At 36.2% G+C, this 54,994-nt stretch carries 67 protein-coding genes and 3 pseudogenes (1 of these 70 running past the window's edge); 39 read left to right on the top strand and 31 right to left on the bottom strand.

Features of this window, described 5'->3' with window-relative positions:
• Positions 1 to 243 carry the start of a site-specific integrase gene (locus tag AA650_RS18485; protein WP_053540132.1) on the bottom strand. The gene continues 1,185 nt to the left of window position 1, outside the view, so 243 of the gene's 1,428 nt are visible here — the first part of the coding sequence; it begins with the start codon at positions 241 to 243; the stop codon falls past the left edge of the window.
• Between the two features lie 110 nt (positions 244 to 353).
• Between AA650_RS18485 and nifH the strand changes: the two are divergent.
• Positions 354 to 797: pseudogene (nifH, locus tag AA650_RS18480) on the top strand (nitrogenase reductase); the annotation flags it as partial.
• Between the two features lie 168 nt (positions 798 to 965).
• Positions 966 to 2,360: a nitrogenase molybdenum-iron protein alpha chain gene (gene nifD / locus AA650_RS18475; RefSeq protein WP_053540131.1), complete on the top strand. Its 1,395-nt coding sequence runs from the start codon at positions 966 to 968 to the stop codon at positions 2,358 to 2,360.
• A gap of 216 nt (positions 2,361 to 2,576) precedes the next feature.
• Here the strand turns inward: nifD and AA650_RS18470 are convergent, their stop codons facing one another.
• Together AA650_RS18470 and AA650_RS18465 are read right to left on the bottom strand one after the other, a co-directional pair.
• Positions 2,577 to 2,813, bottom strand: a complete 237-nt coding sequence (locus tag AA650_RS18470; RefSeq protein WP_053541339.1) for a hypothetical protein — start codon at positions 2,811 to 2,813, stop codon at positions 2,577 to 2,579.
• A 76-nt stretch (positions 2,814 to 2,889) separates the two neighbouring features.
• Positions 2,890 to 3,777 carry a hypothetical protein gene (locus AA650_RS18465; RefSeq protein WP_053540130.1) on the bottom strand — a complete coding sequence of 296 codons (888 nt, stop codon included), beginning with the start codon at positions 3,775 to 3,777 and terminating at the stop codon, positions 2,890 to 2,892.
• A gap of 203 nt (positions 3,778 to 3,980) precedes the next feature.
• Here AA650_RS18465 and AA650_RS18460 point away from each other — a divergent pair, with 203 nt between their 5' ends.
• From AA650_RS18460 to AA650_RS18445, 5 genes are all read left to right on the top strand, one after another.
• Complete coding sequence (locus AA650_RS18460; RefSeq protein WP_053540129.1) at positions 3,981 to 4,652, top strand: vWA domain-containing protein; 672 nt, start codon at positions 3,981 to 3,983, stop codon at positions 4,650 to 4,652.
• Positions 4,653 to 4,745: 93 nt separating this feature from the next.
• On the top strand, positions 4,746 to 6,008 hold the full coding sequence (locus tag AA650_RS18455) for a protein phosphatase 2C domain-containing protein (RefSeq protein ID WP_199924293.1): 1,263 nt from the start codon (positions 4,746 to 4,748) through the stop codon (positions 6,006 to 6,008).
• Positions 6,009 to 6,092: 84 nt separating this feature from the next.
• Complete coding sequence (locus tag AA650_RS28150; RefSeq protein WP_199924292.1) at positions 6,093 to 6,536, top strand: hypothetical protein; 444 nt, start codon at positions 6,093 to 6,095, stop codon at positions 6,534 to 6,536.
• A 6-nt stretch (positions 6,537 to 6,542) separates the two neighbouring features.
• Complete coding sequence (locus AA650_RS18450) at positions 6,543 to 6,758, top strand: hypothetical protein (protein ID WP_053540128.1); 216 nt, start codon at positions 6,543 to 6,545, stop codon at positions 6,756 to 6,758.
• A 120-nt stretch (positions 6,759 to 6,878) separates the two neighbouring features.
• A complete protein-coding gene (locus AA650_RS18445; protein WP_199924291.1) occupies positions 6,879 to 7,457 on the top strand; it encodes a hypothetical protein in 579 nt (192 codons plus the stop codon).
• A 27-nt stretch (positions 7,458 to 7,484) separates the two neighbouring features.
• On the opposite strand, the gene AA650_RS18440 is transcribed toward AA650_RS18445, so the two are convergent.
• Both AA650_RS18440 and AA650_RS18435 read right to left on the bottom strand, forming a co-directional pair.
• Entirely contained in the window at positions 7,485 to 7,862 is a 378-nt protein-coding gene (locus AA650_RS18440; RefSeq protein WP_053540127.1) for a type II toxin-antitoxin system VapC family toxin, read from the bottom strand.
• Positions 7,852 to 8,076 (bottom strand): hypothetical protein, encoded by a 225-nt coding sequence (locus AA650_RS18435; protein WP_015081312.1) that lies wholly within the window; start codon positions 8,074 to 8,076, stop codon positions 7,852 to 7,854. Before AA650_RS18435 ends, AA650_RS18440 begins: the two co-directional genes overlap by 11 nt.
• A 180-nt stretch (positions 8,077 to 8,256) precedes the next feature.
• Between AA650_RS18435 and AA650_RS18430 the strand changes: the two genes are divergently transcribed.
• A complete protein-coding gene (locus tag AA650_RS18430; RefSeq protein WP_053540126.1) occupies positions 8,257 to 9,012 on the top strand; it encodes a Uma2 family endonuclease in 756 nt (251 codons plus the stop codon).
• Here the strand turns inward: AA650_RS18430 and AA650_RS18425 are convergent.
• The gene (locus AA650_RS18425) at positions 9,009 to 9,932 is read right to left on the bottom strand and encodes an ATP-binding protein (RefSeq protein WP_234413223.1); all 924 of its coding nucleotides are present in this window, start codon (positions 9,930 to 9,932) and stop codon (positions 9,009 to 9,011) included. The two genes, AA650_RS18430 and AA650_RS18425, sit on opposite strands and share 4 nt — an antisense overlap.
• 760 nt (positions 9,933 to 10,692) lie before the next feature.
• Between AA650_RS18425 and AA650_RS18420 the strand changes: the two genes are divergently transcribed.
• Positions 10,693 to 11,214 carry a hypothetical protein gene (locus AA650_RS18420; RefSeq protein WP_053540125.1) on the top strand — a complete coding sequence of 174 codons (522 nt, stop codon included), beginning with the start codon at positions 10,693 to 10,695 and terminating at the stop codon, positions 11,212 to 11,214.
• A 167-nt stretch (positions 11,215 to 11,381) separates the two neighbouring features.
• Positions 11,382 to 12,110: a hypothetical protein gene (locus AA650_RS18415; RefSeq protein WP_199924290.1), complete on the top strand. Its 729-nt coding sequence runs from the start codon at positions 11,382 to 11,384 to the stop codon at positions 12,108 to 12,110.
• A 2-nt stretch (positions 12,111 to 12,112) separates the two neighbouring features.
• Here the strand turns inward: AA650_RS18415 and AA650_RS18410 are convergent.
• Positions 12,113 to 13,220, bottom strand: a pseudogene (locus AA650_RS18410) (IS630 family transposase).
• A 194-nt stretch (positions 13,221 to 13,414) separates the two neighbouring features.
• Here AA650_RS18410 and AA650_RS18405 point away from each other — a divergent pair.
• Positions 13,415 to 14,914, top strand: coding sequence for a putative Ig domain-containing protein (locus AA650_RS18405; protein ID WP_053540123.1), 1,500 nt, complete (start codon positions 13,415 to 13,417; stop codon positions 14,912 to 14,914).
• A 296-nt stretch (positions 14,915 to 15,210) separates the two neighbouring features.
• Here AA650_RS18405 and AA650_RS18400 read toward each other — a convergent pair whose 3' ends face one another.
• A complete protein-coding gene (locus AA650_RS18400) occupies positions 15,211 to 15,843 on the bottom strand; it encodes a hypothetical protein (RefSeq protein ID WP_053541337.1) in 633 nt (210 codons plus the stop codon).
• 376 nt (positions 15,844 to 16,219) lie between these two features.
• Between AA650_RS18400 and AA650_RS18395 the strand changes: the two genes are divergently transcribed.
• Both AA650_RS18395 and AA650_RS18390 read left to right on the top strand, forming a co-directional pair.
• The gene (locus AA650_RS18395) at positions 16,220 to 16,942 is read left to right on the top strand and encodes a Uma2 family endonuclease (RefSeq protein ID WP_053540122.1); all 723 of its coding nucleotides are present in this window, start codon (positions 16,220 to 16,222) and stop codon (positions 16,940 to 16,942) included.
• A 66-nt stretch (positions 16,943 to 17,008) separates the two neighbouring features.
• Positions 17,009 to 17,584: a Uma2 family endonuclease gene (locus AA650_RS18390; protein WP_053540121.1), complete on the top strand. Its 576-nt coding sequence runs from the start codon at positions 17,009 to 17,011 to the stop codon at positions 17,582 to 17,584.
• Positions 17,585 to 17,681: 97 nt separating this feature from the next.
• On the opposite strand, the gene AA650_RS18385 is transcribed toward AA650_RS18390, so the two are convergent.
• The 3 genes from AA650_RS18385 to AA650_RS18375 all read right to left on the bottom strand — a co-directional run bounded on the left by AA650_RS18385 (position 17,682) and on the right by AA650_RS18375 (position 19,811).
• Positions 17,682 to 18,275: a peptidylprolyl isomerase gene (locus AA650_RS18385; RefSeq protein WP_234413222.1), complete on the bottom strand. Its 594-nt coding sequence runs from the start codon at positions 18,273 to 18,275 to the stop codon at positions 17,682 to 17,684.
• 317 nt (positions 18,276 to 18,592) lie between these two features.
• Positions 18,593 to 19,171, bottom strand: coding sequence for a hypothetical protein (locus tag AA650_RS18380; protein WP_053540120.1), 579 nt, complete (start codon positions 19,169 to 19,171; stop codon positions 18,593 to 18,595).
• Positions 19,172 to 19,232: 61 nt separating this feature from the next.
• The gene (locus AA650_RS18375; RefSeq protein WP_053540119.1) at positions 19,233 to 19,811 is read right to left on the bottom strand and encodes a Uma2 family endonuclease; all 579 of its coding nucleotides are present in this window, start codon (positions 19,809 to 19,811) and stop codon (positions 19,233 to 19,235) included.
• 236 nt (positions 19,812 to 20,047) lie between these two features.
• On the opposite strand from AA650_RS18375, the gene AA650_RS18370 reads away from it, so the two are divergent.
• Positions 20,048 to 20,974 (top strand): SDR family NAD(P)-dependent oxidoreductase, encoded by a 927-nt coding sequence (locus AA650_RS18370; protein ID WP_233455565.1) that lies wholly within the window; start codon positions 20,048 to 20,050, stop codon positions 20,972 to 20,974.
• A 59-nt stretch (positions 20,975 to 21,033) separates the two neighbouring features.
• On the opposite strand, the gene AA650_RS18365 is transcribed toward AA650_RS18370, so the two are convergent.
• The 8 genes from AA650_RS18365 to AA650_RS18330 form a co-directional block, all read right to left on the bottom strand.
• Positions 21,034 to 21,258 carry a hypothetical protein gene (locus AA650_RS18365; RefSeq protein ID WP_053540117.1) on the bottom strand — a complete coding sequence of 75 codons (225 nt, stop codon included), beginning with the start codon at positions 21,256 to 21,258 and terminating at the stop codon, positions 21,034 to 21,036.
• Positions 21,251 to 22,381: an AAA family ATPase gene (locus tag AA650_RS18360; RefSeq protein WP_053540116.1), complete on the bottom strand. Its 1,131-nt coding sequence runs from the start codon at positions 22,379 to 22,381 to the stop codon at positions 21,251 to 21,253. Before AA650_RS18360 ends, AA650_RS18365 begins: the two co-directional genes overlap by 8 nt.
• Positions 22,382 to 22,392: 11 nt before the next feature.
• The gene (locus AA650_RS18355; RefSeq protein WP_053540115.1) at positions 22,393 to 22,617 is read right to left on the bottom strand and encodes a hypothetical protein; all 225 of its coding nucleotides are present in this window, start codon (positions 22,615 to 22,617) and stop codon (positions 22,393 to 22,395) included.
• 117 nt (positions 22,618 to 22,734) lie between these two features.
• Complete coding sequence (locus AA650_RS18350; protein ID WP_053540114.1) at positions 22,735 to 23,160, bottom strand: hypothetical protein; 426 nt, start codon at positions 23,158 to 23,160, stop codon at positions 22,735 to 22,737.
• A gap of 1 nt (position 23,161) precedes the next feature.
• The gene (locus tag AA650_RS18345; RefSeq protein WP_053540113.1) at positions 23,162 to 23,368 is read right to left on the bottom strand and encodes a hypothetical protein; all 207 of its coding nucleotides are present in this window, start codon (positions 23,366 to 23,368) and stop codon (positions 23,162 to 23,164) included.
• A gap of 88 nt (positions 23,369 to 23,456) precedes the next feature.
• Positions 23,457 to 24,545, bottom strand: a complete 1,089-nt coding sequence (locus AA650_RS18340; RefSeq protein ID WP_199924289.1) for a TerB family tellurite resistance protein — start codon at positions 24,543 to 24,545, stop codon at positions 23,457 to 23,459.
• An 84-nt stretch (positions 24,546 to 24,629) separates the two neighbouring features.
• A complete protein-coding gene (locus AA650_RS18335) occupies positions 24,630 to 24,899 on the bottom strand; it encodes a hypothetical protein (RefSeq protein ID WP_053540111.1) in 270 nt (89 codons plus the stop codon).
• A 59-nt stretch (positions 24,900 to 24,958) separates the two neighbouring features.
• A complete protein-coding gene (locus AA650_RS18330; RefSeq protein WP_233455564.1) occupies positions 24,959 to 25,279 on the bottom strand; it encodes a type II toxin-antitoxin system HicB family antitoxin in 321 nt (106 codons plus the stop codon).
• Positions 25,280 to 25,659: 380 nt separating this feature from the next.
• Here AA650_RS18330 and AA650_RS18325 point away from each other — a divergent pair, with 380 nt between their 5' ends.
• Positions 25,660 to 26,715, top strand: coding sequence for a metallophosphoesterase (locus AA650_RS18325; protein WP_053540110.1), 1,056 nt, complete (start codon positions 25,660 to 25,662; stop codon positions 26,713 to 26,715).
• Between the two features lie 145 nt (positions 26,716 to 26,860).
• On the opposite strand, the gene AA650_RS18320 is transcribed toward AA650_RS18325, so the two are convergent.
• Positions 26,861 to 28,162, bottom strand: a complete 1,302-nt coding sequence (locus AA650_RS18320; protein WP_053540109.1) for a site-specific integrase — start codon at positions 28,160 to 28,162, stop codon at positions 26,861 to 26,863.
• A 594-nt stretch (positions 28,163 to 28,756) separates the two neighbouring features.
• Between AA650_RS18320 and AA650_RS18315 the strand changes: the two genes are divergently transcribed.
• Genes AA650_RS18315 through AA650_RS18305 form a run of 3 tightly spaced genes read left to right on the top strand, consistent with a single transcriptional unit; the run spans position 28,757 to position 31,865 of the window.
• Positions 28,757 to 29,797 (top strand): effector-associated domain EAD1-containing protein, encoded by a 1,041-nt coding sequence (locus AA650_RS18315; protein ID WP_053540108.1) that lies wholly within the window; start codon positions 28,757 to 28,759, stop codon positions 29,795 to 29,797.
• Positions 29,798 to 29,811: 14 nt separating this feature from the next.
• Positions 29,812 to 30,234 carry a hypothetical protein gene (locus AA650_RS18310; protein WP_053540107.1) on the top strand — a complete coding sequence of 141 codons (423 nt, stop codon included), beginning with the start codon at positions 29,812 to 29,814 and terminating at the stop codon, positions 30,232 to 30,234.
• A 20-nt stretch (positions 30,235 to 30,254) separates the two neighbouring features.
• Positions 30,255 to 31,865 carry a DUF2225 domain-containing protein gene (locus tag AA650_RS18305; protein WP_053540106.1) on the top strand — a complete coding sequence of 537 codons (1,611 nt, stop codon included), beginning with the start codon at positions 30,255 to 30,257 and terminating at the stop codon, positions 31,863 to 31,865.
• A 1-nt stretch (position 31,866) separates the two neighbouring features.
• Here AA650_RS18305 and AA650_RS18300 read toward each other — a convergent pair whose 3' ends face one another.
• Positions 31,867 to 32,454, bottom strand: coding sequence for a hypothetical protein (locus tag AA650_RS18300; RefSeq protein WP_053540105.1), 588 nt, complete (start codon positions 32,452 to 32,454; stop codon positions 31,867 to 31,869).
• A 236-nt stretch (positions 32,455 to 32,690) separates the two neighbouring features.
• Between AA650_RS18300 and AA650_RS29360 the strand changes: the two are divergent.
• From AA650_RS29360 to AA650_RS18225, 16 genes and pseudogenes are all read left to right on the top strand, one after another.
• Positions 32,691 to 32,849: pseudogene (locus AA650_RS29360) on the top strand (nitrogenase molybdenum-iron protein alpha chain); the annotation flags it as partial.
• Positions 32,850 to 33,033: 184 nt separating this feature from the next.
• A complete protein-coding gene (nifK, locus tag AA650_RS18295) occupies positions 33,034 to 34,569 on the top strand; it encodes a nitrogenase molybdenum-iron protein subunit beta (RefSeq protein WP_053540104.1) in 1,536 nt (511 codons plus the stop codon).
• Between the two features lie 1,000 nt (positions 34,570 to 35,569).
• Positions 35,570 to 36,937, top strand: a complete 1,368-nt coding sequence (nifE, locus tag AA650_RS18290; protein WP_053540103.1) for a nitrogenase iron-molybdenum cofactor biosynthesis protein NifE — start codon at positions 35,570 to 35,572, stop codon at positions 36,935 to 36,937.
• A gap of 103 nt (positions 36,938 to 37,040) precedes the next feature.
• Entirely contained in the window at positions 37,041 to 38,369 is a 1,329-nt protein-coding gene (gene nifN / locus AA650_RS18285) for a nitrogenase iron-molybdenum cofactor biosynthesis protein NifN (RefSeq protein WP_053540102.1), read from the top strand.
• Between the two features lie 125 nt (positions 38,370 to 38,494).
• On the top strand, positions 38,495 to 38,914 hold the full coding sequence (gene nifX / locus AA650_RS18280; protein ID WP_027404272.1) for a nitrogen fixation protein NifX: 420 nt from the start codon (positions 38,495 to 38,497) through the stop codon (positions 38,912 to 38,914).
• Positions 38,911 to 39,387, top strand: coding sequence for a NifX-associated nitrogen fixation protein (locus AA650_RS18275; RefSeq protein WP_442853946.1), 477 nt, complete (start codon positions 38,911 to 38,913; stop codon positions 39,385 to 39,387). The genes nifX and AA650_RS18275 overlap by 4 nt, the downstream gene beginning before the upstream one ends.
• A gap of 83 nt (positions 39,388 to 39,470) precedes the next feature.
• Positions 39,471 to 39,671, top strand: coding sequence for a CCE_0567 family metalloprotein (locus AA650_RS18270; protein WP_053540100.1), 201 nt, complete (start codon positions 39,471 to 39,473; stop codon positions 39,669 to 39,671).
• Positions 39,668 to 39,985: a nitrogenase-stabilizing/protective protein NifW gene (nifW, locus tag AA650_RS18265; RefSeq protein ID WP_053540099.1), complete on the top strand. Its 318-nt coding sequence runs from the start codon at positions 39,668 to 39,670 to the stop codon at positions 39,983 to 39,985. The genes AA650_RS18270 and nifW overlap by 4 nt, the downstream gene beginning before the upstream one ends.
• 10 nt (positions 39,986 to 39,995) lie before the next feature.
• A complete protein-coding gene (locus AA650_RS18260; protein ID WP_039200998.1) occupies positions 39,996 to 40,778 on the top strand; it encodes a HesA/MoeB/ThiF family protein in 783 nt (260 codons plus the stop codon).
• Positions 40,779 to 40,840: 62 nt separating this feature from the next.
• On the top strand, positions 40,841 to 41,209 hold the full coding sequence (locus AA650_RS18255; RefSeq protein WP_039200997.1) for a HesB/IscA family protein: 369 nt from the start codon (positions 40,841 to 40,843) through the stop codon (positions 41,207 to 41,209).
• 140 nt (positions 41,210 to 41,349) lie between these two features.
• Positions 41,350 to 41,649, top strand: a complete 300-nt coding sequence (locus AA650_RS18250; protein ID WP_039201032.1) for a 2Fe-2S iron-sulfur cluster-binding protein — start codon at positions 41,350 to 41,352, stop codon at positions 41,647 to 41,649.
• Positions 41,650 to 41,969: 320 nt separating this feature from the next.
• Complete coding sequence (locus AA650_RS18245; RefSeq protein WP_039200995.1) at positions 41,970 to 42,221, top strand: FeoA family protein; 252 nt, start codon at positions 41,970 to 41,972, stop codon at positions 42,219 to 42,221.
• Between the two features lie 104 nt (positions 42,222 to 42,325).
• Positions 42,326 to 43,360 carry a DNA-methyltransferase gene (locus AA650_RS18240; RefSeq protein WP_039200993.1) on the top strand — a complete coding sequence of 345 codons (1,035 nt, stop codon included), beginning with the start codon at positions 42,326 to 42,328 and terminating at the stop codon, positions 43,358 to 43,360.
• Entirely contained in the window at positions 43,357 to 43,767 is a 411-nt protein-coding gene (locus AA650_RS18235) for a hypothetical protein (RefSeq protein WP_053540098.1), read from the top strand. The genes AA650_RS18240 and AA650_RS18235 overlap by 4 nt, the downstream gene beginning before the upstream one ends.
• A 97-nt stretch (positions 43,768 to 43,864) precedes the next feature.
• Positions 43,865 to 44,113 (top strand): DUF433 domain-containing protein, encoded by a 249-nt coding sequence (locus AA650_RS18230; RefSeq protein WP_053540097.1) that lies wholly within the window; start codon positions 43,865 to 43,867, stop codon positions 44,111 to 44,113.
• The gene (locus AA650_RS18225; RefSeq protein ID WP_053540096.1) at positions 44,114 to 44,467 is read left to right on the top strand and encodes a DUF5615 family PIN-like protein; all 354 of its coding nucleotides are present in this window, start codon (positions 44,114 to 44,116) and stop codon (positions 44,465 to 44,467) included.
• Between the two features lie 83 nt (positions 44,468 to 44,550).
• Here AA650_RS18225 and AA650_RS18220 read toward each other — a convergent pair whose 3' ends face one another.
• Genes AA650_RS18220 through AA650_RS18205 form a run of 4 tightly spaced genes read right to left on the bottom strand, consistent with a single transcriptional unit; the run spans position 44,551 to position 47,030 of the window.
• Complete coding sequence (locus tag AA650_RS18220; RefSeq protein ID WP_081424267.1) at positions 44,551 to 45,558, bottom strand: ATP-binding protein; 1,008 nt, start codon at positions 45,556 to 45,558, stop codon at positions 44,551 to 44,553.
• Positions 45,559 to 45,612: 54 nt separating this feature from the next.
• Positions 45,613 to 46,185: a hypothetical protein gene (locus AA650_RS18215; RefSeq protein WP_053540095.1), complete on the bottom strand. Its 573-nt coding sequence runs from the start codon at positions 46,183 to 46,185 to the stop codon at positions 45,613 to 45,615.
• 43 nt (positions 46,186 to 46,228) lie between these two features.
• Positions 46,229 to 46,570, bottom strand: coding sequence for a hypothetical protein (locus tag AA650_RS18210; protein ID WP_053540094.1), 342 nt, complete (start codon positions 46,568 to 46,570; stop codon positions 46,229 to 46,231).
• 28 nt (positions 46,571 to 46,598) lie between these two features.
• Complete coding sequence (locus AA650_RS18205) at positions 46,599 to 47,030, bottom strand: hypothetical protein (protein ID WP_053540093.1); 432 nt, start codon at positions 47,028 to 47,030, stop codon at positions 46,599 to 46,601.
• 193 nt (positions 47,031 to 47,223) lie between these two features.
• Between AA650_RS18205 and AA650_RS18200 the strand changes: the two genes are divergently transcribed.
• From AA650_RS18200 to AA650_RS18185, 4 genes are all read left to right on the top strand, one after another.
• Complete coding sequence (locus AA650_RS18200; RefSeq protein WP_053540092.1) at positions 47,224 to 47,733, top strand: hypothetical protein; 510 nt, start codon at positions 47,224 to 47,226, stop codon at positions 47,731 to 47,733.
• Between the two features lie 77 nt (positions 47,734 to 47,810).
• Complete coding sequence (locus tag AA650_RS18195; protein ID WP_053541334.1) at positions 47,811 to 48,038, top strand: UPF0175 family protein; 228 nt, start codon at positions 47,811 to 47,813, stop codon at positions 48,036 to 48,038.
• A gap of 68 nt (positions 48,039 to 48,106) precedes the next feature.
• Positions 48,107 to 48,310, top strand: a complete 204-nt coding sequence (locus AA650_RS18190) for a type II toxin-antitoxin system HicB family antitoxin (RefSeq protein WP_053540091.1) — start codon at positions 48,107 to 48,109, stop codon at positions 48,308 to 48,310.
• Between the two features lie 281 nt (positions 48,311 to 48,591).
• A complete protein-coding gene (locus AA650_RS18185; RefSeq protein WP_053540090.1) occupies positions 48,592 to 48,912 on the top strand; it encodes a hypothetical protein in 321 nt (106 codons plus the stop codon).
• A gap of 580 nt (positions 48,913 to 49,492) precedes the next feature.
• Here AA650_RS18185 and AA650_RS18180 read toward each other — a convergent pair.
• The 5 genes from AA650_RS18180 to psbP form a co-directional block, all read right to left on the bottom strand.
• Positions 49,493 to 50,233 carry a phycocyanobilin:ferredoxin oxidoreductase gene (locus AA650_RS18180; RefSeq protein WP_053540089.1) on the bottom strand — a complete coding sequence of 247 codons (741 nt, stop codon included), beginning with the start codon at positions 50,231 to 50,233 and terminating at the stop codon, positions 49,493 to 49,495.
• Positions 50,234 to 50,288: 55 nt separating this feature from the next.
• Complete coding sequence (locus AA650_RS18175) at positions 50,289 to 50,642, bottom strand: HepT-like ribonuclease domain-containing protein (RefSeq protein WP_053540088.1); 354 nt, start codon at positions 50,640 to 50,642, stop codon at positions 50,289 to 50,291.
• Positions 50,632 to 50,922, bottom strand: coding sequence for a nucleotidyltransferase family protein (locus AA650_RS18170; protein WP_027404262.1), 291 nt, complete (start codon positions 50,920 to 50,922; stop codon positions 50,632 to 50,634). Before AA650_RS18170 ends, AA650_RS18175 begins: the two co-directional genes overlap by 11 nt.
• A 181-nt stretch (positions 50,923 to 51,103) precedes the next feature.
• The gene (locus AA650_RS18165) at positions 51,104 to 51,697 is read right to left on the bottom strand and encodes a Maf family protein (protein ID WP_053540087.1); all 594 of its coding nucleotides are present in this window, start codon (positions 51,695 to 51,697) and stop codon (positions 51,104 to 51,106) included.
• Positions 51,698 to 51,785: 88 nt separating this feature from the next.
• Positions 51,786 to 52,331 carry a photosystem II reaction center PsbP gene (gene psbP / locus AA650_RS18160; protein ID WP_053541333.1) on the bottom strand — a complete coding sequence of 182 codons (546 nt, stop codon included), beginning with the start codon at positions 52,329 to 52,331 and terminating at the stop codon, positions 51,786 to 51,788.
• A gap of 211 nt (positions 52,332 to 52,542) precedes the next feature.
• Here psbP and mnmA point away from each other — a divergent pair, with 211 nt between their 5' ends.
• Positions 52,543 to 53,595: a tRNA 2-thiouridine(34) synthase MnmA gene (gene mnmA / locus AA650_RS18155; protein WP_053540086.1), complete on the top strand. Its 1,053-nt coding sequence runs from the start codon at positions 52,543 to 52,545 to the stop codon at positions 53,593 to 53,595.
• Positions 53,596 to 53,894: 299 nt separating this feature from the next.
• Here the strand turns inward: mnmA and AA650_RS18150 are convergent, their stop codons facing one another.
• Positions 53,895 to 54,614 (bottom strand): class I SAM-dependent methyltransferase, encoded by a 720-nt coding sequence (locus AA650_RS18150; protein ID WP_053540085.1) that lies wholly within the window; start codon positions 54,612 to 54,614, stop codon positions 53,895 to 53,897.
• Positions 54,615 to 54,994 lie beyond the last annotated feature (380 nt).

Here is a 54,994-nt window from a genome sequence, read left to right as displayed (position 1 = left end):
TTTATCAATATCACCTGGTTTAATAGGTAAAGTAGTTCTCAACTGTAATGAATTGCCGGATTTTCTGACAGAAACACTCACCCTAGCGGCTCTTAGTCTAGCATTAATTGCCTTTAATTCTGTGGTCAGTTTTGCCGTTAAGTGATTTTCTTGGTTTTCTACTGCTTGCATTCTGCCTAAATATCCCCCGTCGGTAATAGCTGTTTGGTGAAAATCGGCAAATGCTTCCTGTGTTCTGTCCATACCCTAGATTTACCCTAATAAAAAAACTGTTCACTCCAGACAATGATTGCGGCAAACATAGTTGAAAATGAACATTTTCCGGCTTTTCAAATTATCTTATTACTCTTTACCGTGAAGGTAAAGCACAAGAAATCTACATCGTTACATCAGGTGAAATGATGGCGATGTATGCTGCAAACAACATCGCTCGTGGTGTACTTAAATATGCTCACTCCGGTGGAGTTCGTTTAGGTGGTTTGATCTGTAACAGCCGTAACACAGACCGAGAAATCGAATTAATCGAAACCTTGGCAAAACGGTTGAACACCCAAATGATTCACTACGTTCCCCGCGACAATATAGTTCAACACGCTGAATTACGTCGGATGACAGTGAACGAGTATGCACCTGATAGCAAACAAGCTAACGAATACCGCGCACTAGCTAAGAAGATCATCAACAACAAAAACCTCACCATTCCTACACCTATTGAAATGGAAGAGTTGGAAGAATTGTTGATTGAGTTCGGTATTCTCGAAAGCGAAGAAAACGCTGCAAAAATGCTGGCTAAATAGGCATAATTCGCTACGAAGAAAGAATTTTCTAGTACCAGGAAAAAGGCAGAGAGCAGCACATCAAAAGCTCTCACCTTTGACCAACATTTCCCTATCGCTACAGGGGACTTCATGTCCCCAAACACCTCATCCCTATTTCCGTTCCTTTAGGAGCAAGAGAGATTAACAATGACTTCGACCGACGACAAGAAGATTGTTGAACAAAGAAAAGAACTAGTTAAAGAAGTTCTCAAAGCTTACCCCGAAAAAGCTGCTAAGAAGCGTGAAAAGCATTTAAACGTATTTGAAGAAGGTAAGGCTGATTGTGGTGTTAAATCTAACATCAAATCCTTACCTGGTGTAATGACCGCTCGTGGTTGTGCTTACGCAGGTTCTAAAGGTGTGGTTTGGGGTCCTATCAAGGACATGATCCACATCAGTCACGGTCCCGTTGGTTGCGGTTACTGGTCTTGGTCTGGTCGTCGTAACTACTACTTAGGTACAACAGGTGTTGATACCTTTGGTACTATGCACTTCACCTCCGACTTCCAAGAACGCGACATCGTGTTTGGTGGTGACAAGAAACTGACTAAATTAATTGAAGAATTAGATGTATTATTCCCCCTAAACCGTGGGGTTTCTATTCAATCTGAATGTCCTATCGGTCTCATCGGGGATGACATCGAAGCAGTAGCTAGAAACACATCCAAAACCATCGGTAAGCCAGTTATTCCTGTTCGTTGCGAAGGTTTCCGTGGTGTGTCTCAGTCTTTAGGACACCACATCGCTAACGACATGATTCGTGACTGGGTATTCCCCAGAGCAGACAAGGCTAAGAAAGACGGTACATTGAAGTTTGAAGGCACTCCTTATGACGTAGCCATCATTGGTGACTACAACATCGGTGGTGACGCTTGGGCCAGCCGGATTTTATTAGAAGAAATGGGTTTGCGCGTTGTTGCTCAATGGTCTGGTGACGGTACAATCAACGAAATGTTGATGACACCAAATGTGAAGATGAACCTCATCCACTGTTACCGCTCGATGAACTACATCAGCCGTCACATGGAAGAAGCTTATGGTATACCCTGGTTAGAATATAATTTCTTTGGTCCTACCAAGATTGCTGCATCTTTACGTGAAATTGCTTCTAAGTTTGATGCAAAAATCCAAGCAAATGCTGAAAAAGTAATTGCTAAGTACCAACCTACCATGGATGCGATCGTTAGTCAATATCGCCCCCGTTTGGAAGGTAAGACAGTTGCAATGATGGTTGGTGGTTTACGTCCCCGTCACGTTGTTCCCGCTTTCCAAGATTTGGGAATGAAGATGATTGGTACTGGTTATGAGTTCGCTCACAGTGACGACTATAAACGTACTACTCACTACATCGAAAACGGAACTATCGTTTATGACGACGTTACCGCTTACGAATTTGAAGAATTCATCAAAGCATTGAAGCCAGACTTAGTTGCTTCCGGTGTGAAAGAGAAGTATGTCTTCCAAAAGATGGGTCTTCCTTTCCGTCAAATGCACTCTTGGGATTACTCCGAACTTAGTAATGTTGGTAGAAAGGTGCGTTAATTTGAGGTTTTTTGGTTGGGGAATTAAGAGAGTTTAATTTTTAGACTAAATGGATTTTATTATGTTCTATAATAACATTGTTTGTGGATAACTGCAAGTAATAAAGGTCTGATTTTGTCTGGGTTTGAGATGGTTGTTAATTTGTGATGTTTGGTGATTTAGTTAAATAGGATAACTTTTTGTGGGTTGGTTTTATAGACTAAATAGTATGGTGTGTTAGTCTTGAGCAGCAACAGCAGCGTTAATATAACTGAAGATATCGTCAAGTTCCCCTATTGCCTCTAGTTCTATTGCTTCCTCTGGGGTGAGGGTATCTAATTTGTTTTTATCAAGCAGTTCTTGCATCCGTTCACCTAGCTTATCGGTAAATTTGAATAGCATGAGGTTGTTGATATGCTTGATGCAAATTCCTTCAGGTAGTAATTGGGACGGTTTAACTAGTGTAGTTGTCATTGGTAAATTATCTTTAATTTTCTTGATTTTATCATTGAATATTTGGGATGTGATATCTACACAGAATATCACTAACTCAAGGAGTTATTATAACATATTCTCTAAAAACAGGAGATAAAATAAACAATGTTTTATCACTTTCTATAGTTGTAACTAAATAGCGCCTCTTTAAAGACTGTAAACCATTAATTAATTCCATAGAAGATAAAGATAAACTTTCTCTTAATTGTTCTCTATTCACAGGTTGATTAGATTTACTCATTTCTAAAACTATCTGTTGTTCTACTGTTGATAGTCTATTAAATAGTTCACTTAATTGATATTTCATATTCTCTGTCAACAGCAACCCTTCACTTAAAAAATCTGATATCTTACCTTGGAAAATATTTCTAATTAAACTAGAAATATCTTGTAAATAAGCTGGATTACCTTCATATAAATTAATCAGGGTTGACCAGCTTTTTTCAATTCCAGGTAATCCTAAAATGGAAATGAGGCGGGTATTTTGATTAATTAACCAATGAGATAGGGTTTGTAGTTCTGTTTCGCGTCCGTAAAAGTGGGTAATTTTTGGTGCAATTGTTAAATCATGGTAGAATAATTGGCTGGTTGATTTTTCTTCATGAGATTGATTTTTATCAGGTTTAGGATAATTAGGACACCAGTTAATTTTAGTATTTATTAAACCAACAAATTGGGGAGAATTTATAACTCTTTCTAACGTCCAACAAAAATTATATTTATTAATATCTTCACCTAACTGTTCTGATAAAGTTTTAAATAACTTACGACTAACATCTCCAATATAGTTTTGACTATTGTATCCCGATTCGTCTGCTATTTGATTGTAAGTTTGACCTTGCCAAAGTCCTTTGAGAATAGCTTTTTCTAAATCGTCTAGATGTTCTCCCGTTTGTTTCTGGACTACTTGATCCACAAATTGTAATAACTCTGTAACATTCATATATTCTAGGCTGGGTAAGTATTACAGCAACAATTATAACTTAATTTCAACCATGAGAATCATACTTTTTCAGTGTTTTTTGGGTTACTGAGTTTATATTTCGTTATATAAATGCGAGAAAAACAGGTTTTTTTGGTGTAGAAAGTTCAAAAGAGAACATTTAGTATAAGAACTAGCTAAAACATAAGTACGGATATAAATTTATGGCTGACAATCAGGGTGTAACCTATGCAGTGGACTTAGTAATGTGTATTGATGGCACAGGTTCAATGGGTCATTTGATTGAAGAGGTGAAATCAACCGCTCTGAAGTTTTATGAGAAGCTAGAAGCCAAAATGAAGGAAAAAACTAAGAAAATTGACCAACTTAGAGCTAAGGTAATTGTATTTCGGGATTATTGGGCAGATTCACCAGAAATTGCGATGCAATGTTCAGAATTTTTCGATTTGCGATCGCAGTCCCCAGATTTTGCTAATTTTATCTCTCGAATTGAAGCTGAAGGTGGTGGGGATGAACCCGAAAACGGCTTAGAAGGATTGGGGTTAGCACTTAAATCCGACTGGCAAAAAGGGAATTTTAGCAAGCAAAGATATGTGGTAGTTGTTTACACAGATGCCAGCGCTCATAGTTTAGAAAAAGGTGGAAAACCTAGCAACTACCCTAATAATATCCCAAAAACCTTTGATGAATTGACAGATTATTGGCACGAAATTCCAGTATCAGCCAAACGATTGCTTTTATTTGCTCCTGATGCTTCACCTTGGACGGTTATGAGTAGCTGGGAAAATACAATTCATTATGTTTCCGCAGCGGGTAATGGATTAGAAGAATTAGAAAAAGATCAGATTTTAGATGCGATCGCTAACAGTATATAAGCAATGACAGTTAACTTAATCATGAAAATATGAGTGGTTAAGTTAAGTTTCTTAATTAAAATAAAAACTTCAACAAGGACTTTAGTAATGGTTATGACAAAATTTCAGTTCGTAGTAAATTTAGAAGTAGCTGAAAATAAAGGTGAAGATGATAACCTAATCGAATATTTTGAACGAACACAAATTTATTTGATGGGAGTATTTGATGGTTTAGGAGGTCGTTCTGCTGGTTATGGTGGTCAAACTGGAGGACGGATTGCTTCAGAAATAGCATCGAAAATTAGTAAAGAATTTTTCAAACAATGGAATGGTAAGATAACTTCAGAAAATGCTATAGAATTACAAAAAAAAATTTGTCAAGCACTAAAAAAAGCCGCAGATGATAATAATATGCGAACCACTTCATCTCGGCTTAAAGGTTCTTTAGTAGAGCATAAACTTTGCACAACAATTGCCTTAGCTAGTATTCCTAAACAACAAACTCAGGATAAAATTTTTGAAGTTAATTTAGCTTGGATGGGAGATTCACGAATTTATTTTCTTAGTCCCACTAAAGGATTACAGCAATTAACTAAGGATGATTTAGTAACTTCCAAAGATGCCTTTGAGATGCTCAGACAAGATCCACCAATGTCTCAATATTTAACTGCTGATATCAATCCCAAATGGCAAATCCATTTTCAGAATTATAGATTTGAAGAAGCTGGCTGTTTTCTAGCTTGTACTGATGGTTGTTTTCAGTATTTTTCTGCTCCTTGGGAGTTTGAAAAATTGTTACTAGAAACACTTTTAAATTCAGAAGGTGATAAAATAGAAGATACTAATTGGAGAGAATTAATTGATCAAAAATATACCGAAATTAAACAAGATGATGTTTCTTTAATTATTTATGCGGCTGGTTTTAATGTAATAAAACATCTTAAAAAATCTTATCAAGAGCGATTAAAATATCTCCAAAGTAACTTTATTGCTGATACAAATAACTATGATAGCTTAAAAAAGCTATGGGAAAATTATAGAATTGATTATGAATATTATCTACAATTTATTCAAGATATTCCACCTATTTCTCATGTAACTGGTATAGAAGATAAATCTTATATACCAGTTACACCAGTTACTATAGCTATTGCAAATCCAAGTACAAATAACCTGTTTGAACAATTTAACGAATTGTCTAAACAAAAAGCAGATGAAGAAGTTAAAAAGCTTTATGATCGTGCTAACTATTGTTATGAACATTCTCAGTTTCAAGAAGCGCGAAAATTATGTAACCAGGCTTTACAAATAAGACCAGACGAAATTAATCCTAAATATCTATTAGGATTAATTTACTATGAATTAGCAGAAAAATAGTATAATTATCAAAAGAAAAATCAATTTTTAACTGATGCTGCCTTTCATATTAAAGAAGTTATTAACCGTCCACCAGAAAAGTCAATGGAAATATTTGTAGAAGCATATCAAATTTTAGGTGGAATTTACTATAAATTAAAAGATTGGAGAAAATCGGTTGAATTTTATGAGGACTTTTTTAAATGTGAAGGTTCGGAAAAATATGTAAATTCTACGGATTTTGATCAGCACTTAGAGTTTTTTGTTGCTTCTCTTATTCAATCAAGGGTTGAGCAATGTCAGCCAGCCAATACAGCAATTCAGTTCTGTCTACGTATAATTAATAGTAGTTCAATTTTACCTTATGGCAAAAAACCTTCGATTTACTATTTTATGGCAAGTTTACAAGAAATAAAAGGAGAGTTTAACGCCGCATTAAATAGTCTAGAAATACTCTTGGAATTAGATTTGTATTCAGAGTATCGAATGGAACGAAAAGCAAAGGAAAAACATCAAAATATTTTGAATAGATTAAATAATAGGAGATAGTAATCAATGTCTTATAAAACAGGTGATCTAATTGCTGATAAATATTTAGTAACCCGTGAATTTGACAGCGCTAATGGTGGGCAATGTCAATGGGGTTTTGCTGTAAATATCAATGATGGTAATGAGTATTTTGTGAAAAAATTTCTGAGTCCCGTATATCCAGGAGAAAAAGCACCAGGAGGCGAAAAAAGTAAACAAAAAAAAAAGACCTCAAATAACTGAAGTACAGCAACAGATTAAATATCTTTATAATAATGGTACTTTACCTAAAAACGATAAAAATAAAGACGTTAAGAATCAGTTAATTATGAATTTTACACGGAAATTATAAATTTTTAACTCATGAAAAAAACATACAAATGTAAAAGTTGTGGCTGTGAAGTTGTATCTCTGATGAAACCTTCTGAATGTCAAGTTTGTGGAGGACGAGAATGGACGATACTAACTACTACTAAAACCGTTAATTTAGGAGATGAACCAATGGCTATTGATAAAGACTTATTATCTTCATTCAAATTTCGATCAACAATAGAGAATTTCTGCCAAACTGTTGGCTGGGATCTTTATAGTATTAATGATACAAGAGCTATCATGAGATTTAGTATGGATTCTGGTACTACACAAACTGTATTTATTCTCAAATATGATTCGACTCTAGAATTTTCTTGTCCAAGTAGTTTAAAATTTGATGATACAGATGATATACCGCATAGTTTATCTACTTGGCTATTGATAAGTAATGCACGATATAAATTCGGTTTTTGGTGTATAGAAAAGATAGAAGATAAGCAGGTTTTTTCAATTATTCATAATGCAGAAATGAGTTTAATTGATATTAATTATTTCTGCAAAATAGTTGATAGACTAGTACAAGAATGTGATAAATTTGAACAAACAATAGCAAACATAATGAATAGTTAATGGTAATTATAGCAGGCGAGGCGATCGCTACCAATTAATGACCTTCAAACGGTTGATCTTTGCAAATTCTTGATCAGCAGTCACTAAGCTTGCTGAATTTTGGATTGTTATTGCAGCAATTACTGCATCAGGTAATTTTAACCGATATTGCTGACGAATTTCGATAATCTTGTCAACTAATACCGGATCACCTGCTGCCAAACCAACAATTTCCACTCGCTGAATAAATTGTTGAAAAAGTTGGAGATCGCTTTGAGTTAGCCCAGAAAAAACCAAAAATTCAATCTGGCTAATAATCGAAATCCCAATCCAATTAGCATTTTGAAGTAATTGAATAAGTTGGGTATTACCTTGTAACAGGGCAATGATCGCATTCGTATCTAGCACATAGCGATTACCATTCATCTCTTAATGTCCTTTGCATCACTACTGCATCTCCTTGCCAATTTAACCGTCCTACCAAATCAGAAAAATCATACTTGAGATTTTGATCTTTAGATGGGACAACTGGATTAATTACCAGCACAATACTTACTTCTCCCGGATCAAGTTGTGTGGGAATGTCAAGATGCAAATGACCTGATGAATCCACTATCGTTGTAAGTTGAAGAACTTCCATTTTGATGTTAATAATTGGATATCAATTTTATTTTAGTCCAAACTCAAGTAACAATCATCATAAATGATAAATAAAATTCTGTAAATCCTAAAATCCTGGATATCCTGATAGCGAAGCGTGGCGTTAGCCATTTCAGACAATTAATGCTACAATAAACAAATAATTACTTGGTATCATATCATGATGATTACTCAAGCACTGGAATTACAACCTAACATCTTAGAAGATATATCAGAAGATATCATTTTCCCCCCCAGTGACCTATATAGTGATGAACCTCCCGTGGAAACAGAACTGCATCTCGAACAAATAATGCTCTTAATAAAATCTCTCAAATGGTTATGGAAAGAGAGAACTGATTTTTATGCTGTTGGAAATCTGAGTATTTACTATAGTCCTCATCAAAAGAAATCAGAAGATGTGAGAGGTCCAGATTTTTTCGTAGTTTTAGGAACAGAACGGAAAACTAGAAAAAGTTGGGTAGTGTGGGAAGAAAATGGTAAATATCCTAACCTGATTGTGGAAATTCTCTCACCAACCACAGCTAAAACTGATAGAGAAACTAAAAAAGAACTTTATCAAGATACTTTCCGCACACCTGAGTATTTTTGGTTTGATCCCTATAGCTTAGAATTTGCAGGTTTTTATTTAATACATGGTAAATATCAACCTGTAGAACCCAATGAAAAGGGACATTTATGGAGTCAAGAATTAGATTTATATTTAGGAATTGTTCAGGGTTTATTAAGGTATTTTACACCAGATGGAGATTTAGTTCCCACACCGGAAGAAAGTGCAGAATTTGAAGCTCAAAGAGCAGCAATTGAAGCTCAAAGAGCAACAATTGAAGCCCAAAGAGCAGCAATGTTTGATGAAAAAGCTCAACGGTTAGCAGCAAAGTTGCGAGAATTAAATATTGATCCAGATACAATTTAATTTAGATCCCATTTAGATCCCCGACTTCTTTGAGAAGTTGGGGATCTAGGGATCGATAATTCACGAATTTCCTCACTACTATTGATAATTAGACAACTTTGATGTTTGGTTGTTGATAATAATTTAAATAGATTTCCGTATTCTTCATACCCTTGTTGATATTTACCTGATACTTGATGCTTTGAAAAAATACAGTTAACATCGTCAATGATAATCAGATAAGAGTGTTTTTCTATGGCTTTTTTAAATTGTGAAAGTTGATGAGGTGAATTATCTGGAATAACCTGATCATTAGGGTAAATTGTCTCTGTGATTAGTTGTGTTAAACTGGGTAGAGATTTTAAACTTTTATAAATAACAAACTCAAAATTTTCTTTGATATTATCAACTAATTTTAAAGCTAAAGCAGTTTTTCCAATACCTTTAATACCCAGTAAGGTTATTAAATTACATTTTCCTTGGAGGATTTTTTGTTGTAGTAATGATAATTCTACTTTGCGTCCATAAAAATCACCGATTTCAGGTGCATCTTTTAAATCTAGATGAGAGGTTATCTGTTCTTGTTTATGGATAATTTCATGATTTTCTGGTGATGGTGCAGATTCTTTAAAAAAATTACCACTATTGATTTGTATTCCTTTAAAAATATTAGTTGAAGAGAAACTACATCTACCTAAAGTTGACTTGACATTAAATTTATTAACTTTTTTTCCAACTGCTTGAGATAAGGATTTCCACAGTTTACTGGCGCTATCCTTGATGTATTTTTCGCTGTGGTGGTGTTCTGTGGCGATATCTGCGTAAGATCTACCCTGTAGTGTCCCTTCCAGGATAGCTCTTTGTAAATCATTGAGATGGTGTCCTTGATGCTCAAAGACTTGGTTATCTGCAATTTCAATTATCTCTTCAATATTTAACACTACTCCCCCCCTTCAAGTCAAGACTTTTTGATATTCTATCATGCTTTTAATACATCTTCTGGGGAGACTACACAGACAAAACCCATCTGCGCTGGTTGGAAATTTGGGCGTTGCTGATTAAGGGTATGAATTTTAGTCTCACGCAAAGGCGCAAAGACGCAAAGGTAAGAGTTTTAAAGGTTCAATTTGGGAATTTCATACCTCAATTCAGCAACGCCGAAATTTGTTAGCCTGGCGAGTGGAAGTCACGGCTACACAGACAAAACCCGCCTTCGCGGGTTTGGTGTAAGAGATAAATTTTTGACTAATGGCGTTTGTGAAGATTTTTATGGGTGACAGAATATTACTTTTAGAGACTTTTTCACGTTTTTACATACTTTTGAGGTCTTGACATCCTCTTTTGGGCGTATTAAATTCAGTATGTTTGAAAACTATTGTAACTTATTGTGGGTTGGGTAGTGAATTTCATATTTATCTACATTTACTCCCAATAACAATTTGTACGTTATTTGAACGGGGGAATTGACATGAATAAGATCATATCATCTGCGATCGCTTTTATGGGTGACATAATATTACGTTTAAAGACTTTTATATCACTTATACATACCTTTGAGGGCTTTACATCCTCTTTTGGGCATATTAAATTAAGTATGTTTTAAAACTATCGTAATTTATTGTGGGTCGGGTAGTGAATTTCATATTTATCTGCATTTACTCCCAATAAGAATTTGTACGTTATTCAAACGGGGGAATTGACATGAATAAGATCATATCATCTGCGATCGCTGTTTCTGCCATTACTGTATCTACTGTCTTTGGTTTAAGTTTAGTTAATGTTAACTCTTCCAAAGCTGGACAAAATCCTTTAGCTTTTTTCGGGAAAGAAACACGGTTAAGGAAAACTGGAACTAAATTCGTGACAGGAAAAACAACAGCCCCTGTTCACATCTGCAAGAGTGTATTGAAAGGATCTGAGTGTAAATATTCAAAAACTGTAAAGTATACCCATGAACTTACTTCGACTGGGAAAGTAGATCTTCAGATGCTTAGTGCGGAATCCGGTTTTAAATCTGGGAGTGAGTATTCTGAAACGGTAGAACAAACCCTAAAACTTGAACCTAATCAAGGTGCAAAGATTTATGTAGCTCCCACAGGAAATCAAACCACATGGGAATATCAAGAAGAGAAGCAAAAAGGTCAGTGGGTTACAATAGGAAAGGCATCGGTAACAATATGGAGTGGTGTAAAGATAAATTCCATGCGATGTACTCGTTGCTAGTCAAGGTGGTTGTGGATATTGATTGATGGATCTGATGCGTGACGCATTTTGTAAGTTGTAGTGACAAGACTGCCAGGGGAAACGCATCTAAATGTTTCCCCTGGAGTACAAGCCAACTGAAAAGACCGATCTCATAAAGTATTAAACAATTGATGGTAAATAATATTATGACATCCGATCAAATTTCAATAGAAGTCAATGGTAAGGTAGATGTCTTTCAACTGTCTGCTTACGGAAATGAGCAAGATCAAGATCAGACGGATCAAGAAGGAACTGTAAAAGTTAATGGAAATGAATTAGAACTTCAGGGAAGTCTATGGCGAAAAGTCAAGATTGACCATAAAATCACCCCTAAAACAATTTTAGAATTTGAATTTCAGGGTATTAAAGAAGGAGAGATTCACAGTATAGGATTTGATAACGATAATGTGGTGTACGATAAAAACCTTCTTAATGATCAAACGACTGACGATACAACTTTTCAGATATGGGGATCACAGGAATCAATTCCTAAATGGAATCCAATCACTAACGGTATTGATAGATATGCAACGAATTTGGGGTGGCATAAATACAAAATTTTATTAGAAGATCACTTCAACGGTAGGTTTTCTTATCTAACATTTGGTAATGATCAGGATGTTACTAATCCGACTGCCACTGCTAAATTCCGTGGACTGAAGATTTATGAAAACCCGGATACTCCTGAAGATCCAAATCCCGGACTTTTTGAAAAACAGCTATCTAATACAAATATTTATGCTATAAAGACGTACGGATCTTTTATATATATTGCGGGATCTACTAGTAAAAACCTAGATGGAAAAATTAATAATGGTAACAATGATGCTTTCATCAGTAAGTACACTCTTGAAGGTAAGCTGTTACGCAGTTAAATTTAATAAACGGCATTACCTTTATTTTTAATTTTGCGCTCCCATTTAATAATAAGACCTCCTTCATTTAGCAATTTATTTAACAACTCTTCTAGCTGTGATACTGATTCAAATAATCTATGAGCTATATATTCTTTTGCGGAATGCCAAACTAATTCAATTAAATTATAATCTGGACTATACGGTGGTAAAAATTCCAAAATAATATTTGGCATTTCTGACTCAATCCGAGCTAAAATATCTTTTCTTTTATGAAAACTGGCATTATCTAGAATAATAACTATCTTGGCAGAATTATTCTGAAAACTTTCAATTTGATTTCCTTGTTCTATCCATTCTTGTCTTAGAAAATTATTCAATGATGTCAACTGTTCATAAAAAACATCTGCGTTCCCCTTTTTTATGACAAAATTAATTCTTTTTTTGTCATGATAACGCAACCCTCCCATAATATTTACTCATCAAGAGTCTTCTTTGTCCCGTTACTTTTTTTCTGTTCCCTTTCTTTCCCCATGTTTTTCTTCTTATCACTCTCAAACTAAATCCACTTTCGTCCCAAAACCATACCTGTAAACGCTCTGGCGTTTCTTTAGTTATTTTTAAATATTCTGCCAATTTTTCTTTAAATAACTTCCGTTTCTCTGGATTCTGTTTGTCTTCCAAGCTATATCTTGCCCAAAGGTAAACGTACTTTTTTTTCGCTAAGATTCTCCTTACCTGAGAACCACTTAACTTAATTCCTGTTACTGATTCTAGATATGTTGCTAATCTAGCCGCTGTCCAACGACCAAATTCATAGCCATATTCTGCCGGCTCTTTTTCTATTATTTCTAATAATAATTCTTCATATTCTTTGGTAACTTTACGGAAGTTACCTTCTCTTCTTCCATCCAAAAAACTTTCTAGGTTATCAGGATCTCCATGTACTGCCCAATATGCTACTGTTGGATATGCGATATCTAAAAAATTACTAATTTCTTGGTAAGTTTTCCCATCATTCATCAACAACAAGATCAGTATCTTCTCTCTTATGTATGGGTTTTCTTGCTCTTTTAGGTTTTTTAATAGCTTTTCTCTCTGCTCTTGTGATAGATGGTTTTTTGCTGGCATACTTCCTGGTGATTGCTTATTAACTTAATTTTCTATTATACAATCAAGCTGCACAACAGCTTAATTTCGGTTCGACAGAACTGTTAGGATCACCAGGCGATGAATCCGCCAGGGCGCTGGCAATAAATACTGATGGTTGGATATATCTTGCCGGTAGTACCATTAGTGATAATAGTGATGTCTTTGTTGCACAATTGAAAGCTGATAATCAAGTGGCTTACTTCCCGATATACGGAACTAATAAAAATGAATACCCAAATGCTATAACAACAGGATTAGATGGTTCTATATATGTTGCCGGTTCGACTGGAGGACAGCTGGACGGACAAAATAATAATGGTGGTATTGACGCTTTTATTACAAAATATACAAGTGATCGTACTAAACCTAAAGTATGGACAAAGCTCTTAGGAACTAGTAGTGATGATTCTGTCAATGCTATAACAACAGGATTAGATGGTTCTATATATGTTGCCGGTTCCACTGGAGGACAGCTGGACGAGCAAAATAATAATGGTGGCATTGACGCTTTTATTACAAAATATACAATTGATGGTACTAAAGTATGGACAAAGCTCTTAGGAACTAGTAGTGATGATTCTGTCAATGCTATAACAACAGGATTAGATGGTTCTATATATGTTGCCGGTTCCACTGGAGGACAGCTGGACGAGCAACCCAATATTGAGGGTAATGCTAGTTTTGTTCGAAATATTTCGAATGATGAGGAGGTTACTAATAATGAAGCTCCCACAGCAAATGCAATTGCAGACCAAAACGCTAAACAAGATAACGTCTTTAACTTCCAACTTCCCACCAATACTTTCACAGATATTGATGCTGATGATGTTCTTACCTATTCAGCCACATTAGAAAATGGCGATGCTTTACCAAGTTGGTTAACTTTCAATTCTACAACTCGCACCTTTAGCGGTACTCCCACTAATGATAATGTAGGGAATTTGAATGTTAAGGCGATCGCTACAGATAAAGCCGGAACATCTGCTAATGATATTTTTGCGATCGCAGTCGAAAAAATCATTGACAACCAATCTACAACTGTAGGAACTCCAGGAGATGATAAATTAATTGCTACTCCTGGTAGTCAATTCGATGGTCAAAACAATATTGTATTTACAGGTGCAGGTAAAGATGAGGTAGACCTGTCCACTGTATCTGTTTTTCCCAACTCAGGTAACAATATCGTTGATCTGGGTAGCGGTGAAGATACAATTTTTGTGAATAAAGGCGATCGCGCTTTCGGTAGTGACGGTAATGACACCTTTAATGCTAAAGATGGTCAAGGTGGCAACCGCATATCCGGTGGTCTTGGGGATGATACCTTCTACTTGGGTAGCAATGACCGCGCTTTAGGTGGTGATGGTAAAGATATCTTCAGAGTTAGTCTTGGTGGTGGTAACTTAATTTCCGGTGGTGCTGGTGCTGACCAATTCTGGATTGTCAATGCTGAATTACCCTCTTCGGCTAATACCGTGCTTGACTTCCAACTGGGTACTGATGTCATTGGTATTCAAGGTGCTGTCAGTTTAGGTATTACCACATCCACACTCAAGTTAAATCAAGTTGGTGCTGATACTGCGATTGTCTTCAACAATCAAACTTTAGCGACTCTGACTGGGATTCAAGCCAGTAGCTTGAGTTTGACAGATTCTAAACAGTTTGTCTTTGCTTAGAATATAATTCTCCCATAGGGGTTTAGCGCGATGCGTTAAGCTCCTGATCTAGGGATATAGGGACAGCGATCGCTCGAATTAACCACCGAATACCTCATCCTGGAAATCCTGAAATCCTGGAAATTCTGATTCAGACAAATTCCCACAGCGATCGCTCGAATTAACCACCGAATCCTTCATCCTGGAAATCCTGATTCAGACAATTAATTACCGTCAAATTAACAACCTTATTTTAATGCGATTAGAGTTATTTCATATCCCCGACTTCTCTAAGAAGTCGGGGGTCTATTTCATATTTATTTTGGACTATAGGGCAGAGAAGAATGGTGTACAATAATACGCAATTTTCCATCACCACCTCTAATAAACTGCCAGGTTTTATCTACTGTTGTGACTTTACCTGTTTTATCAGTTATGGAAACATTACCCATAGTGGTAGCAGTATTACCAAGAATAAAAATACCAGCGTTGCGAATTTCCACCTTTCGCCATCCTTTGAGAGCAAAACCAGTATCTTTAGGGAAGGAGGAATCACCACCCACAAAATAAGACAAAGCTCCTTTGTGTGTCGTGCGGAAGGTCTGGTCTCCAGTTGTCAAGGTTGGCTTGAACAACACCAATCCCGATTGATAAGCATATGCTTGATCTATTATATTGTCAGCCAATTTTCTAGCAGCGGCTATCCCCTTTTCATCATAGGTGGTACTGATGGAAACCAATGCTTCACCCCAGGCTTTTTGAGCAGCCAGGACTTCAGCCTCAGTAATGGATATATTAACTACTGATGTCTTAGAATTTGATGAGGTCGGCTTAGTGGTGGTACTATTAACTTGACCATGAGCCATCAATGGCGCAGTAACCAACAAGGCTATAGTAGCAGCGGTTACAGAAAGACTGACTTGTAATTGTTTAAAGGGGTTGGTATGCATACTAAGAAGAAATATCAAAGGGGAAGTTAAAAAACGTCTCCACAACATCTAACAACCTTGTGCCAAATCAGTCCAATATTTACTATAAATAGTTACCATAAGTAATCATCTATGCTATCATTTAATGATTTAATTTAAGGTGTTGTGCATTTAATTTGTATAATTCTTGCGGGCAAGATGCCCGCACTACAAGAAATTTTTGGGTATTTTTTTAATTGGAAGTCCCTTAAGGTAAGTTCCTTTTGGTCGAGCAATTTTTAGATCGCGTGGATGACGGCAAAAAGCTATGGCAAATGTTTAAGAAATTTGCGATAATTTGGTGAAAGTAATTGACAATTAATGCTACAATAAATCAATAATTACTTGGTATCATATCATGATGATTACTCAAGCACTGGAATTACAAACTAACACATCAGAAGATATCATTTTCCCACCCAGTGACCTATATAGTGATGAACCTCCTGTGGAAACAGAACTGCATCTCGAACAAATAATGCTCTTAATAAAATCTCTCAAATGGTTATGGAAGGAGAGAACAGATTTTTACGCTGTCGGAAATCTGAGTATTTACTATAGTCCTCATCAAAAAAAATCAGAAGACGTTAGAGGTCCAGATTTTTTCGTAGTTTTAGGAACAGAACGAAAAACTAGAAAAAGTTGGGTAGTGTGGGAAGAAAATGGCAAATATCCTCATGTCATTGTCGAAATTCTTTCACCAACCACAGCTAAAACTGATAGAGAAACTAAAAAACTACTTTATCAAGATACTTTCCGTACACCTGATTATTTTTGGTTTGATCCTTATACATTGGAATTTGCAGGATTTAATTTAATCAGTGGCAAATATCAACCCTTACAACCTAATGAAAAAGGACATTTATGGAGTGAAGAATTGGGGTTATATTTAGGAATTCATGAAGGTTTATTAAGATATTTTACATCATTAGGAGTTTTAGTTCCTACACCGGAAGAAAGCGCAGAGATGGAAACAACAAGAGCAGCAATGGAAGCAGAAAAAGCGAAAATATCAAATGAAAAATCTCAAAGGTTAGCCGCAAAATTGAGAGAGTTAAATATTGATCCAGATACGATTTAAGGAAATCTAAAATCAAATTGTGTTTGTTTTAATTACCCCAACTTTGTATATTAGGAGGATAATTTTATGTCAATCATGACAATTAAAGATGTAGAACAAGTCCAAACTGCTTTTAGTGAAGCAGGGTTAGATTATGATGTTGAATTAACAAACGGGAGAATTTCTATCGTGGGTCCATCGGATATTGTATCTAGTGAAATTAGTAGTCGTTTAATTGCTTTCCTCTTTGCTTGGGTAAATCCGCGTCGTTTAGGAAGAGTATTTGATTCTGCTGGTGGTTTTATTTTACCTGATAGCAACCTCACCGCACCAGATGTTTCTTTTGTTCGGGCTGCACGTCTGCGTCAAAGTCCCCGTTATTTTGGCGAACTTGTGCCAGATTTAGTAGTACAAATTAAATCTCAAAGTGATAGAATTAAACCTTTAGTTACTAAAATTCTCAACTTTGTAGAATTAGGTGCTGTGATGGGAATTTTAATTGATCCTGATGAAGAAACTGTTACAGTTTATCGTCATCAAGGTGAACCAACTATTTTAAATAATGGCGATATTTTAACTTTACCAGAACTTTTTCCCGGTTGGGAATTAGCCGTTTCTGAATTATGGCCTCCTATTTTTACTGAAGAAGAAATAGAAGGTTAATTTGTTTGATCGGATTGGTTTTTTGTGGAGTTCTTTGATGAGAAATCGGGAATTTTGCCCCAAGAGTGCGGAGAAACCTCCACACTCATCTTTGATTTTATTCGTGGATAGTCACTTTGATCATTTTAACTGGAGTTGTGGGGCGATCGCCTGCACCCGTGGGAGTAGTTTCAATGGCTTTCAATACATCCATCCCTTCAGTAACTCGACCGAAAACAGGGTGTTTAGATTGACCAGGTGTAAACCAATCCAGATAGTGATTGTGGACAGTGTTGATAAAAAACTGGCAACTACCACTATTAGGTCTTCCCGTATTAGCCATAGACAAAGTTCCTGGTTCGTTAGAAAGTTTCCCATCTTCAGGATGCTCATCTTGAATGCAACCATCAGGACTATTACCTGTACCCGCACGAGGAGAGCTAGGATCTTTACTGTAAGGACAACCAAACTGCACCATGAAGTTATTAATCACACGGTGGAAATGTAGACCATCATAAAACTCACTTTTAGCCAATTTGATGAAATTTCCCGCCGTTATGGGCATAACATCGGTAAATAGCTCAAGAGTAATAGTACCAAGGGAAGTTTCTAGAGTTGCGGTGGGATTTGCCATGAATATTGAATTACTAATCTTTGTAATGGGTTGTTTTGTCGCTTCTAGTGTACCTAAAATATTGGCAATAATCTTCACAACTGGAGTTTAGACTAATTTCCCCTCCTGATCCGCAAAAGTCTCTCTAGGCAAGGCTTTAAGGGTTTCCAAGTCATTTTACGTCTTGTAAGTCATCAACCTTAGGGACTTCCAATTAAAAAAATACCCAAAAATTTCTTGTGGTGCGGGACGAATTGCCCGCTAATCATCAAGGACGGGCAGGATGCCCATCCCACAAAATTGGGTAATTTATTTTTTGGTGTTCCCTTATACAGCAAGGGGTTGAGCCTACAAAAAAAGATTTAGTCTAAAGTCCAATTCACAAAAATCCACGCTGAGGTTGTTTTTTCGGCATTTTAATCGGGAAAAGCTAAACCAGTTCTCGGATCTCTGATATATAATCCTAGTGTCAAACTCCGCATTACTTCATCCCAAATCGGGATTAATTGTTCTGCTTGATCTGCCCAATAATCAAAGGTAATTAAACATTGAATATTTGAACCCAAACCCACACAAGTCCGAGAAAAAGCTTCCCTGGGTTCAGCTTGAGTGTCAATAAATTTAATTTCACACCACATAATCCGGGCTGTTTGTCGCTTAACAGTAATCACTTCTCCTCTTTCAATCACATCACGGCTATCATCTTCCATGATTTTCTTCAAAGTGTGTTTAAGGGGAAACAGTGTCCAGTCATTCGGGGGTAAATGATTGTAAGATACCTCTAAACAACAATCATCATCAGGTGGTTTTTTATCCATGAACTTAAAAGATTTTTCTTGTGGTTCAAATACCCAATTTTGGGGAACATTGAAGCGAACCGCGCCTCTCCCAGCTACAAAAATCTTATAATCATCAGGACCTTCCCAATGATGATCTGGGCTTAATTCTAGGGTTTCTTTAATCCATTGAAGATTGCTTTTTTTCCGCTTGGCCATAGTTTTAATAAGGGATTAAATTTTAACTGACATTTATCAAACTTATGTTGGAAACATATTTTTACGTTTCTATTTCCAATCCTACACCATCATAAAGTATTTCTATGGGAAATTCAAATTCAATACTTGATAAAGTGATGATGTCTCCAGTAGTGTAGGGATAGTAAAGCCACATTCTTCCTTCTCCTCGACAGTAACGTTCAACAGATATTTTTTCGGAATCAATCAAGATGTATTCTTGTAAACTAGGCATTGTTAAATAATATCTGAATTTTTCTCCTCTATCTTTATTACTTGTACCAGGAGAAAGAACTTCAACAATCAATTTAGGGTTTTGAATAAATTTGCGGGCATTAAGGTCATCAGGGTGACAACTAACGATAAGATCAGGATAGAAGTATGGGCTTTTAGGGGTAACTTGCACTTTCACATCTGATACATTGACTCGACAACCTCTAGGACGCAGATGTGGATATAGGTTTCTGTAAAGATTGAGAGCAAGATCATTATGGGGAATTGTACCACCAGTCATGGCAAAGACTTCGCCATTGATATATTCATAGCGAATATCCTGGTCAAGTTCCCATGCAAGATATTCTTCAATGGTCATTTTTTGCGGTTGTTGAGGAATGGCTATCATATGAGGATTTTTCTAAGTTTGTTTTGATTATAGCAACTACAATTAGAGTTATTTTCAGGTAAGTTTCGATAAATTATTAAGATTCTTTTCACATTTTGCGGCGCAGATAGTGGTTTAAAATGAGTTTAGGATATTATACTTAGATAAAGTTGCCTTAAACAAAGCTGAAAAATTAAATATTTTCACTAAGTTGAATGTGACGGTTATTTGTGTAAATTAGTTAATTTAACTATCTTATGATGATGAAAAATGAAAAATGGAACACAGAAAATATTCTCAGTCAAAAAGGCAGAATAGTAATTGTCACAGGTTCAAGTAGCGGTATCGGTTATGAAACGGCGCGGGTTTTAGCTAATAAACAAGCATCGGTGATCATTGCGGTTCGTAATTTGGATAAAGGAAATAAGGCGTTGGCGAAAATTATTCAACAGAATAAAGATGCTGATGTTCGGGTAATGGAACTTGATTTGGCGAATTTAGCATCGGTTAAAAATTTCGCAGAAAACTTTCAGAAAAATTATTCACGTTTGGATTTATTGATTAATAATGCGGGTGTGATGATTCCGCCGTATTCAAAAACAAAAGATGGTTTTGAATTACAATTTGGAACTAATCATCTCGGACATTTTGCTTTGACGGGACAACTTTTAAAACTTTTGATTAGCACGCAAGGTTCACGAATTGTCAATGTTTCCAGCGGCGCACATAATTTTGGCAAACTAGATTTCGATGATTTGAATTGGGAAAAGAGAAATTATGCCCAATGGACGGCTTACGGTGATAGCAAACTTGCTAATCTTTATTTTACCTACGAACTCGACCGGAAACTAAAAGAGCAAGGGATAAACACCCTTGTAACTGCTTCACATCCGGGTTGGACTGCAACTGAATTGCAGAGAACGGCGGGTGATGTGATGAAATATCTCAATGGTATCTTTGCTCAAGATATCACAATGGGCGCATTACCAACTCTGCGGGCGGCAATTGAAGAAGGTTTGAAAGGGACGGAATATTTCGGTCCCAATGGATTTATGGAGATAAGTGGCTATCCAGTCAAGGTGGAATCAAATCAGTTATCCAAAGATCGAGCGATCGCTCAAAAACTATGGGTTGTATCAGAACAACTCACCGGCGTGAAATTTGAATTGAATAAAAAGGCATAAAACCCAGGCAAATAAGAAAATGGGCAATGTCTACCATTAACCTAAATTCGAGCCATCTTTTACGCCATTGTGAAGCTTGCCGTGCGATGCCTACGGCGAGCGAAGCGATCGCTCTCAGGTCTATAATAGTTTTCACTCAGACACACTAACCCACTCCACTGAAAACAATGTTGCAGAATATCATCATCTAACCAATCAAATTTTTCTTGTAAAACTCGCTCGGCTAATTTAGTAGCTGTTCTGGAATCTGCACCACTTTCAACTATGACAATAAACTCAATCACTGACTTCTCCTTCTACCACGCAATCTTCACCTTCAGCATCCCAAAATTCACCTGTTGTTAAGGTTTCTTTTGCCCATTCTACATCAGGATATTCATCTAAACGTTTGGAAACTGTGAAACCTGATTTACTATTATTTAATATGTGGACTTGAGAAGGAGCAAGTGCATCAATAATATAAGGGGAATGAGTAGAAAAAATAATTTGCAGGTTGGGATTTTCGGCAATGATTTCTTTGAAAACTGTCATTAACTCACGTTGTGCTTGAGGATGAAGTCCCTGTTCCACATCATCTAATAAAACTAAATTAGGTTGATTAGGATTCATTAATACAGTTAATAATCCTAACGTTAACATTGTTCCATCGCTAATTGCATGGGCTGGAATACGTTCACCTGTATTCATATCTAGCACAATTTCTTGTTCTGTCATTTCCTGAGTTTCTTCATAGGAAATAGGTTTACCGTTAACTTCGATTAATCGCTGACGAATGACTGGAACTTTTGCTCGTTTTATGCCAACTTTGCGGACATTTGGGACAATTCGAGTCAGCTTTTCTTCTATTAATTGAAATTTATCTGGGGCTTCATCACGGAGAAAATCTAAGGTAGGTGCTAATCCTGATCCGTCAAATTCAACTCTTGGTGTGACTTCATCACTGTAAGCTGGTTTTGCAAGATTGTTGGCCACTAATTTTAGGTAAACAATAGGTGGTAAATATTCACGAAATATATGAGGGTATGTAATGTATGTTTCTTTTTCAAAACTATCTTCATTTTCACATATTTTCCATGATGTTTTTGGAATCCAACGTTTACTATTATCCTGCTTCCAGCTATAGGAGATTTCCCAAATATCTTGATTTGGATCTTTCCAAAAACCACTTGCAGTCAAAGACATATATTTTTCCCCAATTTTTGTAAGAAATTGAGGTGAATTTTCATTTATAAATGTTGTTATGAATAATTTAGAATTGACAAGTTTACTTAGATTATGCAATGCTTGTAACACACTTGTTTTACCTGCACTATTTTTTCCTACGAGTCCATGTAATCGGGAACTATCGAAATTGAGTTCTGTAGATTTATGGCTTTTGAAATTATGAAGAATTAGTTTTTCTAGCATATTTTTATAGATCACAATAACTCAGGAATATGTTCATTTTCATAGTTTTCAATTAATGCACCAATAACTTCCATAAGCGATGCAAGAGGATGGGTTTCATCTTCACCAACTTGATCAATGAGAGTATCAAGTATATTAACCAAGTATTCATATTCTGCTTCTGTGTGAGGGACAAAAACATTTTCAGCAATGGATGACCAAGCAGTGATAGTTTGATTGATGTTTAAGGTTTGCATTATTCTTTTCTTGAGGCGTTGCTGATTAAGGGTATGAATTTTAGTCTCACGCAAAGGCGCAAAGACGCACTGAGGTAAGAGTTTTAAAGGTTCAATTTGGGAATTTCATACCTCAATTCAGCAACGCCCTTTTCTTGAATGTACCTCAAAAGCCAAATCTGCACGGTAAAAACACACATCAAACTCTAAAAAGAAGTTCATACGCCCTAATAATAAAGGTACATCATCAGATAAGCACCACGCAAAAACTAAGCGAACAGGCTCAAATGATCCAATCTGGGCAGATACCAGTAAACCTCTTGCCTCTACTGGTGCTAAATTGCCAGCCAATATCACAGAAGTAGTTTGTTCCTCCCAAATTGCACCTAGCTGGATACCTACACTGTATGGCAGAACGTTAACACTTGCGCCAGTATCCAATAAACCGGAAACGTCTACTGATGAGTTACGATAAGTAAGTGTTAATGGTAACTTTGGTAGAGCATCAGGAACACCAAAGGTATCATATCCCTCTGTAAAGGAAAATCTTTGAGTTTTAGTCATTTTACTTTTGTTCGTCGGCTTCTAGTAGTTGGGCAAGTTGATGTGCGGCGGCATGGGAATTAAGCGGTGATAAAATAGAATAGGTTGCTCCCTGTTCTAATGATGGTTCTTCATCCCTAGATAATTCGGAAACTAGAAACTGCATTACTTTTAGTTTGTCGGCACGATTTAGATTTCGCAGGGTGGGAAATAGTTCTATGGCGTTCATGATTTGTAGTTTTAATTTTTCTGATCAGGGATTTATTCTAACATACTCTCTAAAAATAGGAGATAAATTAAACCATTTTACTGAAGTTTTAATAAGCTAACATCAGTTCTGCAACATCTACCTCAGAAAATCCCATTAACTTTCCCACTTGCTTAATGTACATTTTTTCCGTTATGTGAAAATCTCCATCACGCTTTGCAAGTGCGATCAAATCAATTAATAAACCTAAAGCATCATCGGGATATTTAGCTATTAATGAATAATCTACTTCTATTCTCTGAGAGGATAATAAATTTTTGATTTCCTGAATTTCTGCCGATGTTAAATTAGCATTGGTAATAATCGTCTTGAGATATTCTTTTTCTTGAGGCTCAACACTACCATCAACTTTCATTAAATTAATCAGGGTTTTAATCTTTAATAATTCTAGTCTTTCTCCTGTTATATTATTTGCTTCTATGTCAGATGTAGGAAAAAGATTATCAGTATATTCAATGCTACATTCATTTAATGATTCAGTCTCATCTAATATCTCAATTTCTTTTTCAAATATTTGAATAGCCTTATTACCTACTTGTTTAGTTGAATAGGCTGACCATAAACCCATAGCAGTAGCACCAACTCCAGGTAAATATTTACTAACAATTGATTTCGTTGCACTGTTGACTACATTTCCTGTCAATTGATGAACTATACGTTTAAATATGGACGGGGTTAATTTTCTAGTGATAATTTTACTACCTTGAGCAATAATAACTCTATTTGCTACTGCATTGATGCCGGGGGTAATTAATCCTGTACCCAATGAAGAAATCAAGACACCAGCTAATAGTTCCTTGTTTAAATATTGCTGCTTATCATAAGCTACACCCACATCATAAATCATGGCAATTTGGTTTCGCATGACTGTGATAATTTCTGGAGCAACTGCTAATATTCCCAATGGACCTGCTGGTACTAAATTAGCTGCTACTGATATCCCTCCATTCCGTTTTGCATAACCATTAACAATTGAATTAGCTGATTCTATGGAAGGTCTTTGATCTTGATAAGGATTTTTAGTAAAATAATTACTTCTATCTTGTGCAACTATATCAAATGAAGCGATGATTTTTTCACTAACTTTGTTTTGTCGTTCTTGAATAACTTTATTACTGGTATTTTGTTGGTTGATCATGTATATAGCAATTCCCATTCAATTTGATTTAGGATAATTCTACAGTATAATTTTACTCAGTGTCAAGATTTGATAGTAGCAAATTTATAAACCTTGAATTTCCTCCCGTTCTTCAAAATGAAGCTGTTCTGGAAGTTCAAGCGGCTCACCTTCCCAACTACCTATCACTTCTTCCAAAAATCTACGAGAATATCCTAATTCTTCTGGTGTTTTACTTGCAGATTGTAATGATTTTTCTGCAATACGTTGAAATACAATTACTATTTCTAACTCTTCATTGGCAAATTCATCAGGAAGTTCAACTTTGAGAATTTTATCATTACCAATGTGTGTTTTAATTTTCATACTTTCCATAGACTGATCTCCTGGTTGATTATGTTGTCAGCAGTTTGGATAAAATTTTTGATGGTTGTTCACGAATTAATTATAGAAATTAGTTTAGAAGGTAAAGGAATTTGTTGTTTACCACTACAATAAACAGTTTCTATCCATAACTCTCGCGCTTCATTAATATTTTCTATTGCTTCTTCTAAATTGTCTCCCTGAATCATACAACCTGGTAAGTCAGGAATCATCACTGTATATCCTCCGTCCTCTTCTGGATAAATAGACATGGGATATTTTAAAGACAAATAATATTCTAAAGATAGCATTTTTTCGGCTAGGTGGTTGAGATAATTCTTCATTGACCAGTTATACCACACCTCACAAAAATAATATTCTTGGTTAATCAAACTTAACTCCGTTTATAAACCATTTCCATCCTCAACTTCTCTACCTCAATCTTCAACCGTTCATTCTCCATTTTCAACCACCTGTCATTTTGTTTTGATTATAACAACTACAATTACAACTATTTTGAGTTTATTAAAGTGTGCTTTCATGAAAATTTCGCGCTAAGATGCTCTGAAAGACTCTAATAGACATCTCTGAAAAAGAATCTGAAACTCTGAATCTGTCTAGCTGAAAACCTAATTTCTGGAGAGGTCTAATCTTTAGGTAATGGCAGTTAATTCTGAAATATCTTTATAGATATTTAATATTCCGTAGTGTTGTAGTGAATGATCAGACATAGTAAAATACTGATAAACTTAGTTTTTACAACATCTGGTCAATGAAAACAATCTTAAATTCTCAGCATCCCCTGATACTTAAGTTGGCTGCAAGTATTTTGGTATTTTTATCAGTTTTCGTAACTGGTATAAATTCTGAAAGTTTGGCCGCTGCTGAAAAAGTAACTTTTGCAGCCTATGGTGATATACCTTATTTCGCAAAGTTAGCAGATGGTAGAACTGATGAGCAAGTTTTGATCCAAGATATTGCGCCTAAATTCCGCCAACGTGAAGATATATCCTTTGTGATTCATTTGGGTGATCTTGGTCGTCCCCAGGATACTTGTTATGATACTTGGTTGGAGAAGAATAAGACATTTTGGAAAACCGATATAGTTAAACCTGTGTTTTTTACACCAGGAGATAATGATTGGACTGATTGCGATCGGGAAGGTCTAACTGTTAGAAAATCAGAGTTGGAAAGACTAGACGCAATTAGAAAGGTGTTCTTTAGTAAACCTAAAACCCTCAATCCTGAATGGCGATATGAAGAACAAGCCACTTTACCTGAAAATGAAACTTGGTGGTATAAAGGTGTCCGTTTTGTAACACAACATATCGTCAGCACTGATAATGGACGCACTGAGATACTTCTTGATGATCCTATCAAAGTTAATCAATTAGTTGATGAACGGGATAAAGAGAATGCTATTTGGCTTAATCATGCTTTTGAAATGGCAAAAGATAGCGATACATCGGCTGTAGTTGTAGCGACTCAATTAGATCCTTTTGCTCCTGATGGCAGCACGAATGATGTTTTCAGCAGATGTTTAAATAATCATGCGTATAAAGGATTCTGTGAACAATTGCAGACATTGGCGGCAAATTTAGATAAACCAGTGTTATTGGTTCACGGTGATACTAATGCTTACTGTTATGATCAACCCTTTCCTGTAGGTAAAACTCCGAAATTATGGCGCTTGAATGCACCTGGTGATTTTAAAGTGATTGATGCTTCTTTAATCTCTTTTGATCCTAGCAATTCTAGCAAACCTTTTGAAGTTACCGGACTGTTATCAGGTAAAGAACCTCCTCAAATCTGTGATTACAGTAGATAATAGGTGATTAATTGATGATGCGATATGTGTTAAAAACACAGCGATCGCACATCATATAATTATTTTTGGTGTTGCTGGTTTAGTTTCAGCAACGCCAAAAAATGAAACCACATCACACAAAAATGAGATTCTTAATTAACCAAACTTAACTCCGTTTATAAACCATTTCCATCCTCAACTTCTCCACCTCAATCTTCAACCGTTCATTCTCCATTTTCAACCCTGTATTTTCATCCTTAATCAACTCCACCTCATTCCGTTTACTCAAAGCCTGATTAATTGCCAACTTCCGCATATCTAAAGAAAACCAACGTTGATAAGTTTTCGTATGAATCTGCACACTATGACCCAAATTATCCGCCGCAGCCTTAATAGGAACTCCCAAAATATGCGCTCGAATTGCCCAACCATGACGTAAATCATAGGGTTTAAAATCTAATCCAATTTTTCTAAACCACCAACTCACCCTTTGGATTAAAGCCGTGATTTCTGCATGATTATTTTGGTCTTTTTTACTAATTGCGATCGCCAACATTTCCAAATATTTAGGATTTCTTAAATCAAATTCATCAATCCATTCTTTATATAAAGGCAAGGCTTCTCTTTCACCAGTTTTACAATTTTTATCAACCTTCCAAGTTAAATCTAGATTTTCATCACTTAACCACCAATCAATATGAGGATTAACAAAAAGTTCTCTGGGACGTAAACCAAAAACCGCCAACATTCCATAAGTCCAACGCCAAAGTTGCCAACTATCTTTCACATCTTGATTAACTTGTTTACCTCGATTATTTAGATATTCATCAAACTTGTAAAATCCCGTAACTATGTCCTTATCTGTAGGAACATTGCGGGAATTACTTTCAGGAACTTTAGAATAATTAGTTAAATTAATCTCTATTTTAAAAAGTTGGCAAAATACAGAAATAGCCCTCACCGCATTATATTTAGCCCATTCCTTATCTATCTTATCAATCGCATTAATCAAAACTTCCCCAATTGCCAAATCATCAGCATTTGTATAACGCTTAATTCGAGAAAAATAATAGAAAAAAGTATGTTCACTTTTATTCGTGCGTTTATGGGTTTTAAAATATTCCTCCTCAAACCTTGCCAATAACTCACCAATAGTTATTAACTCCTTTTTAATTGTCTCATTTCCCAAATATTTATCATTCCAAATAAAACTTTTTCTAGCAATTAACTTTCCTAATTCATAAGCTTCCTCTTCAGCAGTTTTCAGTCCATCAAAGTTAGCAGGAATATTCAAAGTGATATTGTATTGTTTTCTTCCCGTTCCCCTTGTATCCTCATCTCCCGGTTTAATGGGTAAAGTTGCCCGTAATTGCAGACATCCGTTTGATTCCCGAATTGTTACTCTGGTTTTTGCAGACTTCAAACGCAGATTTACCTGTTCCAATTCCCATAGTAGCTGTTCTTTCATAATCCTTGGCGTTGCTGATTAAGAATATGAATTTATTTCACGCAGAGACGCAGAGGCACAGAGAAATTTAATTTTTCCTTTGCGTGAGACTTATTCTGAATCTTTCAGACTATATTTAGAGTAAAAATAAATCAGTTAATTGCAAACATAGTTTATCGCTGACATTGCTCACTGCAAACATAGCGAAATTAAATAGTGACGAAACCCACCTATTCCTTCGGAACGCTACGCAAACTTGGGTTCAAAAGTCTTGATTTTTCATTACTCCACGCCGGTGGACTTTGTTTGTGTAGTAGCGATTTGGCGTTGCTGATTAAGGGTATGAATTTTAGTCTCACGCAAAGGCGCAAAGGCGCAAAGACGCAAAGGTAAGAGTTTTAAAGGTTCAATTTGGGAATTTTATACCTCAATTCAGCAACTCCCGATTTCTAATCGCCGAAAACTTTTAAAACATCCTCCTAAATAAATTGGGTAGGCATCGGCAATATAATATTAAGAATTAATAATGGAATCACAAGTATCACAAATCACTGTACCCAGGTTATGCTAAAATCTGTCTGGGGAGGATTTTGTAGTATAAGATGCTTTAATCCTATGAATCTATCTGGTACTGAGTTAAAAAAATTAGTGAATGCCATCATTAGTGCTTATCCCACTCAAGAGGATTTAGCAATGATGGTTCAGTTTGAATTAGCAGAAAATTTAGAGGCGATCGCTGGAGGTGGCAATCTCACCCAGTTAGTATTTAATCTAGTGACAAAATGGGCAATTCCTAGAGGCAAAATCTCGCGTCTAATTATAGCAGCTTATGAAACTAATCCGGGTAATCCTGAACTCAAAGAATTTTATGAGTCTATGGTTATCAAGAAAAGGTTTATTGTAGATTCTGCCATCAAGAAACCAGACTTTGGACCCGATATTAACTGGCGTGGAGAAACCGATGAAATTCAACTCCAAAGTTGGCTACAACCTCAACCAGATTATTGGGATGTGGGATTTTTAAAAGGAGCGATCGCCCAATCATCTTCAGTTTGTCGTATTGAAATTCTCTATCGTAACATCATGGGAACAGGAGTTTTAATTACTCCTAATAAAGTCTTAACTAATTATCATGTTTTAAAATATAGTGAAGAAGATAACCTAGAAAATAATGCTTTAAATGCCATTTTAAAATTTGGCTGCTTAACTTCAGATAATGGAGTAGAAACCCAAGGTAAATCTTTTCAATTAGATAGAGAAAACCCAATCTTATGCTCTAGTAAAACAGAAGATTTAGATTATGTTTTATTACAAGTAGAATCGAAAATTACTCAAGCAACAGACATTAAACCTGCTCGTTGGGATGGTCAAAAATTACCTATGGAAAAGATGGGAATCAGTGTCCTACAACATCCTGAAGGAGACTCAATGAAATTATCAGTTAGTCAAGATGGTATTACCGGAGTTTATCAAAATAGCGGTTTAGTTCAATATGTGAATAAAACGGCCGTAGGATCAAGTGGTTCACCTTGTTTTGATGAAAATTGGTATTTAGTAGCCTTACATCATGCCCAAAAATCGAAAACTTTTGGCTCAATTAGAGAGGGCATTTTATTTGCTGCTATTTATCAAGAAATTAAACATTTTTTAAATTAATTTAAGGAGTTACTATGGGACGCAGAATTATTATCAGTCAACTAGAAGCTAAGGGCGAAGAAGCAAAATTAGACGGCTATTTTGATAAGTTAATGAAATATATTCCCACTGAAATTGTCGGCGCTTGGATTGCCATGACAGGACTAATTAAAGGTGCTAGTAATATACCCACAAATACTATATTATGGATTTTATTCATGATCTTTATCGCATTAACTGCTGTTTATATTCTCAAGCAAACCTTTGAACCCAAAAAGCCTCTAGCGATTAAACAAACGAGCATTTCTACAATTGCTTTTATCGTTTGGGTATTTGCTTTAGGAGAACCTTTTAATACTTTGAGTTTTTATAATCCTGTTTATGGATCAATTTTGTTGATTGTGTATAATTTAGTTATTCCTTTAATTAATCCTGTGGAAGAGAGCAAGAAAAATTAGTTTAATTAGGAGATTGATTTATGAAATTATCAGGTGTTGAATATCAGAAATTAGTTAAATCTATTGTTAAAGCCTATCCAACTAAAGATGATTTGGCACAAATAGTAATGTATTCTTTAGAAGAAAATATAGATACTATTGTTAATAGTGAAACAACAACTCAATCAATAGTTTTTAACCTTATTAATTGGGCAGAAACTAGAGGAAAACTAAAAAACTTACTAGAAATTCTTTCTCAAGAGCGTCCCGACAATGTAGAATTACAAAACACGATTAAAAATTTGTTAACAAAATATTCTCAAAATAATGAAAATATTAACCTTGATAATCAATCTGAACGAAAAAATAATAATTTATCCTTAGTTCTCAAAAATTGTTTTTTAGGTATAGGAATTATTATTATTAGTTTCATGGGCTATAATATTTTTGTTGAACCTAAAGTACCTAAATTATTGTGTGATAATAAACTATTACAAGAAAAATCTGATAGTATAAAAATTATTATTGCAGATTTTGAAGGTAATCCAGATCCTAATTTAAAAACTTCTTTAAAAGAAATATTGAAGGGACAAATTCCATCTGATGTAACTATCTGTAAATTCAACCAAAAAGTAAAAGAATCATCTGAAGCTAATCAACTTGGCAAGAGATTATTTCCCAAACACCCTAACTCTGTATTAGTTATTTGGGGAAGGAGCAGTCAATTTTCTTTTTCAGGAGGAATAGAATCTATAGACAATAATTTTGATGATATACAACTAGATATTCCTCTTGATGAAAAAGATAAATCTAAATTTAAAAATACTTACTTAAAAACTCTCGATCTTCAAATAAACTATGGAATTGCTTCTTTATATTATTTTCAAGCAAATGAAGACAACACTTGGAAATCTGAAAGATTATTAAAAATGAAATTAAACAACATTATAAATTGTAAAATTAATAATGAAATACTTACGATCAAACCTGATCAAACAATCGATCTAAATTTAAAACAGATTAAACAAATTGCCGCTGAATCTTATTCTCTTTTAGGTGCTTCTCATCAAGAAAATAACAATTATGAAGATGCAATTAAATCTTATAAATGCAGCTATAAATTTGAAGAAAATTTCAATAGACGTGATACTTTATTGTTACAACAAGCTGAAAATTATATGAAACAATCTGGAAATTATGTGAAACAATCTGAAAATTATGTGAAAATAGAAAAAATTAATAAAGCATTAGAAATTTATCAAAATGTTATTAATAATGATTCAAGTGACTCAATAAGCAGAGCTTTAGTTAGTCGATCTCAGATGTTTGTTTATCTTAACAAATGTCCTCAAGCAGAAAGAGATTTAGGTCAAGTAATTGACAAAAATTTAGATCGACCCTATGGTCTTGATGTACGCTCACGTATAAGATTATTCAATTGTCCAAATAGACTAGGTGCAATTGCAGATTTATTTGAATTTTCTAAAATTGATCCTCAAGATTCCCAAAACAGAATAGATCATTATTCTCAAATATTACGTGATAGAGCAGATTACCACCAAATAGTGAGTGAGCTTCAAGAAATTCAAAAAACTCACCCAGAGTGGCAAAAACTAATTAATCAGTTAATTCAACAAGATATTTCACAATAAATCAACAACTTATTTTACAATGACATGTTAACTTTCCGTCTTGTATTACACTAGGACTTCTATGACCACATTCTTTTCTACACCTAGGATCACAAGCTGTTATAGTTTCGGGTTTAGAATTTAATTGTATTCGTAAATTAAGATGGATATTTTTATTTAATAAATTAGATGGTGGAGTTTTTTGAATCAGATATTCTTTAAGTTTTTCCACTAAGTTAATAATTAACTCTATATTTAATGAATCTTGTTCTTCTTCCTCTGGATTTTGATATTTTTCTATTTTTTGAGGTTCTTCTTCATCAATTAACTTACCCGATCTAACAAAATAAATTGGTGCTTGTTGTTGTAAAAGCTCAATCTTGTCCTTGTCTTCTATTTCAGAAATCTCTGCAACTTCATATTCTAATTGTAATCCTACAAGTTTATGTGAACTCTTTAAACGCTCTAATTCGCCTAATATTGCTAATTCAGCCATTCTTAAAGCCCGATATAGAGCAAATTCAGGAATAGGACTATCACTAGGAGGATTAATAAGTTCCTGTTCTTGTCCAATTAAACTTTGTTCTAAATTAACTTTTTTTTCAGTCATAATACCCACTCCTCTTAATATAGCTCCGCTACTATTCAATCAAAGGTTGATAGACAATCTCCATCAAACCATTGTGTGAACAACATTGTATCAAAATGTACAAACAACGTAGTTTATTGTAACATTTATTTGTATCAAAATTTTCAGACTTTAAAAATCTTTAAAGTTGCCACGAAAAATCAAAAATATCCTGTAAATCCTCAAATCCTGGATATCCTGATTCAGACCAATTAAACCATCCACATAAATACTCCGGTCCTTACCACGGTTACGACGGATTCGCAATCTTCGCTCGTGACATGGATTTGGCACTCAACAGCCCAACATGGGGATTAATCGGCGCTCCCTGGAACAAGTCTGCAAAGAAAGCATTAAGAGCTACAGCAGCAGTCTAGGAAACAGAGTAGGGGCAACCCTGGCCGGATAGGAAAAGTCTGGGGTTTAGCCCCAGGGGGGAGTAGGGAATTCAAGATTCAAAATTAAAAATTCTCAGTTTTGAATTTTGCATTCTGAATTTTGAGCAACATTCCCCACTCTCTATACACCAAACAATACACAGAAGTCTCGGAGATACGCAAAATGCCTCAAGATCCCAATAAGATTCAGGACCACGTTGAGCTATTCCACCAGCCAGAATACCAACAACTGTTTGAAAACAAGAAACAGTTTGAAAACGGTCACACCGACGCAGAAGTACAACGAGTTTCCGAATGGACAAAAAGCTGGGAATACCGGGAAAAGAACTTTGAACGGACAGCTTTAACCGTTAACCCAGCTAAGGGTTGTCAACCTTTAGGCGCTATGTTTGCGGCTGTGGGTTTTGAAGGTACTCTTCCCTTTGTTCAAGGTTCTCAAGGTTGTGTAGCTTACTTCCGTACCCACTTAACCCGTCACTACAAAGAACCATTTGCTGGTGTTTCTTCTTCCATGACAGAAGACGCTGCTGTGTTCGGTGGTTTACAAAACATGATTGATGGTTTGGCTAACTCCTACAGCTTGTACAAGCCAAAAATGATCGCTGTTTGCACCACCTGTATGGCAGAAGTTATCGGTGATGACTTACAGTCATTTATCGGTAATGCTAAGGAAGCTGGTTCTGTTCCTCAAGATTTCCCAGTCCCTTTTGCTCACACACCTAGCTTCGTTGGTTCTCACATCACTGGTTACGACAACATGATGAAGGGAATTCTTTCTACCTTGACAGAAGGTAAGAAGAAAGCCAAGAGCAACGGTAAAATCAACTTCATTCCTGGTTTTGATACCTACGTAGAAAACAACCGCGAAATTAAGCGGATTGCTTCTTTAATGGGTATTGACTACACCTTGTTATCTGACAACAGTGATTATGTTGATTCACCTTGTGATGGTGAATACAATATGTATCCAGGTGGTACTAAGCTAGAAGATGCAGCAGATTCCATCAACGCTAAAGCTACCATTGCTCTTCAAGCTTACTCCACCACCAAGACCCGTGAATACATTGCTAAGGAATGGAAACAAGACGTTAGTGTTTCTCGTCCTTGGGGTATCCAGGGAACTGACGAGTTCTTGATGAAACTCAGCCAAATGACTGGTAAGGCTATTCCTGAAGAATTAGAAATTGAACGTGGTCGTGCAGTTGACGCAATGACCGACTCCCATGCTTGGTTACATGGTAAGCGTTTCGCTATCTACGGTGATCCTGACCTAGTTTATAGCGTAGTTGGTTTCATGTTAGAAATGGGCGCTGAACCAGTACATATCTTGGTTCACAACACCAACGAAGTATTCGAGAAAGAATTGCAAGCATTGTTAGATTCTAGTGCCTTTGGTAAGTCCGCTAAAATCTGGGGTGGTAAAGACTTGTGGCACTTACGCTCCTTGTTATTCACCGAACCCGTAGACCTATTGATTGGTAACTCCTACGGTAAGTACCTGTGGCGCGATTGTGGTGTACCTTTGGTAAGAATCGGTTATCCTATCATGGACCGTCACCACTACCACCGTTATGCAACCGTTGGTTACAAAGGCATAATCAACCTGTTGAACTGGATTGTTAACACAGTATTTGAAGAAATTGACCGCACCACCAATGTTGCTGGTAAGACCGATATTTCCTACGACTTAATTCGTTAAGAAATGTCTGTAAGGATGGGGAAACCCCACCCTCGACAATAAACAAAGGGGATTGGGACTTAGGTAATTTACCTAAAATCCTATCCCCTATCTCTAATTCCTAGCATAAGCTCTTTGTTCCTTTGATCTACTTGACGGATGAATTTTCAAATAAGTTCCTGGTAATTGGTGATAAAATCCCCCTTTTCATCCTGTTCATCCTTTAATCATGGACATCATCGAACAGAATTCAGGAGTCACCGAGTCAGAATTCAGAATGAATTCTGTGCGAGTGGCGGATGAATAACTGGGTTTAAGAGACTTCCAAGAAATAAATTATCCCAAGAAACGAACCACAGAGGCACAGAGTACACAGAGAGAGAATTTTTGCATCAGTTTTGGGACATTTTTTTATTTGGAAGTCTCTAAGACCCCCACCAAATCGTAGATTTGGTGGTCTTTAATCAGTCGCAGGTTTGAATCCTCGACTGATTGATTCTGACTCCTGGCTACTGACTCCTGACTCCTTCTTCAACTCGACTATGGCTACGCCACGCAGGCTATCGCTCGATAACCACCTGATTCTGACAATTTTTCTATTTTCTCTTGCAAAACCAAATGTTATGAAAATCCCACACCTAGAAAATACAGATAAATACATATCTTTTTTGAAAGTTTATCTGTGTAAATATTAAGTTAATCAGATTTTGCAGAAAATCTAGAAATCAATCCAAACTAAGTATAAAAACTTGGTTATTTTTGGGGAATTAGAATTATTATATTTATTATGTCCTGTGGTAATCCTAAATTATTTGTGAGATATTTCTCACTTATTTTCTATTACAGCAACTTTCTATTATCTTTTCTGTAGAGACACAAACCCAGAAATAGATAATGTTGTAAATAGTTCCACAAATAATTTTTATTAATTTAAAATATTTTCGTCAAAATCATCATCTTGATGATTAACTTTAAGCAAGATTTGTCATGGTAGTAAACTCCATCTAGCACGAGAATAAAAATGAAAGTCACCCAAAGCAAAATTAACGAACTTCTGAGTGAATCAGGATGCGAACACAATCAAAAGAAACAGGGAGAAAAGAAAAATAAATCTTGTACCCAACAAGCCCAACCTGGCGCGGCTCAAGGTGGTTGTGCCTTTGATGGAGCGATGATTGCTTTAGTTCCTATTACTGATGCTGCTCACTTGGTACATGGTCCGATCGCTTGCGCTGGCAATTCCTGGGGAAGTCGTGGAAGTTTGTCTTCAGGTCCAATGCTTTATAAAACAGGTTTTACTACCGATGTGGGTGAAAATGATGTGATTTTTGGTGGTGAGAAAAAGCTTTATAAGGCGATTTTAGAAGTTAATGAAAATTACAAACCTGCGGCAGTTTTTGTTTACGCCACCTGCGTTACAGCTTTAATTGGTGATGATATTGATGCTGTTTGTAAGGTAGCAGCCGAAAAAACTGGAACTCCGGTAATTCCTGTGATTGCTCCCGGATTTATTGGCAGCAAAAACTTAGGTAATCGCTTTGGTGGTGAGGCTTTACTAGAATATGTAGTTGGTACTGCTGAACCGGAATATACTACACCCTATGATATTAATATCATCGGTGAGTACAATATTGCTGGGGAAATGTGGGGGGTTTTAAGTTTATTTGAAAAGTTAGGAATTCGGGTTTTATCGAAAATTACTGGTGATGCTCGTTATGAAGAAGTGCGTTATGCTCACCGGGCTAAATTAAATGTGATGATTTGCTCACGAGCCTTATTAAATATGGCGCGAAAAATGCAGGAACGTTACGGAATTCCCTACATTGAAGAGTCATTTTATGGAATTAAAGATATTAACCGTTGTCTGCGAACTGTAGCTGCTAAATTAGGTGATGCTGATTTGCAGGAACGCACAGAAAAACTCATTGCTGAAGAAACTGCGTCCTTAGATATTGCACTTGCTCCCTATCGAGCCAAGTTGAAAGGAAAGCGTATTGTTCTCTATACTGGTGGTGTGAAAAGTTGGTCAATTATTTCTGCTGCAAAGGATTTGGGAATTGAAGTTGTGGCCACAAGTACCCGCAAAAGTACAGAAGAAGATAAAGCAAAAATCAAAAATTTGTTGGGTAATGATGGCATTATGTTGGAGAAGGGGAACGCTACAGAACTCCTGAAATTAATTGAAGAAACTAACGCAGATATGCTTATTGCTGGCGGTAGAAATCAATATACTGCTTTGAAAGCGAGAATTCCCTTTTTAGATATTAACCAAGAACGTCATCATCCCTACGCGGGTTATGTGGGCATGGTGGAAATGGCGCGGGAGTTGACTGAGGCTTTATATAGTCCGGTTTGGGAGCAAATTCGGAAGCCTGCTCCTTGGGAATAATTGAAAATTACAGCACACATCTTGTTTTTGTTTCGCGCAAAGGTGCAAAGGAGCAAAGACGCAAAGGAAGAAATACTTTGAGATTATTGAGATTATAGTTATTATGGCGATCGCAATTGTTCCAGAAAAGTCTCTGACTGTAAACCCCCTCAAACAAAGTCAGGCTTTAGGCGCTTCTTTGGCTTTTTTGGGGTTGAAGGGGACTATGCCTTTATTTCATGGTTCTCAGGGTTGTACGGCGTTTGCAAAGGTGGTTTTGGTTCGACATTTTCGGGAAGCTATTCCTCTTGCTACTACTGCAATGACGGAAGTTACTACTATTTTGGGTGGTGAGGAAAATGTGGAGCAAGCTATTCTCACATTGGTGGAAAAGGTACAACCGGAAATTATTGGTTTGTGTACCACTGGGTTAACAGAAACTAGAGGTGATGATATTGAAATGTTCTTGAAAGATATTCGAGAACGTCATCCTGAACTTAATCATTTAGCCATTATTTTTGCTCCTACTCCTGATTTTAAAGGTGCATTACAAGACGGTTTTGCAGTTGCGGTAGAAAGTATAGTTAAAGAAATTCCCAAAGCAGGGGGAATTAAACCAGAACAAATCACAATTTTAGCTGGTGCTGCTCTCACTCCTGGAGATGTTCAAGAAGTTCGAGAAATGGTCACAGCTTTTGGTCTAGAACCAATATTTGTACCTGATTTGGGAGCTTCTTTAGATGGACATTTGGAAGATGGTTATACTCCTATAACTGCTAGTGGCACAACTTTAAAAGAATTACGTTCTCTTGGTAGTTCGGCTTTTACCTTAGCATTAGGTGAAAGTATGCGCGGTGCGGCGAAAATTTTAGAGGAAAGGTTTGGAACTAACTATCAAGTATTCAGAGATATAACAGGATTAGAACCTGTAGATCAATTTCTGCAAAAATTATCTTTATTAAGTGGAAATCCCGTTCCTGAAAAATATCGTCGTCAACGTCGGCAATTGCAAGACGCAATGTTAGATACTCACTTTTATTTTAGTTCCAAACGAGTATCTTTAGCTTTAGAACCAGATTTGTTGTGGACTATAGTTGGATTTTTGCAATCAATGGGAGCAGAAATTCACAATGCTGTCACCACAACTCGTTCCCCTTTATTGGAAGAACTTCCTATCAATAATGTCACTATTGGTGATTTAGAGGATTTTGAAAAGTTGGCATTAGGTTCTGATTTATTAATTGGTAATTCTAACGTCAATAATATCTCTAAACGCCTTTCTATTCCGCTCTATCGTTTAGGTATTCCCATCTATGACCGATTAGGAAACGGTCTATTTACCAAAGTAGGCTATCGCGGTACTATCGAGCTTCTTTTTGGGATAGGAAACCTATTCATAGAACACGAAGAATCAACAATGATGCACCAATGGTCATCAGTAATCAACAAATAACACCTGATACCATTTTTTCTATCTCTGTGTCCTCTGTGCCTCTGTGGTTCGTTCATCTTAATTCAGAATAATTAGTATGACAACCGACCACCAACAACTGATAACTGACAACCAACAAAGGACAAATGAAAGTGAAAATTGCTTTTACGACAACTGACCGAATTCATGTTAATGCTCACTTTGGTTGGGCTAAAGAAATTGATGTTTATGAAATTTCCGACAACGGATATGAATTCATAGAAACCCTCAAATTTGAAGGTGATCTCAAAGAAGATGGTAATGAAGATAAAATTACCCCCAAACTACAAGCACTGAATGATTGCACAATTGTTTATGTTGTCGCTATTGGTGGTAGTGCAGCCGCTCGTTTAATTAAAAAGAGCGTAACTCCAGTTAAGGCTAAATCTGAAGAGGAAAAAATTGAAGATATTCTCAACAAATTAGTCAAAACTCTCAAGGGTAATCCTCCACCTTGGTTACGGAAAGCTTTAGTCCAGAAAAAACTTAGTTTTGCTGAAGAACTTGAAAACGAAGCAACATTATGAGCATAAATGATGTGAATGGAACTGGTAACAATTCAGAGGTGGTTTTAACTCCTTTCCATAAATCATTAGTTCAACAAATCCGGGCGCAAGATAGTTATGGGTTTTACCGGAGTTGGACTGATGAATTAATCCTCAAACCCTATATTGTTACTAAACAAAAGAAACGGGAAATTTCTGTAGAAGGTGAAATTGATCCCGCAACTCTTTCCCGAATAAATGCTTTTTTTCGAGCGATAGCATCCAGTATTGAAAAGGAAACCGGACTCATTTCTAATGTGGTTGTGGAATTAGGACATGAGGGTTTTGGCTGGGCTTTAATATTTTCCGGACGCTTATTATTAACTGTAAAAACCTTACGTGATGCCCATCGTTTTGGTTTTGATTCCTTCGATAAATTAGACGAAGAAGGCGCAAAGTTTGTGGAAAAAGGCATTGATTTAGCCAAGCGTTTCCCCGAAGTTGGCAATCTTTAATTAGTCAGTGGTCAGTAGTCAGTTGTCAGTGGTATTTGAACAACGAACAACTGACAAAGGACAACTGACAAAGGACAAAAAATATGACAATTGAGGAAATCACCAACAAGATTAAAAAGCTAAATAGCAAAGCAGGTCAAATGAAAATGGATCTGCATGATTTAGCGGAAGGATTGCCCACAGACTACCACAAACTGATGGATGTTGCTGCGGAAACTTATGAAATTTACTGTCAGTTAGATGGACTCAAGCAACAACTCAAAAAAATGGAGAATTCTAAATGAGTACCAATATTGATGAATTTAAAAAGCTCGTAGATGCAGAAGAGTTTTTTATCTTTTTTAATCTGTCCTACGACCAAAAATTTGTGAACGTAAATCGTTTACATATTTTGAAAAAGTTTTCTCAGTTCATGAGTCAAATTGATGATACTTATCCCCAGATAAGTGATGAAGAAAGATTAGAGAAATATTGCACAGCTTTACAGCAAGCTTATCAGGTGTTTATAGAATCCACACCCCATGAACAAAAGCTGTTCAAGGTATTTAATGATAAGCGGAAAAATGTAGTTACCCTGACAGAAATCACCTCAGATTAGGAGTTAAAAAGTGATCAACCTAACGCCTACCGAATTGGAACGCTATAGTCGCCAAATGATGCTTCCTAATTTTGGCGAATTAGCTCAAAAGCGCCTGAAGTCAGCGACTGTTTTGGTGTCAGGTGTGGGTGGATTAGGCGGTACGGCGGCGCTTTACCTAGCAGTAGCGGGCGTTGGGCGGCTAATCCTAGTCCGGGGTGGTGATTTGCGGCTGGATGATATGAATCGTCAGGTTTTGATGACTGATGACTGGGTGGGTAAACCTAGAGTATTTAAAGCCCAAGAAACACTCAAAGCCATCAATCCTGATGTCCAAGTGGATGTAATTCACGATTACATTACCGCTGAAAATGTGGATGAGTTGGTGCAGTCGGCGGATATGGCTTTGGATTGCGCTCATAATTTCACGGAACGCAATTTGTTAAATGAAGCCTGTGTGCGCTGGCGTAAGCCAATGGTAGAGGCGGCTATGGATGGAATGGAGGCTTATCTCACCACGATTATTCCTGGTGTTACGCCTTGTTTATCCTGTCTGTTTCCAGAAAAGCCGGATTGGGATCGGCGCGGGTTTTCTGTGCTGGGGGCGGTTTCTGGGACTTTAGCTTGTTTGACGGCTTTGGAAGCGGTCAAACTCATTACTGGTTTTAGTCAACCGCTGTTGTCAGAGTTGCTGACGATTGACTTGAACAGAATGGAATTTGCTAAACGTCGTTCTCACCGCGATCGCAATTGTCCAGTCTGCGGTAATACTGCCCCTTGGAGATATTCCCAATCTCAAACTGCAACAGTGTAAAGTACCACTTTTTCAAAATCCACATTCCAAATCAGAATATTCGCTACAGAATAGGAAACAAAATGACTGTTACTTTAACAGAAAAGGCTGAATTTCGTCTGCGGGCATTTTTAAAAGGTTCTGCAACCGAAGACGCTAAAAAGGGTGTCCGCATCTGGGTTAAAGACGGTGGTTGCAGCGGCTACGAGTATGGCATCGAAATTACCAGTAAGCCCCAACCTGATGATGTCGTATCTCAACAAGGAAATGTGTTGATTTACGTTGATGCTAAAAGTGCGCCGTTATTAGCAGGTGTGGTAGTTGATTTTGTTGAGGGAGTCATGGATAGCGGTTTCAAGTTTTCCAATCCCAATGCAACTGATACCTGCGGTTGTGGCAAGTCTTTTAAAACCAATGATGGTACTCCCACAGGTGTACCTTGTGGACAATAGCTCTATAGCAGGTGACAGGGAACAGGTGACAGGTGACAGTGCTAAAAGTCTTTTATTTATTATTAGTTAATGTCCTCACCTCCTTGTCCGTTGCTGTAACTCAAAAGCTCACTTCATTAATCTTTGAGGAGAATTGGAAAATGGCAAGTTATCAAGTAAGATTGATCAACAAAAAAGAAGATTTAGACACTACAGTTGAAATTGACGAAGACACCACAATTCTAGAAGGAGCAGAAGAAGCTGGTATTGAATTACCTTTTTCCTGTCACTCCGGTTCTTGCTCTAGTTGTGTAGGTAAGATTGTTGAAGGTGAAGTCAATCAAGACGATCAAGTCTTCCTAGATGATGAGCAAATGGGCAAAGGATTCGCTTTATTGTGTGTTACCTATCCTCGTTCTAACTGCACAATCAAAACCCACCAAGAACCTTACCTTGCTTAATACAATATTTGTAGGGGTTTAGCATTGCTAAACCCTTTCATTTTTAACAATGATGGAGAATGTTCATCTCGTTCATCTCGTTCATCTCGTTCCCAGTCTCTGACTGGAAACGCATTTTAGAAGGCTCTGCCTTCAATGATATTAGAGGCAGAGCCTCATCAACTGCATTCCTAGTCAGAGACTAGGAACGAGATGTGGTAGGGATTTGAGATTAAGTTGACACCATTAAGCTTTTGCTTTACCCTTTCATTTTTAACAATGATGGAGGATGTTTATCATCTTTCATCATTTCAATTTTCGCTTTTTATTTTGATAATACAATGTTTACTCCTTTTACTATTATGGGTTGTTCTTTAGAATTGCTGAAATCAGGAGATTGTGGCATTGTTACTGTTTGCCAAAGTCAAGATGAGACAATTAGAAAAAAGCTGATATTAATGGGCATTAAAACAGGGAATACGATTACTGTAGAACAGCAATTTCCGACTTTTGTGATTAAATGTGGTGGTTTATCTATGACTATAGATCGGGAAATAGCACGGGCTATTTATGTGCGGGTAATTGATGGGTGAAAAATAGAGATTATTAACTTTTGTTTAAATTGTGATTTAAAAGACATAAAACCTGTATTATTAGGTCAATGTAACAATTTAAATTAATACTCATTGATAATTGTATGAAATTACAAGAAATATTAGACTGTAGAAATAAAATTCTTCTGGGTGACAATCTATCTGTTCTCAAACAAATAGAGAATGATAGTTTTGATTTAATTATTACTTCACCACCATATTTTCAACAACGTGATTATGGAAATGGTGATTTGGGTATAGGTAATGAAGCAACTGAAGGAGAATATTTAAAAAATATACTAACAGTTTTTTGGGAATGTGTGCGCGTCTTGAAAAAAACTGGAGCAATAGTTTTTAATTTGGGAGATAAATATATTAATGGCAGTTTATCTCTAATTCCTTATAAATTTGCAATTCAAGCCACCCAAAATCAAAGTATTTTTCTTATTAATCAAATTACATGGTCAAAACTAAATCCTACACCACGTCAAGATAAAAGGAAATTAATACAAGCTACAGAACCTTTCTTCATATTTGCTAAATCAAAGGATTATTACTTTAATTTAGATAGTTATTTACAACACTTAGACACTTTTCATAAAAGCATAAAAAGTAAACCATCTGATAAATTAGGTAAAAAATATCTGGAATTAATCAAAAATTCAGATTTAAGCGAAGAACAAAAAATAAATGCTACTAAAGCATTAAATCAAGCTATTTTGGCAGTACATAATGGAGAAATTGAAGGATTTAGAATGAAAATTCATGGAATACATAAATTAGCCTATGGTGGACAAGATGGAGGCAGAAATAACCAAATTAAGAATAATGGTTTTACTATTATTAGAATTTTAGGAAACACGATGAAAAAAGACATCATCGAAAGTCCGGTAGAAATTACTAAAAATAATCATCATCCAGCAGTTTATCCTATATATATTATTCAAGAACTTATTAAATTGTTAACTCAAGAAGGTGATTTTGTCCTTGATCCTTTTTGTGGTAGTGGGACTAGTTGTGTAGCAGCTAGAAATTTAAATAGAAACTATTTAGGAATTGAAATTAATCCTGAGTATGTAAATTTAGCTAATAACCGTATGGAAGAACCTGATTCTAAACAACAGGAATTATTTATATGAAATATAATTATAATCAAGACATAGAAATATTAGAAAAATTTTATCAGCAAGCAATTGAATTAATTGAAAATCAAGCATTATCAGAAATTCAGGAAGAAATAAAAGTAAGCCTAGATATTTTTATTCAGAAAATAGAAACTGATAAATCTTTAATTCAGGTAATTATTACAACTTTACTTAAGAAAATAATTAAACCTGAGCAAGATATTAGGTTACACATGGCTAAATTTCCAAATGGATATTCTGCTAGAGTCCTTGATACTAAGGTAACTACACCATTTTTTAAAATAAATTTTCCACGATACGCTAATAAGGAAACTGCATTTTTAACAAAAGCAACACGCGCAGAAATTATCTGGAATTTTGAGGAAGGAATAAAATTAGCCAACGATATCTTGAACCTGTAGAAAGCAAATTTTCCTTTTAGGTGAAATTTTGATCCAACCTACAGCATCAAATAATATAATAAATGTAACTGCTATGTTCTTTACCACTTGATAATATATGATAGAACGAGAAATACTGAATCGTATTACTACAAATCCCAAAGTAATGGCGGGAAAACCAATAATTAAGGGTACACGCTTAACTGTCGAGTATATTCTTAATCTCCTTGCACACGGCGCAACAGTCGCAGAAATTCTGGAAGAATATGAAGGTTTAGCAGAAGCAGATATTCGAGCTTGTTTATTATTTGCATCTCGCTCTCTAGAAAGTACCAGTTTCATGCCTTTGATTGCGGAGATTGCCTAGATGCGATTTTTAGTAGATGAAAATACAGGTGTGACTGTCGCTCGCTGGTTACGTGAACAAGATTATGAAGTTTTCTCAGTTTATGAACAAGGACGGGGAATAGATGATGACACAATTATTCAAAAGGCCTTTGATGAAAATTGGATTTTGATTACTAGTGACAAAGATTTTGGCGAGAAAGTTTATCGAGATAAATACCCTCACCGGGGTGTGATTCTTCTGCGTTTGGAAAATGAACGTTCTGCAAATAAAATCTATATTTTACAACAGGTATTAGAGCAGCATAAGGAACAGTTAGCAGATAGTTTCGTGGTAGTCAGTGAAACGCAGATTAGATTTGCCAGGATAAAATAATCTGCTTATCGAGTATTTCTGATTTTTTGAGATTAGGATGCGTTTTCCCAAACCACAACGCACCCTAATGACTTATCTAAAAATTAATTAGATATTGCATTCATTCTCTCGGAAGGTAAGTCTACTTGACCATTAACAGGGGCTATTTTAAATTCCGGTTTTACAGATGCCTGATTAGCTGCAATTATCTCAGTTATTGCTTCTATAAAATGAGATTGTGTAACTTGTTTTTGCTCTGTAATCTTATTTTCTTTTGCAGCAGAAACAACAGCTTTTAAAACTGCATTTTTAATATCTCTCCCTGATATTCCATCAAATTGAGATGCAAGTTGTGCAAAATCTACTGATTTATCTAAAGGAAGTTTTTGAGGAATTTGAACTTGCCAAATTTTAGCTCTTGCTTGTTCATCAGGTAAATCAATCTGAATTTTCCAGCGAATTCTGCTGATAAAAGCTGGGTCATAGTTATAAATTAAATTTGTTGCAAATATTACTATCCCTTCGTATGCTGACAGTTGTAATAACATTACACTGCGAGTTAAATTAACTGCTGTATCGGTTGACTGACTTACGTTTTCTAGCCGTTTACCCAAGAATGAATCAGCTTCATCAAAGAATAAAACCGCGTCATTACTCGTTGCAAATTCAAAGGCTTTTGCAATATTTTTAGGAGTTTCACCAACATACTTAGATTCAAGTTGTTGGTAGGGAACTACTAGAATTTTCTTTTTTACTGAATGAGCAAATGCTTCAGCAGTGAGTGTTTTGCCAGTACCAGGTGGTCCTGATAAGTTGATAGAAAGGGCTTTATCTAATTTGTGTTTTTCACCCATTCCCCAGTCTTTGTAAATTAGGTCTTGATATTCAAGTTCAACTATAGTTGATTCGATTTGCTTTTTGCTTTTTTGTGGCAGTATTACATTTTCAAGAGAATATTTTGGTTCTCTTAAATAAGGTGTGAAATCTATTGTTGTTTCTGGTGATTTACTTGATCCATTCAACACTTCTTTATTCTTATTTTCCTCATTTTCAGGAAGAGTTTGTTCACCAGATTCTTGACGAAATACTCGCTCTTTATCATGTCTCGGCATTGAATTTCCCTCAATAAATATTCTAAATCAAAAATTAGAGTTAGTTCGGTTTTATTAATCAATTTGAATAATTAAAGAATTAAACCAAAGGTTTTGTTTCATTTTCACATCTGGATCTAAAGGCTGCAATATTGAGCCGATAGCTTTGAATAAAGGATTTTCGGCAATAATTTCTGGTGCTTCTGGAGGTACTACAAATCCCGAAAATAATGGCTTAAAAAGTTCCTCAACAATATTCTGCCATTCCCGATATTCTGCACCTTGTAAATTATTATCAAGAACGTAAATTTGTTCTAAATTTGAGTAAGATATGTTAGATCGTATTACTAAATCTTGTTTATCAAGTTCAGGTACATCATAACCCCTCTCTTTATTCATAACTTCAGTATCGTAAAGCCATATTTTGAGACTTTCAAAATCACAATTTTTGATACGGGAGCTTTGACGAAAAATTTTTCTCACTATTAAGCTATCAAAGAAACTTTGCGTCTTGGGGGTGACAACTATTTCATCGTTTTTAATTCTCTGACCAGGTAAGCCAAATATTTCAATTATTTTCAACCTTCCACCTGGTTCGGAAGAACGAAAACCAACTGCTGTATAGATATTGTCTGAATAGCGTGGCATAGATGCTCCTTTTAAATCATTGTATAGATATCTAAAAACTTCATTATCCCCAATTTTCTAAAACTACTACTTTGGATTGGGATCGGTTGGTTGGTAAAGGAGAGTTTTGAGGTGCTTGCCTAACACTAAAAACTTGTGATTGTTTGGTGTCATAGTATCTTGGGTCCCAAACTTCCATTAAAGTTTCACCTGCAATTGCTCCTGCCAGAAAGATTGCATATAAAACGACACCTGCTCCAAATACGGAGATTAAAACACTAGCAATTGCTGTATACCATACTGCTTGAATTGCCAATATCAAAGTTTCTAAAAAAGCAACTACTAATGTTCCTAGCCATGAAACCAACTGATCTAGCAAACTACCTAACCATGCAAAGAAACCCATTTAAGTTACCTCTAATTAAGATATGAAATTATACATTTAATACAGTTACAAGTGGATTTTGACTCGTCGGTAGTTGTACCTCAGCTTGCTGTTTAGTGTCTAATGCGGTGATAGAAAAAACAACTGGATCTTTGTGTTGTTGTTTAGGATCAGCGATCGCAATCAAAACATCCAATCCATCTCGAAAAATTCCAATCAACCACTCGTTTCGATAACCAAACTCTTGTCGAAGATATGATTCAATACCTGACCAGTTATTATCTAAAAACTGAGCAATTAGTGCCAAGTAATATTTTGTGGCATCTCTTAAGTATCCAAAAATTTCGTTAGCTGCTGTGACAAGATGTTGCCATAAATTAGCAAAAGCTCTTGATAATGCTTCTACTATAGCTGCGAATCCGTAACCAACGGCTGCACCTACGACAAATGCGGCTGCGGCTTGTAATAGAATATCCCACATAATTTCTTTCTATTAATTGTTTTATAACATACTTAATTCTTTGTGTTACTTTTCGGTTATCCTACACCACACACTCAAACCTGAAAAGCGGAAAAAAGCGGATTGCAAAAAAAAATTACAAACAGACGGAAAAAAGCTGAAAAATACGGATAAAGTCTGCTATCATTACTTGTGTCGCGTTACATTTTTAGCCATGCAGGTTAACGAACTACTACAACTTGTGGATGAGGCTGTCTACCTCAACACAGGCAAACGTCTCAATGACTTGCAGCGTGGAGTTATTGAGGGGACACTAAAGCATCAAAAGTATGCTGATATTGCGGAAAATTGTGGTTGTAGCGCGGGTCATGCAAAGGATGTAGGTTACGAACTTTTAAAAATGTTATCTGATATTTTTGATGAACCAGTTGATAAAAGTAATCTGAAATCAGTTCTAGAACGACAGGGAAATGTGAATATTTCTTTGGTTAATAATAGTAGTAATATATTTGGAAATGGCTGTATAAATATTGGTTCTAAACAACCTAAAACTAAACCAGATAAAAGTCATGCTGGTAATTCTAAATTAAAGCAACAAGATCAGAATAAAACTCAGATAGAAAAGATTAGTAAATTACGGTATTTTGGTTTAAATGATGAGCAAATTGCAGAGGTGCTAGAGTTACCTTTAGAGGCAATTAAACAAGTGGAATCAGATAATTGAGCAATAGTAGTGTACATATATTAGACTATAGCCGACTCTATTTGTTAGAATCAAGAAAACAGGTTAAAAAATTAATTATGATAATTTCAGATGAAGTCGTCAAAGCAAGTGGTTTATCAGAAAATCAATTTTTGCTGGAAATTGTAATTTTGTTATTCCAGCAAGAAAAAATCAGCTTGGGTAAAGCTAGTGAAATATTAGGAATGAATCAAATTAAGTTTCAAAAATTACTTGCTGAACGGGGAATATGTATTCACTATGATGTAGCTGAGTTACAGGAAGATATCCAGCATCTAAGACGCTAGAAATTCAACGAAGTTACAGCATTTTTCAAATATTGTTATATAATTAAACTTATCATGGATGTAAAAATATGAAGCTAAGAGTAATTCTAGAACCTAGTGATGAAGGTGGCCACACCGTCTATGTTCCCTCCTTACCTGGTTGTATCAGTGAAGGGGAAAATGTTGATGAGGCATTAGCAAATATTAAAGAAGCTATAGAGTTATATCTTGAACCTGTAGAAAATGAATTTTCCGCTCAGGAAGGTATCATTGTTCGAGAGTTGGTTGTATGAGTAAAGTTTCCAGTCTTCCATACACTAAAATCATAGCTGCTCTAGAACGACATGGATGGATTGTAGTTCGTCAACGGCTCTACTCTTGCCCATATTTTGAAACAAGCCCACACTGATATTGAGCGATTTCTTGATCTCCTGTGATGTGCTATGCCTACGGCGATCGCAAAAAAATGATTTAATTAGAACAATGCTAAACTAAATTTTTTTGGATAAAATCCCCGACTAATTTTTTAAGAGGTGCAAGACTTTTAACCCGTCTACTTGGATTTGAATTATTAATGACTCCCTATACTATAGCGCATTTAAAATTGGGTTTATTATTAGGAGACTTAGGTTATAAATTTGTACCAGAGGAAAGATTGAAAGTTTATTTAACTAATGCGTTAGAAGCAGGAATAAAGGAAGGTGATCTAATTCCTGGTATTACTCAAATAATTGCCGAAGAATCCAGTCAAGCAGGAAAAGTAAAAACGGAAATTCCGGTAATGGTAGTATTAGGAAACCCTCCTTATTCTGTCAGTTCGCAAAATGCTAGTAAACGCAAAAGAGTTTACACAAGTTATCGAATCACCATTATTCCTGAAATTACCCCACCCTAACCCTCCCCGATGCTTTGGGGAGGGATGTTTTATAAAGTGGTATCCCGTAATTTTCATCACATTGTTACCCCCCTTACAAAGGGGAGAAACAAGAAAATCCAGTTCCCTCCCCTTTATAAGGGGAGGGTTAGGGAGGGGTAAAACATTTGATACAGCAATCGTGACTTTTCAAAAACCCTCTTAGAGGAAGTGGTAGACCGCCCCAATCTGGGTCATTTGTTTAAATTGTGATTTTTAGCATCCAAATTCTGTAAGTAGGTAAACAGAAAAATTTAAAGGTATATAACGATATGTAAAGTTGTCTCAATGCGAGATTCTGATTGAGTTTCAGCCATTTTACAAAACGCAATACCCCTCATTTTTATTTTGTTTACCTACTTATAGTAATTAATACAGAATTTAAATTTATTGTTCATTTAGTTTCTGCGTTTCTTCAGGAGTCATTTTTTCTCTTCATCACTTTTCGGCTATTTTGCCTTTTATTCTCCCTGAAGTCTCTAAGCATCTATGCTTACCGCATAACTGGGATGCTGCCATAGCAATTTCTAATTGCTGACACTTCTGGTAATATTTTCTCAGATTATTCTGGCAACTCTGGCAAGTCGAATAAAACTTTAGTCATATAATTTTCTGCCCAATCTATCCCAAAAGCCTTTTCTAAAACTCTACGGGTTTTATCATTTTGTTGTTGTTTGGTACAATAATTATATTGTCCAGCCATAATTTGAGCTACTTTTTCAGGTGCAACTGGACTAGATGCGATCGCTTGGGTACAATGAATATCTAAAAATGATTCTACGTGAGACAAAAAACTTGTCTCTTCTTCGGGGGAACTAGGACGAATAAACAGACAAAAATCGGAAAAAATATTGCCCCATTCTGGTAAATCACGAGGTTGAGAAAAATTGCCTGTGGTTAATTTACTAAGTTGGGAATTATAACCATCTGGTAAAATTCGATCTAAGTTTACTGGCGAAAGATCAGCAATAGCAGCACTAATTTGACCTCTACCTCCGACTAAATCACAACCAAACATGGGAAGATCATATTCAGGATGAGGAAACATCACACAGTGCAGAATATCTAACATATTCCCCACCTTTGCTAGTTCCAAGTGTATTTTGCGAAACTGGGGACTTTGATAACAACGATTTTCGATAATCAGTTTTTCCCCTTCTAATTTACCTTCTACATATCCCAATTCCGCAGGTAAATGGTATGGTGATAAGTCTAGGTGTTTATGCCAAACTGCTTCAATACAATCAGCTAGTTGACGAATTAGGGGATGTTGTTGTTCACGGAGAGAAGGTGTAGAAGACATATTATTTAGGAAATACAATTTATTTCCTAGTTTACAATTATTTGTACCAGATCAACTATTCTCCTGATATTTCTCTTTCTAGCACCTCTTGTAGTTGTGGCAATAATGAGGATAAATCATTTTGAATTGTTTCCCAGACTCTACTCAAATCAACTTGAAAATATTCGTGAGTTACAACATTTCGCATCCCTCCCATTAACCGCCAAGGTATAAGAGGATAGCGTAACTGAATATCATTAGGAACATTTCTAGTAGCTTCTCCAATCACGACGAAATCATAGAGAACAGCTTTGACAAGCGTTTGATTTTTTGTAAATTCCTCAAACGTTACACCCCTTGTCCTTTGCTTAATTTCATTGATAGATAAGACAATATCTTGAATACGAAACCGCCAATCTCTAGAAGGCACGAATGACATCCTTTAATACAGGTTTTCGCAAATGTTCTCTCAAAGCATCCTCCGTTCCCAAATCAACAGAACATCCCAGAATATCTTCTAAATAATACTGCACTTGCAAAAGTTGAAACAACCCACCCGAACGATTAAACTCCACTAAAAAGTCTACATCGCTATCTGAACTAGCTTCATCCCGCGCCACTGAACCAAACAAATTAAGGGATTTTACTCCCAGTTCCTGCAACTTTTCTCTATGTGCAGCTAAAGTTGCCAGTACCTCATCTCGTTTCATGCTTTATTTTCCTAAACCAATTCTATATTAAGATAGTAGTGCAGCACGGCGTAAATAAACCAACCATTTTTAATTGCCAAAAATCTTGCTCAATATTGCTTTTGACTTTTGACTTCTGCCTTGCGGAGTCCCTATTTTTTAACATTTTATCCATTAAAAATTGGGAATAATAATTACTTAACTATCCCCAAAAATCTGTAACTTCATATCCCAATTCCCCGATCATCTGCCGCAATAAAGGTAAACTCAAACCAATGACATTACTGTGACAACCCTCGATTTTCTCCACAAATAAACTCCCAAAACCTTCTAAAGCAAATGCTCCAGCGCATTGAAGAGGTTCACCTGTAGCTACATAGGCAAGAATAGCGCGATCGCTCATTTTCGCAAAATACACCCTAGTAACTTGACATTTAACCACAGTTTGATTTTTAGTAGTATCAATCAAAACATGACCAGTGTACAAGTCACCAAAATTACCTTGCATCAATTGCCAGCGAGCGATCGCTTCCTCTGCATCCCCTGGTTTACCGTAAATCCCTCTACCCATAGCCAAAACTGAATCACAACCCATCACCAAAGCCGCTGGAAATTGGGAAACCACAGTTTCCGCCTTACACTTAGCCAGCGTTTTCACCAATTCCCCAGGTTCAGTTAGTTGTATTTGTGACTCATCAAAATCACTCGGACAAACTATTGGTTCAATTCCCACAGTTTGCAATAACCGACGACGGGCAACAGAAGCAGAAGCAAGCACAAATTGCGGAATTTTCATAGATTTCTGTATAAATAATGTTTGGTAATTAATAATTGAATAACTTATTTTTGTAAGCACTCCCCAGTCCCCAGTCCCCAGTCCCCAATTAATAAACAGCGAAAGAACTCACAACTTCGTCAATCATTCGTTGCAGCTTCTTCCAACGTCTCTCAGGAACAGAAGCATTAAACGTAAACAGCTTACCACGACTGATAGCCACACTAGAAATATTATGTCTTTCCTGTCCATTCGGAAATTTAACTGCATATTCTAGAAAGTAGTAAATTTTCCCATTTACTTCCCTTGCAGCCGCATTGATTAACTCAGCAGTCCGATCAGAACCTACAGGAGCAAGAGCCGCCTTTCCTAATTTATAACCAACTTCCGTTGGTGTTCCCAATTCCGCTAAAGTTTTACCAGAGGGAACAGGACTAATTACCACAGACACATTTTCTGATACTTCAATTAAATCGTGAAACACCACATCAGGCCCATCACCAACTTTAACTTGTAACCAACCATTAGGATAATCAAACTGATAACCGTCAGCACTATCTACAAACCGATTTAGTCCAGCCGCATTAGCCACACCAACACTACTCAAGCTGAAGCTCAACACCAATAATAAGATCAACGTAATTCTTTGCCACATTTTTTCCAATTCCTTTTGTCCGTCAAGAATACAAGGTAAAGATAATTGCAAGTTCTTATTTTCTCACTAATCTGGACAATCTGGAGACTTTCCTTTTGCCATCTTCTTCAGACTTGATAAGTATGTGTGCTATAATTGGACAGTCTCGCACCTTGTGGTCAAATAAAAAACCTCTTTGTTGTCAAAATCAGCCGCAAGCACATCTAAAAGTATGAAAAAAGTTGTCGTTGGTCTTTCCGGTGGCGTTGATAGTTCCGTAGCCGCCGCTATGCTGCATAATCAAGGCTATGATGTAATTGGTTTAACTCTTTGGCTGATGAAAGGCAAAGGGCAATGTTGCTCTGAAGGAATGATCGACGCGGCTAATATTTGTGAACAATTGGGTATACCCCATGAAATTGTTGATATTCGGGATGTCTTTCAAACAGAAATTATTGATTTTTTAGTGACAGGTTACAGCGTAGGCATTACGCCGTTGCCTTGTTCCCAATGTAACAAAACGGTGAAATTCGGTCCAATGGTGGAATATGCAAGGGAAAAATTGGCATCGGATAAAATCGCCACAGGTCATTATGCCCAAATCCGCTACGATGACACCACTAACCGTTACCAACTATTACGAGCCGTAGACCGCAACAAAGATCAATCTTATTTCCTCTATGACTTATCCCAAGACTTATTAGGGGCAACAATTTTTCCCCTGGGTGAACTGAATAAAACTGATACTCGCAGAATTGCTACTGAATACAACTTAAAAACCGCCGATAAACCAGAAAGTCAAGATTTATGCTTAGTAGAAAGCAATGGCTCTATGCGGGCATTTTTAGATAAATATTTAGCTCCTCGACCTGGTGATATTGTGGATACCACTGGTAAAGTTTTGGGACAACATGATGGTGTTCATCATTACACCATTGGTCAGCGAAAAGGCTTAGGCATCGCCGCAGCCGAACCCTTGTATGTAATTGAATTAGATGCAGCTAATAACAAAGTAGTTGTAGGCGATCGCACCAAAGGATCTCAGTCAGAATGTACAATAAATCGAGTAAATTGGGTTTCCATAGCTGAACCCGTTGCCCCCATTCGCGCCGAAGTTCAAATCCGTTATCGTTCCCAACCCGTACCCGTCACAGTAATTCCCCTACCAGATTCCCGCGTCCGGTTAGTATTTGATGAACCACAATTCAGCATCACCCCTGGACAAGCAGCGGTTTGGTACGACGAAGATATGGTATTAGGTGGCGGAATCATCGAACAATCGTAGGGGCGCAGGGCCTGCGCCCTGTCTTTCTGGGGAGAGAACCACCTCTGGCTTAAATACCGCAAGGGGTCTAAATTAAGGGACTTCCAAGAAATAAATTATCCTGATTAACGAACCACAGAGGCGCAGAGGACACAGAGGAATAAGGGTTTGAGAGATTTTTGCGTTAGGTGGTTGAGTATTTTTTTATTTGGAAGTCCCTAAGTGGACTCGTTGAACCAAGAATCTCAGTGGCTAAAGCCAGTAAGAGTGTCAAAGTCATGATAGTTTCGATCCGTATCTTTACCCCTGAGAGTGTAAAATCACTTGTATAGGCATAAGAATTGTGCAGATTCAGGAGTATCTTTGTATAAGCATTCAAAACGAACAAAATTGTGCTTTTGTGCAACTTGGTACAAAGTAGTTTGAGTTTCGGGGAAATCATAAGTAGATATATGATTTTCAATCATGGACATATCTTGAGACGAGAGTGCAGTCCAGTTTTGACGCATATTTTCTAAGTAGCGATTAACAAATTTTTCTCGGTCTTCCCCTTCTTTACAAACTATGTCAATCAAAACAAATACACCCTTGGGTTTCAAAAGATGGAATACTTGCTCAATAACTTTATCTTTTTGTGCCAAACTTAGATGATGTAAAACAAAGGAAGTCGTAACTATATCAAAGCTTTGCTTTCGGTTTTCAGCTAGTTCCTCAACAACTTTCGATATGTCGTCTTCAATAAAAGTTTGTTCACAGTTAATTTGTGCCATGTTGCCTTGGGCAATTTCCAAAGCAGCCGCAGATAAGTCAATTCCGGTATAGGAGGCAACGGTAGTATTTAATAAAGCTTGAACTGATGAACTAGCATCACCGCATCCAAGTTCAAGTAAGGAAAATGGTGTTGGCAAGTAATCAGTTAATAATTTATGCAAAACACCATAAATTTCTCGGTGTTCCATGTAATTATTGGCTAAGACTTTTTGATATGTTTCCCAATTCTTCTTAAAGTAATTATCTGATTGAGTTTTCAGAGTATTCATGGAAGCATTCCCATAACTGACAATATATTGAAAATAATAGCAGTATAAGAGGATGTTTGAAAAGTATCAGAATTAATCGAGATCCCCCCAACCCCCCTTACAAAAGGGGGCTAAATTCCTCAAAGTCCCCCTTTTCAAGGGGGATTTAGGGGGATCTGCGGGTGTCAGATACCACACGAAAAAGTTTTCAAACAACCTCTTAGTTTCATTGGGTTGTTAATTGGCTGTTCCCCAGCACAAACAAAACCACCCGTTAAAAATTTTATCAATGCGTAAGTCATAATTATTTTTTTGTCCATAAAAAAATAAAAACCGTGAAAAAATAAATTCACGGCTTTAATAAAAAATGTGGTGTGAGGAGACTTAACTCACTTCATCAT

This window comes from Anabaena sp. WA102, from assembly GCF_001277295.1.
Taxonomy (GTDB): domain Bacteria; phylum Cyanobacteriota; class Cyanobacteriia; order Cyanobacteriales; family Nostocaceae; genus Dolichospermum; species Dolichospermum heterosporum.
This window is presented reverse-complemented; position numbering and strand designations above follow the sequence as displayed.

Excerpts from the sequence above, each read along its gene's own strand:
- nifD (WP_053540131.1), top strand. The coding sequence starts at position 966 with ATGACTTCGACCGACGACAAGAAGATTGTTGAACAAAGAAAAGAACTA.
- AA650_RS18470 (WP_053541339.1), bottom strand. The coding sequence starts at position 2,813 with ATGACAACTACACTAGTTAAACCGTCCCAATTACTACCTGAAGGAATT.
- AA650_RS18465 (WP_053540130.1), bottom strand. The coding sequence starts at position 3,777 with ATGAATGTTACAGAGTTATTACAATTTGTGGATCAAGTAGTCCAGAAA.
- AA650_RS18460 (WP_053540129.1), top strand. The coding sequence starts at position 3,981 with ATGGCTGACAATCAGGGTGTAACCTATGCAGTGGACTTAGTAATGTGT.
- AA650_RS18455 (WP_199924293.1), top strand. The coding sequence starts at position 4,746 with ATGACAAAATTTCAGTTCGTAGTAAATTTAGAAGTAGCTGAAAATAAA.
- AA650_RS28150 (WP_199924292.1), top strand. The coding sequence starts at position 6,093 with ATGGAAATATTTGTAGAAGCATATCAAATTTTAGGTGGAATTTACTAT.
- AA650_RS18450 (WP_053540128.1), top strand. The coding sequence starts at position 6,543 with ATGTCTTATAAAACAGGTGATCTAATTGCTGATAAATATTTAGTAACC.
- AA650_RS18445 (WP_199924291.1), top strand. The coding sequence starts at position 6,879 with ATGAAAAAAACATACAAATGTAAAAGTTGTGGCTGTGAAGTTGTATCT.
- AA650_RS18440 (WP_053540127.1), bottom strand. The coding sequence starts at position 7,862 with ATGAATGGTAATCGCTATGTGCTAGATACGAATGCGATCATTGCCCTG.
- AA650_RS18435 (WP_015081312.1), bottom strand. The coding sequence starts at position 8,076 with ATGGAAGTTCTTCAACTTACAACGATAGTGGATTCATCAGGTCATTTG.
- AA650_RS18430 (WP_053540126.1), top strand. The coding sequence starts at position 8,257 with ATGATGATTACTCAAGCACTGGAATTACAACCTAACATCTTAGAAGAT.
- AA650_RS18420 (WP_053540125.1), top strand. The coding sequence starts at position 10,693 with ATGAATAAGATCATATCATCTGCGATCGCTGTTTCTGCCATTACTGTA.
- AA650_RS18415 (WP_199924290.1), top strand. The coding sequence starts at position 11,382 with ATGACATCCGATCAAATTTCAATAGAAGTCAATGGTAAGGTAGATGTC.
- AA650_RS18400 (WP_053541337.1), bottom strand. The coding sequence starts at position 15,843 with ATGCATACCAACCCCTTTAAACAATTACAAGTCAGTCTTTCTGTAACC.
- AA650_RS18395 (WP_053540122.1), top strand. The coding sequence starts at position 16,220 with ATGATGATTACTCAAGCACTGGAATTACAAACTAACACATCAGAAGAT.
- AA650_RS18390 (WP_053540121.1), top strand. The coding sequence starts at position 17,009 with ATGTCAATCATGACAATTAAAGATGTAGAACAAGTCCAAACTGCTTTT.
- AA650_RS18380 (WP_053540120.1), bottom strand. The coding sequence starts at position 19,171 with ATGGCCAAGCGGAAAAAAAGCAATCTTCAATGGATTAAAGAAACCCTA.
- AA650_RS18375 (WP_053540119.1), bottom strand. The coding sequence starts at position 19,811 with ATGATAGCCATTCCTCAACAACCGCAAAAAATGACCATTGAAGAATAT.
- AA650_RS18370 (WP_233455565.1), top strand. The coding sequence starts at position 20,048 with ATGATGATGAAAAATGAAAAATGGAACACAGAAAATATTCTCAGTCAA.
- AA650_RS18360 (WP_053540116.1), bottom strand. The coding sequence starts at position 22,381 with ATGCTAGAAAAACTAATTCTTCATAATTTCAAAAGCCATAAATCTACA.
- AA650_RS18355 (WP_053540115.1), bottom strand. The coding sequence starts at position 22,617 with ATGCAAACCTTAAACATCAATCAAACTATCACTGCTTGGTCATCCATT.
- AA650_RS18350 (WP_053540114.1), bottom strand. The coding sequence starts at position 23,160 with ATGACTAAAACTCAAAGATTTTCCTTTACAGAGGGATATGATACCTTT.
- AA650_RS18345 (WP_053540113.1), bottom strand. The coding sequence starts at position 23,368 with ATGAACGCCATAGAACTATTTCCCACCCTGCGAAATCTAAATCGTGCC.
- AA650_RS18340 (WP_199924289.1), bottom strand. The coding sequence starts at position 24,545 with ATGATCAACCAACAAAATACCAGTAATAAAGTTATTCAAGAACGACAA.
- AA650_RS18335 (WP_053540111.1), bottom strand. The coding sequence starts at position 24,899 with ATGGAAAGTATGAAAATTAAAACACACATTGGTAATGATAAAATTCTC.
- AA650_RS18325 (WP_053540110.1), top strand. The coding sequence starts at position 25,660 with ATGAAAACAATCTTAAATTCTCAGCATCCCCTGATACTTAAGTTGGCT.
- AA650_RS18320 (WP_053540109.1), bottom strand. The coding sequence starts at position 28,162 with ATGAAAGAACAGCTACTATGGGAATTGGAACAGGTAAATCTGCGTTTG.
- AA650_RS18315 (WP_053540108.1), top strand. The coding sequence starts at position 28,757 with ATGAATCTATCTGGTACTGAGTTAAAAAAATTAGTGAATGCCATCATT.
- AA650_RS18310 (WP_053540107.1), top strand. The coding sequence starts at position 29,812 with ATGGGACGCAGAATTATTATCAGTCAACTAGAAGCTAAGGGCGAAGAA.
- AA650_RS18305 (WP_053540106.1), top strand. The coding sequence starts at position 30,255 with ATGAAATTATCAGGTGTTGAATATCAGAAATTAGTTAAATCTATTGTT.
- AA650_RS18300 (WP_053540105.1), bottom strand. The coding sequence starts at position 32,454 with ATGACTGAAAAAAAAGTTAATTTAGAACAAAGTTTAATTGGACAAGAA.
- nifK (WP_053540104.1), top strand. The coding sequence starts at position 33,034 with ATGCCTCAAGATCCCAATAAGATTCAGGACCACGTTGAGCTATTCCAC.
- nifE (WP_053540103.1), top strand. The coding sequence starts at position 35,570 with ATGAAAGTCACCCAAAGCAAAATTAACGAACTTCTGAGTGAATCAGGA.
- nifN (WP_053540102.1), top strand. The coding sequence starts at position 37,041 with ATGGCGATCGCAATTGTTCCAGAAAAGTCTCTGACTGTAAACCCCCTC.
- nifX (WP_027404272.1), top strand. The coding sequence starts at position 38,495 with ATGAAAGTGAAAATTGCTTTTACGACAACTGACCGAATTCATGTTAAT.
- AA650_RS18275 (WP_442853946.1), top strand. The coding sequence starts at position 38,911 with ATGAGCATAAATGATGTGAATGGAACTGGTAACAATTCAGAGGTGGTT.
- AA650_RS18270 (WP_053540100.1), top strand. The coding sequence starts at position 39,471 with ATGACAATTGAGGAAATCACCAACAAGATTAAAAAGCTAAATAGCAAA.
- nifW (WP_053540099.1), top strand. The coding sequence starts at position 39,668 with ATGAGTACCAATATTGATGAATTTAAAAAGCTCGTAGATGCAGAAGAG.
- AA650_RS18255 (WP_039200997.1), top strand. The coding sequence starts at position 40,841 with ATGACTGTTACTTTAACAGAAAAGGCTGAATTTCGTCTGCGGGCATTT.
- AA650_RS18250 (WP_039201032.1), top strand. The coding sequence starts at position 41,350 with ATGGCAAGTTATCAAGTAAGATTGATCAACAAAAAAGAAGATTTAGAC.
- AA650_RS18245 (WP_039200995.1), top strand. The coding sequence starts at position 41,970 with ATGTTTACTCCTTTTACTATTATGGGTTGTTCTTTAGAATTGCTGAAA.
- AA650_RS18240 (WP_039200993.1), top strand. The coding sequence starts at position 42,326 with ATGAAATTACAAGAAATATTAGACTGTAGAAATAAAATTCTTCTGGGT.
- AA650_RS18235 (WP_053540098.1), top strand. The coding sequence starts at position 43,357 with ATGAAATATAATTATAATCAAGACATAGAAATATTAGAAAAATTTTAT.
- AA650_RS18230 (WP_053540097.1), top strand. The coding sequence starts at position 43,865 with ATGATAGAACGAGAAATACTGAATCGTATTACTACAAATCCCAAAGTA.
- AA650_RS18225 (WP_053540096.1), top strand. The coding sequence starts at position 44,114 with ATGCGATTTTTAGTAGATGAAAATACAGGTGTGACTGTCGCTCGCTGG.
- AA650_RS18220 (WP_081424267.1), bottom strand. The coding sequence starts at position 45,558 with ATGCCGAGACATGATAAAGAGCGAGTATTTCGTCAAGAATCTGGTGAA.
- AA650_RS18215 (WP_053540095.1), bottom strand. The coding sequence starts at position 46,185 with ATGCCACGCTATTCAGACAATATCTATACAGCAGTTGGTTTTCGTTCT.
- AA650_RS18210 (WP_053540094.1), bottom strand. The coding sequence starts at position 46,570 with ATGGGTTTCTTTGCATGGTTAGGTAGTTTGCTAGATCAGTTGGTTTCA.
- AA650_RS18205 (WP_053540093.1), bottom strand. The coding sequence starts at position 47,030 with ATGTGGGATATTCTATTACAAGCCGCAGCCGCATTTGTCGTAGGTGCA.
- AA650_RS18200 (WP_053540092.1), top strand. The coding sequence starts at position 47,224 with ATGCAGGTTAACGAACTACTACAACTTGTGGATGAGGCTGTCTACCTC.
- AA650_RS18195 (WP_053541334.1), top strand. The coding sequence starts at position 47,811 with ATGATAATTTCAGATGAAGTCGTCAAAGCAAGTGGTTTATCAGAAAAT.
- AA650_RS18190 (WP_053540091.1), top strand. The coding sequence starts at position 48,107 with ATGAAGCTAAGAGTAATTCTAGAACCTAGTGATGAAGGTGGCCACACC.
- AA650_RS18185 (WP_053540090.1), top strand. The coding sequence starts at position 48,592 with ATGACTCCCTATACTATAGCGCATTTAAAATTGGGTTTATTATTAGGA.
- AA650_RS18180 (WP_053540089.1), bottom strand. The coding sequence starts at position 50,233 with ATGTCTTCTACACCTTCTCTCCGTGAACAACAACATCCCCTAATTCGT.
- AA650_RS18170 (WP_027404262.1), bottom strand. The coding sequence starts at position 50,922 with ATGAAACGAGATGAGGTACTGGCAACTTTAGCTGCACATAGAGAAAAG.
- AA650_RS18165 (WP_053540087.1), bottom strand. The coding sequence starts at position 51,697 with ATGAAAATTCCGCAATTTGTGCTTGCTTCTGCTTCTGTTGCCCGTCGT.
- psbP (WP_053541333.1), bottom strand. The coding sequence starts at position 52,331 with ATGTGGCAAAGAATTACGTTGATCTTATTATTGGTGTTGAGCTTCAGC.
- mnmA (WP_053540086.1), top strand. The coding sequence starts at position 52,543 with ATGAAAAAAGTTGTCGTTGGTCTTTCCGGTGGCGTTGATAGTTCCGTA.
- AA650_RS18150 (WP_053540085.1), bottom strand. The coding sequence starts at position 54,614 with ATGAATACTCTGAAAACTCAATCAGATAATTACTTTAAGAAGAATTGG.